The organism is Kitasatospora sp. NPDC127035 (assembly GCF_042726075.1).
Lineage (GTDB): Bacteria > Actinomycetota > Actinomycetes > Streptomycetales > Streptomycetaceae > Kitasatospora.
Map to the genome: position 1 here is coordinate 36,113 of NZ_JBHXDN010000019.1, position 57,183 is coordinate 93,295.

The window sequence follows — 57,183 nt, forward strand, 5'->3', positions numbered from 1 at the left end:
TAATCTTTTTGGGTGGGGTTTTGGGGGGGGGGGTGGGGGGGGGGGTGTTGGCGGGGGTTAACGGGGGCGGGCGGGTGCGTTTCCCCCGCGCCCGGCCTCCGCGCCGCGTTCGCACGGCTCGATGCGCCGCTCCCCCCGACTCCCCGGACTCCCGCCGTCCCCCCTGGCTCCGCTCTCCGGCGAGAGCGCTCCGCACAGGCCCGGCAGGCCCCCTGTCTGCAGGGCGTCGTTGATCATTACGTTAACAAACCGCATGGTTGGTTTGTCAATAGTGAGATCCACGAAACATCCACATTCTGGGGTGTGGACCGGGGTCGAGGGAAGTCGCCGCCGGGAAAGGGCCGTTCGCGCAGGGAGGGGAGGAGGGGGCGGCGACAGGCGGCGGGAGCGCCGGCCGGAGGCCCGTGGACCCTCGTCGAAATCCGGCATTCCGCGTCGCCGCCGATACCGAACGGGGCCGTCCGAACGCTCAGCGCAGCAGCCGGCGCTCCTTGGCGACGGCCACCGCGCCCGCCCGGGTGTCGACACCCAACTTCTCGTAGATCCGGCCCAGATGGGTCTTCACGGTCGCCTCGCTGATGAACAGCGCGCGGGCGATCTCCCGGTTGCCGAGCCCCTGGGCGAGCTGGGCGAGGATCTCCAGCTCGCGCTCGGTCGGCTGTGGCGCCGGCGCCCGCATCTGCGCCATCACCCGGGAGGCGACCGGCGGGGAGAGCACCGTCCTGCCCTGCGCGGCCGAGTGCACCGCGGCGAACAGTTCCTCCGGCCGCTCGGCCTTCAACAGGTAGCCGGTGGCGCCGGCGCCGATCGCCCGCGTGATGTCGGCGTCCGTGTCGTACGTGGTGAGGACCAGGACGTGCGGCGCGCCAGGAGCGGCGGTGATCCGCCGGGTGGCCTCCACCCCGTCGATGCCGTCGCCGAGTTGGAGGTCCATCAGCACCACCTGCGGTGCGAGCCGCGCCGCCAGCTCGACCGCCTCCTCCCCGCTGCTCGCCTCGCCGACCACCTCGATGTCACCGGCGCTCGCCAGCAGGGCGAGCAACCCGGCCCGGACCACGGCGTGGTCGTCGCAGACCAGCAGCCGGACCGGGGACGGCACGGGGTCGGTGTTCATCGGGGCTCCGGGGCTTGTCGGCGCTGCTCGGCGGGGGGACGGGGGGCGAGCGGGACCGCGGCGGAGACCACGGTGCCCTCGCCGGGGGCACTCTCCACGGTCAGGGCGCCGCCGAGCTGACGCAGCCGGGCGCGCATCGCGGGCAGGCCGTGGCCGCGGCTGCCGGCGGGGGAGGAGGCGGGGGCGCTGCCGTCGGCGGAGGAGGTTCCGGGGGAGGCCGGGTCGAACCCGCGGCCGTTGTCGGCGACGTCCAGCACGGCCTGGTCGCCGAGGAAGGAGAGGGTGAGCGCGGCGGCCGACGCCCCGGCGTGCTCCCGGACGTTGGCCAGGGCCCCCTGGGCGATCCGCAGCAGCGCGGCCTGCGCGGCGGCCGGCAGCGGGGCGGGTGCGCCGTCCAGGTGGAAGCGGACCGGCAGCCCGCTCTCGGCGGACTCCCGTTCGGCGAGCGAGCGGAGCGCCTGGTCGAGCGTGCGGCCGTCGGCGAGCTCGGCGGGTGCGAGGTCGTGGACGAAGCGGCGGGCCTCCGCGAGGTTCCGGGCCGCCACGTCGGCGGCCGTACGGACGTGGGCGCGCGCGGTCGCCGGGTCGCCGTCCCAGGTGCGGTCGGCGGCCTGGAGCAGCATCTGCTGGCTGGAGAGCCCCTGGGCGAGGGTGTCGTGGATCTCCATCGCCAGCCGTTCACGCTCCGCCAGGGTGCCCTCCCGGCGCTCGGTTGCGGCGAGCTCGCGCCGGGTGCGGACTAGGTCGGCGATCAGCGCGCGCTGCCGCTCGGCCTGTCGCTCCATGTACAGGAAGACGGAGGTGGCCAGGGCCGCGACGGCGGGCGGCAGCAGGAGCAGGTTGGCGTCGACCCCGCCGGGCAGCCGCACCTCGCCGACCACCACCAGCAGGGTCAGTGCCGCGACCAGCGGGATCGCCGCCCGGGCCGGCAGGGTCCGCAGGGCCGTGTAGACCAGCGGGACGGCGCACCACGCGAAGCTCGGCGCGATCAGCACCAGTACCACCCAGATCGCGGTCACCAGGGTCAGCGGCCAGAGCCGGCGGCGGCGCCCCGGAGCGGGCGGGCGGTGGTGGGCCAGCCAGGAGACGACCGGCTGGGCGACGGCCAGGGTGATGCTCAGGCCGAGCACCCAGGGGATGCGCGGGTTGCCGGGGTGATGGGTGAGGAACCGGCTGAGCGAGGTGGCGAGCAGGAGCAGGAAGGCGGAGTCGAGCAGTACGGCCAGCCGGCCCGCGTCCGGGTCGGGGACGTGCGCGTCGGGGTGCGGGCGGGGGCCGTGACCGGTGGGCGCGTCGGAGGCGTCGCCGTCCGGGCCGGGGCCGTCCGGGCCGGGGCCTGCGAGGGGGCGGCCGACACGGTCCACGGGCCCCTCCTCACTCCGCCGCCTGTTCCGTCCGCCCGCCCCGGTCGCGGCGCGCGGGTACGGCGCCGAGCTGCGCCGATCCCTCGATGGTGACCCGTGCGGCCCGGTCGCGCATCAACCGATCGGCTGACGGGGCCGTCGTCCATCATGCCTGCGGGCGGTGTCCGGAACGCCGATGTGGCGCGGGGGGCCGGAACCGGAGGATCGATCCCGTCCCCACCACCGATCCGACGAGGAGCCCGACCATGAAGAAGACCTCCGCCCGCGCCAAGGTGCTGACCGGCACCGTCGCCGCCGCCGCGCTGGCCGCCGCCACCGTGGGCGCCGTCTCGGCCAGCGCCGATTCCTCCGAGACCCCGGCCGTCGCGGCCGCCGTCAAGGCCGACACCCAGAACAAGAACCTCACCCAGACCACCGGCCTGACCATCGAGGCCGCCACCAAGGCCGCCCAGGCCACCCTGGACGCCGCCGCCAAGGCCGGCCAGCGCGTCTCGGTCGCGGTGGTGGACCGGGACGGCATCACCCGGGTCCTGCTCAAGGGCGACGGTGCCGGCCCGCAGTCGCCGGAGTCCGCCGAGCGCAAGGCGTTCACGGCGGTCTCCTGGAACGCGCCCACCTCCGAGCTGGCCAAGCGGCTGGCGCAGGCGCCGAACCTCAAGGACATCCCGGGCACCCTGTTCCTGGCCGGCGGCGCCCCGGTGCAGGCCAAGGGCGCGCCCGTCGCGGGCATCGGCGTCGCGGGTGCGCCCAGCGGCGACCTCGACGAGCAGTTCGCGCAGGCGGGCGTCGCGGCGCTCGGCAAGTAGCGGGTGCCGCGACGCCCGCCGGATCGCGGGCGGCGCGGCCTCGGCAGGGAACGGGCGTCGAGGCCCTCGTCGGGCAGCCGGACGCCCGGCACGGGACGTGCGCGCCGGGGCGGGCCCCCGACCGCCCCGGCGCGCACCGCACGCACCTGCCCCGGCCGGGACCGTACGAGCCCCGCGCGGGTGGGTGCGGTTCGGCACGCTCCGGGGCACCACGGCGCACTCCGGCGCGAACAAGGTGGCCGGACATCCGCGCGCCGCGCCGTCCGAGCGGTCAGGATGGGGGCATGGCAGACATGACCGCGGCCGAATGGCGCGCCTTCCTCACCGCCGGCACCCGTACCGCCAAGATCGCCACCACCCGGGCCGACGGCCGCCCGCACGTGGCGCCGGTCTGGTTCCTGCTGGACGGTGACGAGATCGTCTTCAACACGGGTGCCGCCACCGTCAAGGGCCGTACGCTGGCCCGCGACGGCCGGGTGATGCTCTGCGTGGACGACGAGCGGCCGCCGTTCTCCTACGTCCTGGTCCAGGGCACGGCCCGGCTCGTCGACGACCTGCCCGAGGTGCGGGAGTGGGCCACCCGGATCGCCGCCCGGTACATGGGGGAGGACCTCGCCGAGCAGTACGGCGCCCGCAACGGCGTCCCCGGCGAGCTCCTCGTACGGGTGAAGATCGAGAAGGTCAGCGCAGAACACGGGGTTGCCCACTGAAAAGCCTGTGCCGCTGTCAGTGCCGCGTGGCAGGCTTCCCGCTATGACGGCGTGGACCCTCAACGACATCGAACGTGCGATCCGCTCCTCCTGGGGTGTCGACACCTGCGCGCCCGAGGACCTGGCCCACTGGCGTCCCGACAACCCCGCCCGCGGCCAGTGCGGGGCGACCGCCCTGGTGGTGCACGACCTGCTCGGCGGCGAACTGATGATGGGCGAGGTGTACGCCGGCGGCGTCCGGACGGACCTGCACTGGTGGAACCGGTCCGCCGCCGGCGTCGAGGTCGACCTCACCCGGTCGCGGTTCGGCCCGGACGAGCGGGTCGGCCCCGGCCGCCCGGTCGCCCGCCCGCAGCGCCCGGGCCGGCTCCAGGCCCAGTACCAGCTGCTGCGCGGCCGGGTCGTCGCACACCTTGAGGCCGGCCGGGCGGTCGCCGCCGGCCGGCTGCCGGAGCGGGCCTGCGCCTGAGCCGGCACCCTGGTCGGCACCCGAGCCGATTCCCGAACCGCTGCCCGGGCCGCCGCCCGGACGGGACCCGCGACGGGACCCGCGACGGACGGACCGGAACGGCGCGCCCGCCCGCCGGGCCGGTCGTCGCCTGCTGACGTACAGTCGGGCGCATCGTGGCCGGACGACCGGCCCACCGGGCGGCGGCAGGAGTGTGCGATGGGCGGGACGACGGTCGGCTTCGTCGGACTGGGCGCGATGGGCCGGGGCATGGCGGCGAACCTGCTGGGAGCCGGGTACACCGTCCGGGTCTGGAACCGCTCGCCCGGACCGGTGGCCGAGCTGGTCGCCCGGGGCGCGCAGGCGGCCGACGGGCCGGCGGACGTGTTCGCCGCCGGGGTGGTGGTCTCCATGCTCGCCGACGACACGGCCTTCGAACGGCTGCTGCTCGACCCGGAGCTGCTGGCCGGCGCCGCCGCCGGCGTGCACGTCAACATGGCCACGGTCTCGGTGGCGCTCGCCGAACGGGCCGAGGCCCTGCACACCGAGCACGGCATCGGCTACGTCGCCGCACCCGTGCTCGGCCGGCCACCGGCGGCCGCGGCCGGGACGCTCGACATCCTGACCGCCGGGAGCCCGGACGCGCTGGCGGCGGTCGAGCCGCTGCTGGCCGCGATGGGCCGGCGCACCTGGCACTTCGGCGACCGCCCGGTCCAGGCCAACGCCGCCAAGATCAGCACCAACTTCCTGCTGGCCTGCGCGATCGAGTCGCTGGCGGAGGCGTGCAGCCTGGCCGAGGCCAACGGGGTCCGCCCGACCGACCTGGTCGAGATGCTCACCGGCACCCTCTTCCCCGGACCGGCCTACACCGGCTACGGCTCGATGGTGGCCGAACGCCGTTACGAGCCGGCCGGGTTCAGGCTTCCGCTGGGCCTCAAGGACGTCGACCTCGCGCTCACCGCGGGCGCCGCGGCGCACGTCCCGCTGCCGTTCGGCAGCGTGCTGCGGGACGCCTTCCTGGACGCGCTCGCCCACGGGGACGGCGAGAAGGACTGGGCGGCCGTCGCCGCCGTCGCCCGCCGCCGGGCCGGCTTGCCGGCGTAGCGCCGGCCGGCGGACGCCGGGCACGGCCGGGTGCGAACCGGTGGCCGCCACCCGGAACCGGACGGAGGCCGCACGCGTTGGAGCCGTCGGGTTCAAGCCACGGAGGTGTACGACACGGTCCCCACGGGCGTGTTCCGGTCACTTCGTGAGCATCTGACGGAAGGGATCAAAAGCCCTGTCAGGGGGTCGAGTTGGGTCAATTGGGCAGATATCGGGCGGGGTTCGGGACAACACGGCACCCGCCTTTCCGAGTGGCTGGTTCCTTCGGTAGTCTCCGTCGGACTTCCAGCTTCGCGGGGGGAAGGCAGCTCGGACAGCAGCGTCCGCCCGCGCTCCCGGGTCCTGCCCGGACACTCTCGTGAGGTCTCCCGTGTCCATCTCCATACCGCGCAGTCTCGCCCTCGCCGGTGCCACCGCGCTGGCTGCCTCGATGGCCCTGACCGGTGCCCAGGGTGCCGTCGCCGCCGCCACGGGCTCGCCGTCGGCCGCCGCGCCGCAGGCCGCCAAGGCGGCTTCCCGCCAGCTCGACCTGTCGCTGGACGGGGTGCCGAGCACCTTCGTCGCGGGCGGCGAGTCCAAGCAGTTCAGCTTCACCATCGACAACGACACCAAGACGGACTTCGTCTTCTACCCGCTGCTCAAGTTCAAGAACGCCAAGGGCAACCTGCGCGCGGACCAGCTCAAGGTCGAGTACCAGCTGCCCGAGGGCCTGGACAAGACCAAGACGTGGCTGCCCGCCGCCCCCGCCCCGGGCGGCGGTGAGACCGACGACGACGGTGTGCTGTTCCTGCTCAGCAAGCTCGTCAACGGCAACCCGGACTACGAGAACTCGCTGCTCGCCGTCAAGAAGGGCAAGAGCCTCACCCTCACCGTCCGCGTCGCGGTGACCAAGGACGCGCCGCTCGGCACGGCCGGGGTCGTCCCCGTGGTCTTCTCCGCGGCGGCCGAGGGCAACACCCCCATCGGTGAGGGCGAGTTCAGCTGCGACGGCATCCACGGCGAGCGTTTCACCATCGTGCCCGGCGGCAAGCCGAGCCCGACCGCCACGCCGTCCACGACGAAGCCGACCACCCCCAGCACGAGCCCGACGGTGAAGCCGACCGGCAGCCCGTCGGCCACCACGACGCCGACGGGAACCCCCTCGCCGTCCGCCACGGTGACCCCGAGCACCACCCCGAGCACCACCCCGAGCGGGACGGCGACCCCGAGCACCACCGCGAGCCCGTCGGCCACGACGACCGCTTCCCCGTCCGCGACCGCGACGCCGTCCACGACGGCCACGCCGTCCGCGAGCACGACGCCTTCCGCGAGCACGACGCCGAGCGCGAGCACCTCGCCGAGCGCCCCCGTCACCACCGCGCCCGCCACGACGGCTCCGGCCACCACGGCTCCGGAGAGCCCCACCCCGGCGCCCAGCGGCTCCGGTACGCGGGAGCCGATCGACTTCCCGGTGAGCATCCCGAAGGTCTCGCCGCCGCCGATCACCCCGGCCGCCGTGGTCAAGGCGAACGCCAACGCGGACAACGCCGAGAAGGCGCTGGCCACCACCGGTGGCGGTGACAACACCACCGCCATCGCGATCGCGGGTGGCGCCGTCCTCGCGGCCGGTGTCGGCACCCTGGTGGTGCTCCGCCGCCGTCGCTCCGCCCAGCAGGGCTGAGCCGCACCGCCGACGCCCGTCGACGACGCGCACAGCTGACGCCCGTCGCTGACGCACATCGCTGACGCGTACCGCCCGTGCTCCCGCACCCCGGGGGCACGGGCGGTTTCGTCAGGTCACCTAGGATGGCGGGCCGAGGGGGCGGAACGGCGGACGAGGTGGGTGTGCGGGAACGGGGTTCGGGGCGTCCGGGACGGGCCGGCACGGACTACGGGGCGGCCACCGGCCGGATCGCCGGGTTGCCGGTCCGCCGGCACCACGTCCTGCTGGCCGCCTGGACGGTGCTCTGGTTCCTGCTGGTCGAACCGAGCGGCGGCTTCTCCTGGCACTACCTCCGGCAGGGCGAGGAACTGCTCTTCAGCGACCGGCCCGACGGTGGTCTCTCGCTCTACGCACACCACCCCGAGCTCCAGATCGGCCCGGTCAGCCTGGCCGTGGCACGGCTCTTCGGCCCGTTCCCCGCACACACCGGCGCGGTCCTGGCCGAGGCGGTGATGTCCGGGCTGGGCCTGGCGATGCTGGTCCTGGTCGGCCGCACCGCGGCCCGGCACTACCTGGGCACCGGTACCAACCACCGCCGGCTCCAGCAGCGGCTGCTGATCGCCGGGCTCGCGTTCATCCCGATGTGGGTCGAGGTGTCCGTCCGCTTCGCGCACCTGGACGACGTGCTGGCGCTCTTCTTCACCACCCTCGCGGTGCACGAGCTGAGCCGGGGACGGGCCTGGCTGGTCGGCGTCTTCCTGGCGCTGGCGGTCGACTCCAAGCCGTGGGCGCTGGCGTTCGCGCCGCTGATCCTCGCCCTGCCCCGGCCGGCCTGGCTGCGGACGGCGCTCTGGTTCGCCGGGCTGGTGGCCGTCGCCTGGCTGCCGTTCTACCTGGGCGACCTCGACACCATGGCGGCCGCCAAGTTCACCATCCCCAACCAGCCCGCCTCCGCCCTGCGATGGTTCGGGGTGACCGACCCGGCCACCCCGTGGTGGGACCGGCCGGCCCAGTTCGCGCTCGGCCTCACGCTGGGCTGCCTGGCGGTCCGGCGGGGCCGCTGGCCGGCCGTCGTCCTGCTCGGGGCGGACGCCCGGATCCTGCTCGACCCGAGCGTCTACACGTACTACACCGCGTCGATCCTGCTCGGCACCCTGCTCTGGGACACGGTCGGCCAGCAGCGCCTGGTGCCGTGGTGGAGCTGGATCGCGCTGGCCTCGCTGTACGGGGGCACGCTGCTGCTCCCGTCCGACGCGGCACGCGGCCTGGCCAGGCTGGCCTTCGTGGTGGTGTCCGCCGGGTACGTGCTGTTCTGGCCCGACCGGCGACGGCGCGGGTCGCGCGGGCGGCCCGGGCGTAGGGGACCACGGTCCGTTCAGCCGCAACCCGAACGCGAACCGGTGACGGCCTGACCGTCCGCCGCCCGGTGCACCCTGCCGGTCGACAGGGCCGCGAGCGCGAGCCCGGCCGCGGCACCCGCGGTCTGCGCGAGGACAAAGCCCGGGACGGACCCCGGGGCGATGCCGGTCCAGCCGTCGGTGAACGCCCGGCCGAGCGTGACGGCAGGGTTGGCGAAGCCGCCCGAGGAGGTCGCCCAGCAGGCGGCCCCGACCCAGAGCCCGACTGCCGTCGACACCGGTCGCCGACGGCCGCCGCCCGCCGACACGGTCACCACCAGCAGCAACGTTCCGGCGGCCACCGCCTCGCCGAGCAGGAGCGCCCCGCCCCCGCGCGGCACCGCGGACAGTTCGAACAGCGGGTGCCCGAACATCGCGTCGGCCAGGCCCGTCCCCGCGAGCGCGCCGGCGGTCTGCACCGCGGCGTACGCGGTCGCCTCGCGCAGCGGCAGACCGGTGGGTGTCCGTCGCCCGGTCCACCAGCACCCGGCCGTCACCAGTGGATTGAGGTGACCGCCGGAGACCGGCCCGAACAGGTCGACCAGCACCGCCAGGGCGGCGGCCGAGGCCCCCACGTTCGCGAGGAACCGCACCCCGGCGTCCGCGGTCAGCGCGTCGGCCCGGAAGCCGGAGCCGACCACGACGGCGGCCAGCACCGCGGTGCCGACCGCCTCCGCGGCCAGCCGGCGGCGCAGGGGCGGAGCGGGAGGGGTGGTCATGCGCCCATGCTGGCCGCCGCCCGCAGGGCCCGGCAATTGGCGGCTCCGTCCAATCCGGACCGGCCACCGGACCGCCCGCTCGGAGACTCGTCCACGTGGGCCGCGCGTGCCGGGCGTCCACGTGGGCCGCGCGCGCGGGGCGTGCGCGCGTCGCACCGGTGAAACTGGACTTGACCCTCACGCAACGGGAGGAAAGAGAGTGGGGCAGCACGAAGGGAGAACCCGGATGAACGGCGGCGAAGGGCCCGACCGTACGGGGTACGCGGTCGGCGCGGTGGCGAAGTTCGCCAAGGTGACCGTCCGCACCCTGCACCACTACGACGAGATCGGCCTGCTGTCCCCCCGGGGCCGCACCCGGGCCGGCTACCGCCGGTACGACGAGGCCGACCTCGACCGGCTGCAGCGGATCCTGTTCTACCGCGAACTCGGGTTCCCCCTGGAGGAGATCGCGGCCGTCCTGGACGACGGCTCGGTGAGCCCGAGCGAGCACCTGCGGCGCCGGCACCGACTGCTGACCGACCGCATCGCCCGCCTCCAGGAACTGGCCGCGGCCGTCGAACACGCCATGGAGGCAGAGAAGATGGGCATTCAGCTGACCCCGGAGGAGAAGTTCGAGGTCTTCGGCGACTCCTACCGCGAGGAGTGGGAGACCGAGGCCGAGCAGCGCTGGGGCTCCGGTGACGCCTGGGCGGAGTCCCGGCGCCGCACCGGCGGCTACGGCAAGGCCGACTGGGAACGGATCAAGGCCGAGGGGGACGCGCTCAACGCCCGTCTGGCCGAGGCCTTCACCGCCGGTGAACCGGCCGGCGGCGGCCCGGCGGCGGACCTCGCCGAGGCGCACCGGCAGCAGATCACCGACAACTTCTACGCGTGCGGCTACGAGATGCACCGCTGCCTCGCCGAGATGTACGTTGCCGACCCGCGCTTCACCGCCGTCTACGACGGGCTCGCCCCCGGCCTCGCGCAGTGGCTGCACGACGCCATCCTCGCCAACGCGGCCCTCCGCACCGGGACGCAGGCGTGACCCGATGACCGGGCCCCGGCCGTCCTCCGCCACGGGACGCCCGCCGGGGCCCCGGACCCCCCGGGCCCCCGGGCTCAGGCGCCGCCGTGGCCGAAGGCGCGGCGGTAGGCGGTGGGCGAGGTGCGCATCACCCGGCCGAAGTGGTGCCGGTAGGTGGCGGCACTCTCGAAGCCGACGGCGACGGCGATCTCCTCGACGGTCCCGGCGGGTGCTTCGAGGAGGGGCAGGCTGGCCGCGACGCGCTGGCTGATCACCCAGCGCATCGGGCTGGTGCCGTTGCGGGCGGTGAAGTGCCGCAGGTAGGAGCGGTCGGACATCCCGGCGGCCCGGGCCAGCAGGGTGACGGTCAGCGGCGAGGCGAGGTGGTCCAGCGCCCACTGCATGGAGCGGCCGATCCCGTCGTCCCCCTCCTCGACCGGCCGGACCGCGGCCTCGACGAACTGCGCCTGGCCGCCGTCCCGGTGCGGCGGCACGACGAAGCGGCGGGCCACGCTGTTGGCCACCCGGGCGCCGTGGTCGCGGCGGACCAGGTGCAGGCAGAGGTCGATCCCGGCGGCGCTGCCGGCGCTGGTCAGGACGGAGCCGCTGTCCACGTACAGCACGTCGGGGTTGACCCGGACCGCCGGGTGGCGCTGCTGGAGCAGTTCCGCGTACCGCCAGTGGGTGGTGGCCTCGCGGCCGTCCAGCAGGCCGGCGGCGGCGAGTGCGAAGGCTCCGGAGCAGATGGAGACGATCCGGGCGCCGCGTTCGTGCGCGGTGCGCAGCGCGGCGACGAGGCCGGGGGAGACCCCGCCGGCCTGGCGGCCGGGAGGCGCGCCCACGCCGCCGAAGGCGTTCGGCACGCCGGGCACCACCACCGTGTCGGCGGCGGCGAGTTCGTCCAGGCCGTGTTCGGCGGTGAGGGAGAAGCCGCCGACGGAGCGGAGCGGGGTCCCGGGGCGGTCGGCGCAGACCTTGAGCCCGTACCAGGGGGCGGCGAGCAGCCCGCTCAGCTCCGGCCTGGCGAGCCCGAACACCTCGACCACGACGCCGAGTTCGAACGGTGTCATGCCGTCGAAGGCGTACACGGCGACGTCGTGGACCGGCTCCGGGCGCCGTCCGATGGTGACGGCCACCGGCCCGGTGGTCTGCTGGTCGGCCATGGGGTCCCCTCGGGCGGGCGGCGCGGCTGGCGGGATGTCGGGGAGTGTAGCCGTTTCGGCCGGATCCGATTTCCCGGAACCGGGCAGCAACCCCGGGCGCCCCCACACGTCCATAGGTACGGGGGCGGGGGGAGCCGGAGAACCGGTACTGGCAGTATTCCCGCAGATCACAACCTTGATCACGTGTCATGACGGGGCCGGTTCGCGCCGGGAGCCGTCCTGGGGGAAAGCAGAACGTACATGTCCATGGCCATCGGGCCGATCGCGGGACGGGGTGGGGGGCGGCGTTTCTCCCTCGCCGGGTTGACGGGGCTGCTGTTCGGCGCGCAGGAGGCCGAGGCGCCCGCCGGTCCGGTCGGGGAGCAGGGGCCGGCGCAACGGCGCATGGGCTTCAGGCTGCTCCGCGGAGGGCGGTCGGCGGCCGAGGAGGAACGGCCCACCCTGACCGACCTGTACCACGCGCACCGGCTGGGCCTGGTACGCATGGCGGTGCTGCTGGTGGACCACCAGGACCTGGCGGAGGACGTGGTCCAGGAGGCCTTCACCCAGCTCTACCAGCGACACGGGGAAACGCTGGACGACCTGGACAACGCGCTCGGGTACCTGCGCACCTCGGTCGTCAACGGCGCCCGGTCGATGCTGCGCCGCCGCAGGACCGCGCGCGAGTACGTTCCCCCGCACGAGGCGGACGCACCGTCGGCGGAGGACCACGCGGTGCTCAACGACGAGCACCGCCGGGTGCTGGTCGCCCTGCAGGAGCTGACCACGCGTCAGCGCGAGGTGCTGGTGCTGCGCTACTGGTCCGACCTCTCGGAGGCACAGATAGCCGAAACCCTGGGACTCTCCCGGGGCGCCGTGAAGTCCACCGCCAGCCGGGCACTGGACGCCCTGGAAAAGCATCTGGAGAAGGTTCGATGACCGACAGGCTTCCCCGCCGTTCCGGCGGCGGCGACGACGGGCCGGACGAGACCCCGGTCGAACGGTTGCTCCGCGAGGCGATGAGTGCCCGCGCGGCGCAGATCGGCGCGCACGACCTCCGTCCGGCGGCGCCCCCGAACCGGCGGGTCCGCCGGCTGCGGCCGGTCTACCTCGCAGCCGTCCCGCTGTTCGCCCTGGCCGCCGCGCTGGCGTTCGGCGTGCTCGGCTTCCGCGGCGACACCGTGGCCAGGCAGCAGGACCCCGGCCCGGCCGCCACCGTGACCGTCACGGAGACGCCGTCACCGGTCCCGACGCCGACCCCGACACCGGAGCCGAGCCCCACGGCGGCTCCGACCGCGGACGCCTCCCCGTCGGCCGACGCGGACGAGGAGGCCGGGCCGGGCGACCGGCCGACCGGCGGCGCGACCGGCGCGCCGCTCGGCGGCCAGGTGCCGCAGAGCACCTCCGGCGGCACCCCGCCGGCCACCAGCACGTCGAGCAGCAGTGCCCCGCCGCAGACGGCGGCCGTTCCGTACACCTTCCGCGGCGTCAAGTTCAAGGTCCCGCCGGGCTGGCGGGTGTCACCGCCCAAGCCGACCGACGACCGGGTCTGCGTGCTCAGTCCGGGGGCGCCGACGAGCGCCCAGCCGGGCTGGTCGCCGGACTCCTGCGAGCCGTACGGCGTCTCCGTCGTGGTGTACGACTCGGCGAGCGAGGTCGAGGGCGCGACCTGGCCCACGACGGCGGACCTCGGCTCGACCTCCGGGTGGGGGCACCAGCCCACGTGCCCGATCTGGGGGAGGCCCTACATCCCCACCGGCCCGTACGCGTCGGTGGGCGCACCGGTCCGGACGAAGGACATCGTGGCCGGCCGGGCGATCGACAAGACGCAGTGGCAGGTGTCCTGCACCAGCGCCGACACGTTCACCGCCCAGCTGTGGGGGCTGTCGGCCGACCAGGTGTTCATCGTGGCCAACGGACTCAAGCCGGAGTACCAGGCGGGCCTGGTGTCGCTCCTGGACACGCTGAACGTCAGCGGGCACCCGGCTCCGGTGCAGGTGCCGCACCAGAACGACGTGAGCGTGAGCGTCGAGGGGGTCGGCGTCGGCCAGCAGGTGCCGAACGACGGCAGCGCGGTGCCGGTCACGGTCACGTACAAGAACACCAGCCAGACCGACTACGCGGCGATGGTGCCCTTCGTCTACGCCGAGCCGTACCCGGGGGCGCCCGCCGCTGGGGCGGGCTCCGCCGTGCGCGGCACGGTGGAGCGGCAGGACGGCGCCGGTGCCTGGCAGACGTACGACATCGGGATCACCAAGCCCGCCAGGGACGGGTCCAACGGAATCGTCGCCCTGGCGCCCGGGCAGAGCGTGACGCTGAAGTTCCGGCTGAAGCTGACCCCCCAGGACGGCGCGGGGGTGATGCCGGTGACCTTCACGGCGATGGTGGTGCCCCAGCAGGGGCCGGGGAGCGTCGTGGGCACCCGCACCATCCCGGTGCGGGTGGTCGTGAAGTAGACGATGCCGGTCCGCGGGGTCAGGCGAGCGAGGCCATCCACGCCTCGACGTCCGCGGCGCGGCGCGGCAGGCCGGCCGAGAGGTTCTCGTTGCCGTCGGCGGTGACCAGGATGTCGTCCTCGATCCGGACGCCGATGCCGCGGTACTCCTCGGGGACGGTCAGGTCGTCCTGCTGGAAGTAGAGGCCGGGCTCGACGGTGAGCACCATGCCCGGCACCAGCAGCGCGTCGACGTGCTCCTCGGTGCGGGAGTGGGCGCAGTCGTGGACGTCCAGGCCGAGCATGTGGCCGGTGCCGTGCAGGGTCCAGCGGCGCTGGAGCCCCAGCTCCAGGACCTTCTCGACGTCGTGGACCGAGGGGTCCAGCAGGCCCCAGGCGAGCAGGCGCTCGGCGAGCACGCGCTGCGAGGCGTCGTGGAAGTCGCGGAAGCGGGCGCCGGGCTTCACGGCCGCGATGCCGGCCTCCTGCGCGTCGTAGACCGCGTCGTAGATCTTCCGCTGCAGCTCGTCGAAGCGGCCGCCGATCGGCAGCGTGCGGGTGACGTCGGCGGTGTAGAGGGTGGCCGTCTCGACGCCGGCGTCGAGCAGCAGCAGCTCGCCGGGGCGGACGTCGCCGTCGTTGCGGACCCAGTGCAGGGTGGTGGCGTGCGGGCCGGCGGCGCAGATCGAGCCGTAGCCGACGTCGTTGCCCTCGACGCGGGCGCGGCGCCAGAAGGTGCCCTCGATCCAGCGCTCGGAGGTGGCGACGGCCTGGCCGAGCTCGCGGACGCAGTCGGTGAAGCCGTTGACGGTGGCGGTGCAGGCGGCGCGCAGCTCGCCGATCTCCCACTCGTCCTTGACCAGCCGCAGGCCGCTCAGGAACTCCTTGAGCCCGGCGTCGCGGTCGGCGTCCAGCACGTCGGCGAGTGCGGCCTCCAGGCCGGCGTCGTAGCCGCGGACGATCCGGGTCGGGGCGCTGCCGGTCCGGGCGTGCTCGGCCAGCTCGTCGGCGGCCTTGCGGACGTCGCGGGCGGGCAGGCCGAGCAGCTGCTCCTGCTCGGCGAGGCTGTGCCGGCGGCCGACCCACAGCTCGCCGTAGCCGTCCAGCCAGAACTCGCCGTTCTCGCGGTCGGAGCGGGGCAGCAGGTAGAGGCCGAACGCGTGGCCGGTGTCACCGGTGGGCTCGGCGACCAGCACGGCGTCCTCGGTCTGGTCACCCGTGAGGTGGACGTACTCGCTGGCGGCACGGAAGCTGTACTCGGTGTCGTTGGCGCGCACCCGCAGGTTGCCGGCCGGGACGATCAGCCGCTCGCCGGGGTAGGCGGCGGAGAGCCGGGCGCGGCGCTCGGCGGTGTAGGGGGCCTGGGCGATCGGGGCCAGGCCGTGCAGCTCGGTGTCGGCCCAGCCGGACTTCATCGAGGCGGCGAGTTCGTCGGAGACCTCGGAGTAGAGGCCGTTCTTGCGGCCCTTGAACTGCTGCGGCTGCTCGTCGCCGCCGGCGGCCTCGGGGTTCTCGGCCACCGCCGGGGTGCGGTCCTCGGTCACGTACGTCGCCTCCTTGCGCGTGGTGCCGCTTCGGTCGTGTCGGATCGCGACACACCTGGGCGGCCGTGCGTCCATGGTACGGACGCCCGGCCGCTCGACTGTTCGGGGTCGTTCGAGGCCGTTCGGTTCCGGCCGGTCCGGCGGCCCCCGGAAGGTCCGGAAGGCGGCGGAAGCCCGGGGCACCGGTGCCCCGGGCCGGTGCACCGGCCCGGACGCCCTCACTCGAAGCGGGCCGCCAGCAGCAGCAGGTCGTCGGTGGCCTGACCGGGGGCGGGGGAGCCCGGGGCGGCCTCCTCCCGTCCGGCGCAGACCGCCAGCAGGTGCGCGCAGAGCCGGTCCGGGTCGGTGCGGACGTCACGGGGCGCGTCGGCGGCGGCCCGGCGCAGGCCGGCCTGCCCGGCGTGCAGGGTCGGGCCGAACCGGCGGGCCAGGCCCTCGGTGTACAGCACCAGGGTGTCGCCCCGTTCGGCGGTCAGCTCGACGCCGGGCGCCTCCCAGCAGGAGAGCATGCCGAGCGGTGCGGACAGCGAGGTCTCGACGAACTCGGCGCCGTACCGGGTGACCAGCACGGGCGGGCAGTGGCCGGCTCCGGCCAGGGTGATCCGGCGCTCCTCCGGCTCCACCCAGGCGTAGACGGCGGTGGCGCTGCGGGCCGGCTCGGTGGTCTTGAGCAGCAGTTCGAGGTCGCCGAGGACCGAGACCGGGTCCTCGCCCTCCAGCACCGCGTACGCCCGCAGCGCGGACCTGACCCGGCCCATCGCGGCGGCCGCGCCGGGGGCGGAACCGGGACCGGCGCCCGGCCCGTCGCCGGAGACCGAGCCGACGGTGAGGCCGACCGTGCCGTCCGGCAGCGGGATGGCGTCGTACCAGTCGCTGCCGGAGGAGCGGTCCAGCCCGGCCGGGACCAGCCGCGCCGCCAGCCGCAGGCCGGCGGGCTGGGGGAGGCGGTCGGGCAGCAGGCCGCGGCGCAGGGCCTCGGTGGTGCGCCGGACCTTCTCCGCGTCCAGCTGCTTGGCCAGCAGCGGGGCGGCGACCTCGCAGTAGCGGCGGGCCAGCTCGCGCCGGCGGTCGGTCGGTTCGGCGGGTTCGTCGTAGAACCAGAGGGCGGCGGCCAGCGGGCCGTCCTCCTCGGTGGCCAGCGGCAGGCCGTAGCAGCCGCCGAGGCCGAGGCCGGCGGCCAGCTCGCGGAGCCGGGCGCCGACGGCTGGGTCGTGGGCGAGGTCGTACGACTGCAGCTCGGCGGGCCGGTCGTGCTCGCGCAACAGCCGGGCGACCAGGCTCTGGTCCGGCGGGACCGTCTCCAGCGAGCCCAGGCTGGCACGGTTCAGGCCGAGGCCGAGCGGCTGGCCGGGGCCACCGGGCAGCGCGGTGACCAGCAGGGCCCGGCGGGCGCCGAGCAGTTCGGTGCCGGAGGCCAGGACGGCGGCGAGGGTGGCGTCGACGCCGCGGGCGCGGGCGAGCAGTTCGGTGTGCTCGTGCAGGCTGGCGAAATCGGACAGCTGTCCGGCCAAACGGTCCTGCACCGCGGACGCGGGCGCGGTCCGTCCGTCGACCGCCGCGACCTTCTCGCCGGGCGCGGTCCGGTCGTCGGACGCGGTCCGCTCGCCAGCCGCGCCGCCGGGTCCGCCGGGTCCGCCCGGCCCCCCGGTGCCGGGCACCGGGCCGGTGAAGCCGGGCGGGTCGAGCAGGGAGAGGCCGCTGGCGCCGGCGGGCTCGGCGGGCTCGGAGGAGGTCGACGCTGGGTGGGACTCGGTCATGCCGCCACTCCTGACGCGGTGGTACGTGTCACGCGGATCATGCGGAACTCCCATGGACGGCCGTTTGGAGCGATCACGGCCAAAAGGGCGCGTTTCGCCTCGATTCGCTACTACTCGTCATTGATCGACAGCAATGCCACCACTTCTACACAGGCCATTCGGGGCATGTCCAGAGCCATGACAAGGCCGGTGGCCTGTTCGTCCTGCTCCCGGGGACCCGGCTCGGGGGCGTGTTCGGTTCGTGCGCGCGCCGGCCGGTCACCTCCGGGGCGCTCCCGGGCGGCGCCGCGCTCCGGCCGGTTCCCCCTGGTTCTCCCGCGGGTCCTCCTCCGCGTTCCGACAGGTCCGGACCGCGCCCCTGCCGGGCCCGGACCGGGTTCCCGCCGCGCTCCCACCGGGTTTCCACCGGCAGCGATCCCCGGTGGGCGGCCTGCTCGCGGCCGGTCGCGACGGGGTGTGACCGCCCTGTCGCCCGAGCGCGACGGCCCCGTCGTCCGGGCATGGAGCAGCCAGAAGCGGGCAGAACCGTGAGGACGGCTCCGGCGGCCGTCCGGATCGTATGCTTTCGCCGTCCGCAGGCCGGGCCGGCGGGAAGTGACTCACTCGTACGGTGGAACCAACCGCGCCCGGGCGGCGTCCATCCGGTCGCATACGGGATTCTCGTTCCAAGGGCTGTTCTATTCCGCGGCCCTTTCACATCCTGCTCCACTGCGTGCTCCACGCCCGCACCGCCGATCGCCCTGCCGTTCGCCCTGCCCGCCGCCCGCTTCCGGGCCGGTGCGGCGTTCCCGGACGCGCGCCGGCGGCCCGGTCCGGAGCCCGCGGTCCGGAGCCACCGAGCGGTCACGGAAAGGAACGGGTGCCAATGCGCGACAACCCCATGCGCGACAACCCGAGGAGCCGGTCGGCGGCCCGGGCGTCCCGGCTGGCTGCGGCCCTGACGGCCGCCACCGAGTACCGCTGGCCCGTCGTCCCCGGCACGCAGCTCGTCGGCGGTCACTGCTCCTGCGGTGACCCGGACTGCCCCGTACCCGGCGTCCACCCGCACGACCCGCCGCTGCTCGCGGCCACCACCGATGCCCGGATGGTGCGTTGGTGGTGGGAGCAGCGCTGTCCGGACGCGCCGCCGCTGGTCGCCACCGGCCGGACCGTCTCGGCGGTCAGCCTGCCGGCTGCGGCCGGGGCCCGCGCGCTCGCCTACCTCGCCGCGCTCCGGCTGCCACTCGGACCGGTGATGGCCATGCCGGGCCGGTACGCGATGCTGGTCGCCCCCTACTCGCTCGACGCACTCGGCGAAATGCTGGCCCAACTCCCTTGGGTGCCGGGATCGTTGCGCTACCACGGGAGCGGAGGCTTCCTGCCGCTGCCGCCGGGCGGCGGTGCGGGCGACCGGGTGCGGTGGGTGCTGCCGCCGCGTCAGGGCGCCGACGGTGGCGTCTGGCTTCCCCAGGTCGGGCCGCTGCTGGGCGAGTTGGTGGAGGCGGCGGTCCAGCTGGACAGCGGTCGGCCCACGTACTGATCGGGCACGGCCCACTCGTTCCGGGGTGGGCCGGCCGGAAAAACAAAAGATCCGGCCGCTGGCGACGGGGGATGCACCAGCGACCGGACTCTTTAGACAGTAACAAGGATCTGCGCCCGCGCCAATTTCCAAGACGCCCTCGCAGCCCGGAAATTGCGGGTCGCGGCGAACAATGTGACGCGTATCACGTGGATCTCCGCGCGCCCCGTCCGCCTTCCGTTCGCCTTTAGTTCAGGGTGACCTGACGGTTCACCAGGTTGGCGCGGGCGCGCCGCTCCTCGGCGGTCAGCGGGGACGGGTCGGCCAGCGTCTCGGCGAGGCGCTCGGCGAACTCGGCGGCAGGCTTCTCGCAGTCGGCCGCGGTCATCGACAGCGGCAGGTCCCAGACCGGAACGGTCAGGCCGTGCGCCCGGAACGAGCCGACCAGGCGGGTGTCCTGGCCGAGCGAGGACCGGTCGGCGGCGGTCAGCCGGGCCAGTGCGTCCAGCAGCTGCTCCTCCGGCACGGTCATCACCCAGCGCAGGTGGTTCTTGTCCGGAGTGCCGCACCAGTAGGCGGAGTCGACGCCGGCGAGCTTCTCGGTCGGGATCGCCGAGGCGTTGGCACGCTCCAGGGAGGCGGCCACCTCGCCGGTGGCCGTCTCGGCGTCCTCCAGCCAGAACTCGAAGCCGGTGTGCACGGCGGGCTCGAAGGGGGCGTCCGCGTCGAGCAGGTCCTGCAGCCGGGGGCCGCCCGGGACGGTCCGGCGGGACGGCACGGGGGTGCCGGGCTCGGCGGCGAGCGCCAGCTCCAGCGCGTCGGCCAGGTCACGGCTCAGGTCGCCGGAGCCCGACTGGGTCTGCAGGCCCAGCAGGATCGAACCGTCCTGGCGGCGCAGGGCCGGCCAGGCCAGCGGCAGGACGGTCGCCAGCGTCACCGACGGCACCTCGCCGTTGGCGGTGGCGGCCACGCCGGCGGCGAGCGTCAGCGGGACGGTCGCGGCCGGTACCAGCTCGCGCAGCGCCACCCAGTCGGCCTCGCCCGACAGACCCTCGAACGGGCGGTGCACCAGCTCCTGCACCGCGTGCGAGGCCTCGCGGCCGTGACAGGCCTTGTAGCGGCGGCCCGAACCGCAGGGGCAGTTCTCGCGGGCCCCGACCACGGGGATCTCGCCCGTGACGGCGGGGGTGGACTGGCTGCGCTGCGGCGCCTTCTTGGCGGCCTTCTTGCCCATGGTGCGGCTCTCCCGGGGAGGTGGTGATGTGCTCCGGGCAGCCTACTGACGTTCTCCGGGCGCGTGGGCGCACGCCGGGGTGCGGGGGCGCCCGTCCGCCCGGTCCGGGGCCGTGCCCGGCGTCCGGGCGCCGCGCGGGACCGTGTTCACCCGCCGCGCGGGACGGAGCTCAGGCGCTGCAGGGTGTGCCGCCGGTCCGCCTGGCGTGGCGGGCCCGGGCGGGCAGGGCCGCCCACACCGTCACCTCGCCGGGCGCGTCGCGCACGCCCCAGTCGCTGGCCAGCTGGTCCACGATGCCCAGCCCGCGGCCGCCGTGCGAGGTGAGTGAGGGGCTGGCCGGCGACGGACGGGTCTGTGCCCCGCCGTCGGTGACCTCCAGCGTGAGCACACCGTCGGCGTGCATCTGCCAGCGGACCAGGACGCCGCCGTCCTCCTCGCCGCCGCCCGTGCCTGCGTGCCCGACGTTGCCGTGCCCGGCGGCTCCGCCGGTGGGCCCGGTGCCGCCGCCGTGGCCGCCCGGTGCGGGGGAGCGGTCCTCGCCCGACCCGGCGGTCCGGGACGGTACGCCGACCAGTCGCGGCTCGACGATCTCGGCCCGGGCGCCGCGCCCGAGGGCGGGCAGCGGGCCGAGCGGTCGCGCGTAACGACACGCGTTGCTCAGCAGTTCCGAAAGGATCAGAACAGCATCATCGATGACCGGTTCCGGTATCTGCCGGTCACCCAGATCTCGACGCAGCCGGCGCCGCGCGGCCCCGACGCTCGCTGGGCCGTGCGGCACTGCCATGGTCGATGAAGTCGGCACTTCACGCGCCACCATCAACGCCACCCCCGGACCTCCTTCAGCGTATGCCGAGGGATGGATGCCCCTTGGCAATACGTCGGAAACGACCGGACGGCGATCCTGCACGGACATTTCAAGCCGGGCGACGGACGGTACGCGGCAGGTGATTCGATGCTCACGCTGCGTCGTGAAAGTGCCGTAATTGCGTCAGAAATCGCCGTCGGAAGGTTTGAGCCCCTACCAAGACGATCAACCGGTCCAGGTGGTTGAACGGTTCACCGCACCGTCCTGTCGGGTGGGGCCGGGTATTTCCGCGGGCGGTCGGGCGCGTCACCGACCGAGCTGGGCCAGCACCTCCGCCGGGCGGTTGGTGATGATCGCGGACACCCCGAGTTCCAGGCAGAGCTCGACGTCGGCCGGTTCGTCCACGGTCCAGACGTGCACCTGGTGGCCCAGCTCGCGCAGCCTGGTCACCAGCCCCGGCCGGGCCCGCACCAGCTCGATGCCCGGCCCGGCGATCCGCGCGCCGCCCGGCAGCGGCGCACCCGGGCGCAGCCGTCCGCGCAGTGCCAGGCCGCGTTCGAACAGGAACACCCGCGGGTACTCCGGTGCGGCCGCGCCCACCCGGGCCAGCGCCAACGACGAGAAGCTCATGATCCGGGCCCGGGACCGGCCGTTCTCCCCGGCGCCGCCGATTCCGAAGCGGTCCAGCGTCCGCAGCAGCTCGGACTCCACCCGGCCGCGGAACCGGACCGGGTGCTTGGTCTCGATCGCGAGGTCCACCGGGCGCCCGCAGTCGGTCACCAGCTCCAGCAGGCTCTCCAGCCGCAGCACGCCGCGCAGCTCCGGGTCGTCGCTGGGGCGGCCGGTCTTCCACGCGCCGAAGTCGTGCGCCTCCAGCTCGGCCAGCGTCATCGCGGAGACGGTGCCCCGGCCGTCCGAGACCCGGCCGATCCGGCGGTCGTGCACGCAGACCAGCTGCCCGTCGGCGGTCACCCGGACGTCGCACTCGAGCGCGTCCGCGCCCTCGGAGAGCGCCCGGCGGTAGGCGGCGAGCGTGTGCTCGGGCAGGGCGTGCGAGGAACCGCGGTGGGCGATCACCTGGACGGGCGGCGCGGTGCGCGCCGTCGCAGGCGAGAGGTCTGGGCTGGTCACACCGTCCACGATAGGCCGCGGAAGTGACACGAAAGCGAAGACGGCCCCAACCTGCGGGGCCGTCTTCGGGTGTGGAGGTGAGCGCGGGCGAGCGCGCCGTTCCGGGTGCGCGAGCCCCGGCGCGGGTCAGCGCCCGACGGTGCGGGTCAGCGCTCGACGGTGCCGGGGGCGCCCGCGCCGCCCGTCGTGCCCGGGGCGCTGCTCCGGGAGAGCGGGGTGAGCGCCCAGGTGACCAGGGCCGGCACCAGGAAGCCGAGCAGCGAGGCCGAGGTCCACTCCTGCGGGGTGAAGTGCAGCGCCTCCTGGACGGAGGTCCAGAAGTCGGTCCACCAGCTGGCGATCGCGGTCGGTGCGATCAGCTGGTAGGTGGCGAAGCCGAGGGCCCACGGCAGCAGCATCAGCCAGCGGGACGGCGCGTCGGCGGAGAGGTTCCAGCCGCGCCGGCCGGCCCCGAGGAAGTAGTCGACCACGAGCACCGCGAACATCGGCACGAAGATCGAGCCAATCAGGCCCAGGAAGGCGTAGTACGAGTCGGTGAACTCGGTGATCTGCAGGGCCAGCACGGTGATGAGCACCCCGGTGCCCCCGGTCAGCACCCGGCGGTCGACCTTCGGCAGCAGGTTGTGGATCGACATCGCGGTCGAGTACACGTTGGCGAACGACTGGTCGGTCTCGCGGAGCACCAGCACCAGCAGGAACAGCCAGCCGGCCCAGACGCCGAGGAAGGAGTCGAAGATCCGGGTGGCGTCCCCGTCCGCCTGGAGCAGCGCGAACAGACCGAGCACGTAGCACCAGACCTGCGCCACGGTGTAGCCGGAGAAGCTGCCCCAGAACGCCGAGCGCGGGGTGCGCGAGTGCCGGGTGTAGTCGGCGGCCAGCGGTACGAAGGAGATCGACACCGCGATCATCGCGTCGGTCGCCTTCAGGAAGCCGTGCCAGTTGCCCGCGCCCGGGTCGGACACGCCGTTGCGGCCCAGCTGGACGGTGAAGTACACCATCGCGACCGCCACCGCCGCGGCGACGAAGCGGCGCAGCACCGCGATCGCGCCGAGCGGCCAGATGGTCAGCGCGGTGGTGACGGCACCGGCCAGCACGACGAAGACCCAGCGGTAGCCGCCGGTACCGACGACGGTCTGCGCGCCCATCGCGATCACCAGCAGCTCGTACACGCCCCAGCCGATGCACTGGACGATGTTGAGCACCGTCGGCACGTACGAGAGCCGGGTCCCGAACAGCCCGCGCAGGTTCGCCATGGCGGGCGCGCCGGTGCGGGCGCCGATCAACGCGGCCACCCCGAGCATCGCGGTGCCGACCACGGTGCCGGCCACGATCGCCGTCACGGCGGCGGCCAGCGACAGCTCGCTGCCCGGCGCTCCGAGCACGGTGGCGGCGGTGGTGAAGCCGATGAGCGAGACGCCGAGGTTCATCCAGAGCGCGAAGTGGTCGCGGAAGCGGAGCGTGCGCGGCGGCTCGGTGTCCAGCACCAGCGGCGCCTCCACACGGGCTCCGTCCGGTGCCGCGGGGCGGTCCAGGACGGCGGCGCCGGCGGGACCGGCGGGACGGCCGGAATCGGCCGCCCGGGAACCGGGGACGGTGCCCCCGGCGTCCCCGGAGGGGGGCAGACCCTTGGACGCGGGCGTACCCGAGGACGAGGATGGCGAAGCAGGCGGCATGGCCGATACTCCCTACGCCGGCATTACCCGGACAGGTTCCGGCGGTCTGCGCCCCCTCGACGCTCGCCCGCGGATTCCGTGGCGTACGGTCGACCGGCGCACTCTCAGCCTGGTGGGTCCAAGCTCCCGCGTGTCAGTTGTGAGCGACAGGCTAACCGGCACGGCGGAGAACGCCAAGGCCAGGGGGCCGGAGGCCGGGGCCGGCGGAGTGCGGCAGGGGCGCGGCGGGGGTGCGGCAGGAACGTGGCGGGAGTGCGGTGGGGGTACGAAGGGGCTGTGGCCCGGGCGCGGAGCCGGCGCGCAGGGGGCCCGCGGGGCCGGATGTTCCGGGGTTTGTCTGGCCGGCCTAAGGATTCTTATGACTTCTTCAGAAGCCTCCTTACGGCAATCGAATCGAGTGTGCGAAAAACTATGGTTGTTGGTCCTGTCAGCTATGGAGGTCGTCCGTGAGCACCGAGCGCGAGGTTGGGTCCACCGGGCCGCAGGGGGAGCAGCCCTCCGGCGGCCAGGGGGTGGTGGTTCCCGGTCCTGACGGTCCGGCGCAGCAGTCTGCGGCCGTCCCCTCCCCCGTAGCGACGCCCGCTGCCGAACGGTCCCCGTCCGATCAGGCCGCTCCGGCCGCCGACGGCGGCAACGGCGGCAACGGCGGGTTCACGCCCACGCTGGCGTTCAGCAAGGTCAGCGCCCCGGAGCCGGCGCCCGCCGCCCCGGCGCCGGCCGCCGACGCGGGGTACCTCGACGCCCCGCCGCCGGTCCTGCCGCCCGCGCCGGCCGCCCCGGTGGCACCGGCCGCGCCGGTCGGCAACCCGTACGCCACGCCGGCTCCCGGCACGCCGGTCCCGCCGGCCGCCCTCGCCGCCCACGACCCGTACGGCGCCCCGGCCGCGCCGCAGGGCCACGGCGCGACCGGCCAGCACCACCCGTTCGGCGCCGGCCAGCCGCTCGGCGGCTGGGCCGCGCACGACATCACCCCGGGCGGCCCGGGCGCGCCCGGTGGCCCCGGCGGCCCGCTCGGCTACCCGTCCGAGTACCCCGGCGCCCCCACGCCCGGCGGCCCGCGCAAGAAGCGCGGCGGCCTGATCGCCCTGGTCGCGGCCGTCGCCCTGGTCGCGGGCATCGCCGGCGGCGCGGTCGGCGTCGTCGTCGCGGACCGTGACGACAAGGGCGTCAGCGCCGCAGCCGACCGCACCAGCACCACCGTCCAGGCCAACAACTCCCAGAAGAACGAGGCCGCCCCGGGTTCGGTGGCCGGCATCGCGCAGAAGGCGCTGCCCAGCGTCGTCACCATCAAGGCGCAGGGCAACGGCGAGTCGGGCACCGGCACCGGCTTCGTCTTCGACACCGAGGGCCACATCCTCACCAACAACCACGTGGTCGCGCCCGCGTCCAGCGGCGGCAAACTGACCGTCAAGTTCGCCGACGGCTCGTCCTACAACGCGTCCGTGCTCGGCCGCGCCGAGGGCTACGACGTCGCCGTCATCAAGCTCGACAGCCCGCCCAAGGGCAAGCTGACGCCGCTTCCGCTGGCCGACTCCGACAAGGTCAACGTCGGCGACTCCACCATCGCCATCGGTGCCCCGTACGGCCTGGAGTCCACGGTCACCACCGGCATCATCAGCGCCAAGGACCGCCCGGTCGCCTCCGGCGACGAGACCGGCGCCCAGTCCTCCTACATGAACGCCCTGCAGACCGACGCCTCCATCAACCCCGGCAACTCCGGCGGTCCGCTGCTCGACTCCGGCGGCGCGGTGATCGGCATCAACTCGGCGATCCAGTCCAACGCCTCCAGCAACGGCCGGGCCGGCTCCATCGGCCTGGGCTTCGCGATCCCGGTCAACCAGGCCAAGTGGGTCGCCGAGACCCTGATCAAGACCGGCAAGCCGGTGTACGCGAAGCTCGACGTCCTGCGCAACGACGACTACAAGGGCGACGGCGCCCAGATCCAGACCCGCGACATCCAGGGCACCCCGGCCGTCACCCCCGGCGGCGCCGCCGACAAGGCCGGCCTCAAGCCGGGCGACGTCATCACCAAGCTCGGCGGCAGCCCGATCGAGAACGGTCCCGCCCTGGTCAGCAAGATCTGGACGCACAAGCCCGGCGAGACCGTCGACGTCGAGTACACCCGCAACGGCCAGACCCTGAACACCAAGGTCACCCTCGCCGAGCGCGTCGGCGACAACTGACCCCACCCCGCCCCGAAACCCGGTGCACCGAAGCCCGCCGGACCCGTTAGGCTGACCTCCGCCTGGAGAGCTGCCCGAGCGGCCTAAGGGAACAGTCTTGAAAACTGTCGTGCGGTGACCCCGTACCGTGGGTTCGAATCCCACGCTCTCCGCTGGTTGGAGAAAACCACCTGCTCAAGGCGGGTGCCGGAAGCTTCCGGCACCCGCCTTCGGTGTTTTCGGGGGTGGGGGGAGGTGGGGCCCGGGGGAGCAGAGTTGTCCCGGTTTCACCTGAACGGGGGGTTTGGGGCCTAGGTGTCCTCGTGTGGGGGTGTGCGTCTCGTTTAGCCGGATGCAAGGGGCGGACTGCCCTGGGCCTGGCGAGGAGAGACGGATGGCCTGGTACCCCGGTGCGGAGAAGATGGAGCTCCAGCCCGAGTCGGACGAGCAGGCGGCGATCACGCCGACGCAGGTGATCTTCCACAGTGTGGCGGCGCCGTGGACGCCGCGGCGGATGTACGAGTACTGGCGGGACTCGACCAACCTGGAGTCGCACTTCGGGGTGGGGTACGACGGCTCGGTCGGTCAGTTCGTCGGCACCGAGACCCGCGCCGACGCCAACATGCGCGCCAACCGCCGGGCCGACGGCACCGGGGCGGTGAGCATCGAGTCGGCGAGCGACGACCGGAGCACCGACCCGTGGACGGACGCGCAGGTGAGGGCGCTGATCGCGCTCGGCGTATGGCTGCACCAGCGGCACGACATCCCGCTACGGGCCTGCCCGTCCTCGGACGCCGCCGGGTTCGGGGTGCACCGGATGTTCCCGGAGTGGTCGGACGGTGGGACGGCCTGCCCGGGGGAGGTCCGGGCCCGGCAGTTCCGCGAGGTCGTGCTGCCCGGCATCGTGGCGGAGGCGGGCGGCGGGGCGCCGGTGCCCCCGCCGCGGGCCGATTCCACCGGCCCGGCCCGGTACCGGGTGACCCTCAACGGCCTGGAGTACGGCTACGGGGCGCACGGGCCGCACGTCCTGGAGGTGGGCCAGGCGCTGGTCCGGCAGGGCTTCGGACGGCACTACCAGTCCGGGCCGGACCAGGACTGGCGGGACGCCGACACCCTCAACTACCAGGATTTCCAGCACAGTCTGGGCCTGTCGGGGCCCGACGCGGACGGGGTCCCGGGCGAGGGGTCACTGCGCAGGCTGCTCGGCCGGCTGCCCTCGCCGCGGCGCGTCTCGCTGGCCCACGTCGTGGCGGCGGCGCGTACCGATCCGGGGGCCGAGCAGGGCCACCAGACGTACGGCGGCGAGGTCCGGATCGTCGAACAGGCGCTGGCCGACGAGGGGTTCCTGGAGCAGCGCTGGGTGGACGGCTCGCTCGGCACCCGGTCGGTGCAGGCGTACGCGGCGTTCCAGCGCAGCCTCGGCTACTCGGGCGGCGACGCGAACGGGATCCCCGGGCAGCGGAGCCTGCAGGCACTGGGGGACCGGCGGGGGTTCGACGTCACGGACTGAGCGGCGGGGACGGTCCGGGCACGACGACGGCGAGAGGGCGACCGGGAGGAGAACGGGGAGGAAGGCGGGGAGGAGTGCAGGGAGGGCGGAGTCCCGCTGCTTGACCATGACACGGTGTGAGGGTCTGCACTGGAGGCATCATGTTCAACATCGGAGACTTCGCCAAGCACGGCCGGGTGTCGGTCCGCATGCTGCGCCACTACGACGCGATCGGGCTGCTACGCCCGGCCCGGGTCGACCCGGTCAGTGGCTACCGCTGTTACGAGGCGGCCCAACTCGCCCGGCTCAACCGCGTCATCGCCCTCAAGGACCTCGGCTTCACGCTGCAGCAGGTGCGGGCCGTCCTGGACGAGGAGGTGGGCGCGGCCGAGCTGCGCGGGATGCTGCGGCTGCGGCGGGCCGAGCTCGCCGCAGCGATGGCGGCGGACGCGGAGCGGCTGACCCGGGTCGAGGCGAGGCTCCGGACGATCGAGAGCGAGGGGACCATGTCCACGCACGATGTCGTGGTGAAGCGCGTGCCGTCGGTGCGGGTGGCCGAGTTGACGGCGGTCGCGGCGAGCTACGAGCCGGAGGACGTCGGGCCGGTGGTCGGGCCGCTGTTCGCGGAGCTCTGCGGCAGGCTGGCGGCGGCCGGAGTGGCGGAGACGGGACCGTCCGTCGCCTGCTACGAGGACCTCCCGGACGGGGACGGGGCGGCGGTGCTGGTACGGGTGGCCGTGCCGGTCGGGGCCACGGTGGAGCCGGGTGGGGAGCACGGCTTCGCGGTGGTCGACCTGCCGGAGATCGAGGAAGCGGTGACCGTGGTGCACCGCGGTTCGATGGACGACACGCTGGGTTCCTTCCAGGCGCTGGCGCGGTTCATCGACGAGAACGGGTACCGCTCGGCCGGGTACGCGCGGGAGCTCTACCTGGAGTGCCCGGACGACCCGGCCGGTTGGGTGACCGAGCTCCAGGAGCCGGTGGGCCGGGCGTAGGCGCCGCACCGGTCGGAGCTTGCCCTCAAGCCGGTCGAGGGTCCTAGCGTCGGCCGGCATGACGATCACCGGTGCGACCGCGCCCGACGGAGCCGGCAGCCCGGGTAGCCCGAGCGGATCCGCCGACCGGGGTGGATCCGACGACACGAGCCGTCCGGGCCTGCCGGGGTCCTACCTGTTCTGGCTGGCCGGTACCCAGATCGGGGCGTTGGGTGACGCCGCCCTGTACTTCGCCCTGGGCTGGGCCGCGGCCGCGCACGGCGGCGGCGCGGCCGGCCTGGTGCTCACGGCGATCACCGTGTCGCGCACGGTCCTGGTCCTGCTGGGCGGTGCGGTCGCCGACCGGTGGGGCGCACGCCGGGTGATGCTCACCGGGGACGCGGTGATGCTGGCCGCGACGCTCACCCTGGCCGTGGCGGCGGGCGGCCGGGGCACACCGCTCCGGCTGCTGGTCGTGGCGGCCGTGGTGGTCGGGGTGGTCGACGCGTTCTACCTTCCGGCGAGCGGGTCGATGCCGCGCCGGCTGGTGGAGCCGGGGCAACTGCCCCGCGCTCTGGCGTTACGTCAGGCCGGTGGTCAGGTGGCCGCGTTGCTCGGGGCGCCGATCGGCGGGGCGTTGGTCGCGGTGGGCGGGCTGCCGGTGGCGGCGCTGGCGGACGCGGTGAGCTTCGCGGTCCTCCTGCTGGTGCTGCTGCGGGTGCGGGTCAGGGGGGACGCGGAGGTGGCTCCGGCGACTCCGGAGACGGCCCCGGCGAAGGGCGGGGCGGGGGAGCGTGGGGCGGAGGCGGCCGTCGTCGTTCCCGGGCTGCTGCGTGAGGCGGCCGCAGGGGTGCGGTCGGCGGCGGGGGACCGGCTGCTGCGGGCGGCGCTGCTGCTCGCCGGGGCGGCGGCGGGGGTCCTGTTGCCGGTGGGCTCGCTGCTCGTGCCGCTGCTGGCGCGGGAGCGCGGGTGGGGTGCCGGTGCGGCCGGCCTGGTCACGGGCGGGCAGGGCGCGGGCGTGCTCGCCGTGGCGGTCCTGCTCTCGCTGCGCGGCGGTCGGGGCCGGGGCGGTTCGCGTCGGAGGTCGGGGAGGGCCGCGTCCGGGGCGCGGTCCGGGGTGAGGTCCGGGGGCGGGCCGGGGGCCGTGGCGGGGGTCGGGCTCGGTGCGGCGGCCCTGGGCGTCTCGGTGCTGGCCTGGGCGCCGGACCCCGGGGTGGCCGTGCTGGGCGGGGTGGTGACGGGGGTGGGGTCGGGACTGTTCGCCGGCCGGCTCGGCCCGCTCGTCCTGGCCGCCGCGCCGGTCGGCCACCTGTCCAGGGTGCAGGCACTGCTGACGCTCGTGCAGAGCGCGGCGCTGGTGGTCTCGACCGGCCTTCTCGGCCTGCTCGCCGACGCGGCCGGCGCCCGGGTGCCGACGGTGCTCTGTGCGTCGGCCACCGCCGCGGCAGGGCTCGCCGCACTGGGCTCCAGGGCGCTGCGGCCGTCCGGCCGTCCTGAGCGGTAGCCGGTAGCCGGTAGCCGGGCGCTTGGGTGCGTGCGGGTGGGGCTCGGAGCTGCGTACTTGCCGGGTGGCCGGGCGCCGGGCAGAGTGCGAGAGCCGGACGCGGTCGGAGGGCCGGTCCGGAGCGGTGGCCCGTGGTGCTGCCCCTGCCCCGCACGGCACCAGCACGACGGCGGCGAGGGAGACCGGGGCGCCGGCACGTTGACGGAGCGACACAGCGGCGGCACCGGTGCGGCAGGCCCGGGCCGCGCGGGCGGAGGCGGCGATGAGTGATCTGACGGACCGGCTGGCAGAGGGTCTCCCTCCCGGAGCGCTGGCGGTGGACCCGGATGTGACGGCCGCCTACAGCCGCGACATGGCGGGGTTCTGCGAGGCCGGTGTCCCGGCCGTGGTGGTCTTCCCGGAGACGGTCGAGCAGGTGCAGCACGTCATGCGGACCGCCACGGCCCTTCGTGTCCCGGTGGTCCCGCAGGGGGCGCGGACGGGGCTCTCCGGTGCGGCCAACGCCGTGGACGGCTGCATCGTGCTGTCGATGGTGAGGATGAACCGGATCCTGGAGCTCGATCCCGTGAACCGGATCGCGGTGGTCGAGCCCGGTGTGGTGAACGCCGAGCTCTCCCGGGCGGCGGCCGAGTCGGGGCTCGCCTATCCGCCCGACCCGTCGAGCTGGGAGTCCTGCACGATCGGCGGCAACATCGGCACCGGCGCGGGCGGGCTGTGCTGCGTGAAGTACGGCGTGACGAGCGAGTACGTGCTCGGGCTCGACGTGGTGCTGGCGGACGGGCGGTTGCTGACCACGGGGCGCCGGACGGCCAAGGGCGTCGCCGGCTACGACCTGACCCGGCTGCTGGTCGGCTCGGAGGGCACGCTGGGCGTGGTGGTCCGGGCGGTGGTGGCGCTGCGACCGGCGCCCGAGCCGCAGTTGGCGTTGGCGGCGGAGTTCCCGAGCGCGGCCGCGGCGTGCGACGCGGTCTGCGAGGTGATGGCGCGCGGTTTCACGCCGTCGCTGATGGAGCTGATGGACGCGGTGTCGGTCCGGGCGGTCAACGAGCTGGGGCAGATGGGTCTTCCGGAGTCGACCCGGGCGCTGCTGCTGGTGGCCTTCGACGGTCCGGACCGGGTGGACCGCCTGGCCGCCGTGGGGGATCTCTGCCGGGCCGCGGGGGCGACCGAGGTGGTGCCCGCCGACGACCAGGCGGAGTCGGAGATGCTGCTGGAGGCCCGCCGCCTTGCGCTGCCCGCCCTGGACCGGCTGGGCACCACGATGATCGACGACGTGGCGGTGCCGCGTTCACGGTTGGCCGAGATGCTGGCCGGCGTCGCGGTGATCGCCGAGCGGCACGGGCTGACCATCGGGGTGGTGAGCCACGCGGGGGACGGGAACACCCATCCGATCGTCATCTTCGACGCGGCGGACGCCGAGCAGACGGCGCGGGCGCAGCGGTCCTTCGACGAGATCATGGCGCTCGGGCTGGAGCTGGGCGGCACGATCACCGGGGAGCACGGGGTCGGGCTGCTCAAGCGCGAGTGGCTGGCGCGGGAGCTCGGTCCGGTGGCGTGGGAGCTGCAGCGGCAGCTGAAGGCGGTCTTCGACCCGTTGGGCATTCTCAACCCCGGTAAAGCGATCTGATCGGATTCCCGGCCGATCGGTGAATCACCGGATTGTCAGACTGTCGCAGAATGGCTCACTATGTCGACACGGTAGCGCGACCGAACTTTCAGGGGGCGCGTTCAGGGATGTTCCGCGCCAGGGTTGTGCGCCGGGTTCTCCGTGTGCTGCTCTTCGCGCCGCCCCTGGAGCTTCGATCGTGTCCGACCTTTCGGGCGATGCGGCAGGTCGGTGGCGGTGTGTCGGCGCGCTTTCCGTTTGGGCCCGGGTTATGCACCGGGCTGCTGGATATCACGCTAAAGGGCGAAAAGCCTGCCGGGAGGTAGTGCTTTGTCGATTTGTTGCGGAAGTCTTTCCCTCGGCGTCGCAGCCCGCAGGTGTTCGTCTGGCCGGCGAACTCCCGCACACATTGCACGATTTACCGTTTCTTGGAGGCTCTCATGGCTCGCATCCGTACCCGCAAGGTGGCAGGTCTTCTGGTGGCGGCCCCGCTCGCGGCGGGACTGCTCCTCGCCGGGGCCGGTGCCGCCGCCGCCGACAACGGCGCGCTCGCCAACGACGGGTCCAACAGCGGGGTGGTGTCCAACATCGGGACCGGCAACATCTTCGGCTCGGTCGACGGCAACTACGTTTCGAACCAGCAGACGGCCACCGGGTCCGGGGCCTCGAACCAGGCCAACACCCTCGCGGTGAAGGACAACTCGGGGGCCATCCTGGCCGGCCAGTCCAACAAGAACTTCAACGTCGTCTTCGCCCCGATCTTCAACTGAGCGCCGATGGACCGTGAACCATCGCCGGCGGGGGCGCCGGAGGTGGGTGGTCGTGGGTGAGCTGAGCATCCGCGGCGGGGTTCGAGGCAGACAGTGAAGTGAATCGAAGCGAAGCGGTCGGAAAAGATCGCGAGATGCGTAACCGGGTAGCGGAAAGGGTCACCGCGAACCGGTCCTGTGGGCGGCACCGCACGTCGGTGCCGCCCACGGGCGCGTCCGGACCGGTGCGTCGAGCACTCGGCCCGCCCCCTGTGCCCGGGACGGTGTCCCGGAGGGAGCCCTCATTACAGGGCCCGCGCCCGGGTTCGTCACCGTGCGGCGGTACGGTTGCGCTCCGACAGCGCACCCCGCGCGCCCGGGCCCCGGTGGCCCGCCCGTTGCGGGACTGCGGCAGCGGCAACCGGAAGGAAGGGCGCGATGGCAGCGGAGGAGGAGGGCCTGACCGGTCCGGGCGGGACCAGGCCGGTACCGGGCCCGGAGTCGGGCCGCGGGCAGAACCCGCAGCCTGCCCCGGAGGCGGCCTCGCAGCCGGTCCAGGGCCCGGCCGGGGCGCCGGGGACGGAACACCGGCCCGAGCCCAGGTCCGTGCCCGAGCTGCTGCTCGGCCGTCCGCCGATGACCCGCCCGCTGCCGACCTTCGACGCCGAGGCGGCCCCGGCCGAGCCCGGCCCGCTGTTCGTCGACTGGCTCGCGACCGCGCTCGACGCGGGGGTGCTGGACCCGCAGGTGGTCACGCTCTCCACCGTGGACGCCGACGGCATGCCGGACGCCCGGGTCCTGGTGCTGCGCGACATCGACGCCGCCGGCACCGGCTGGGTCTTCTCCGCCGCCGCGGACAGCCCGAAGGGCCGCCAGCTCGGCGACCACCCGGCCGCCGCGATCACCGTCTACTGGCCGCAGCTGGGCCGCCAGGTGCGGGTCCGCGGCACCGTCGAGCGGGCTGCCGACCAGGTCGCGGCAGCCGAGTTCGCGACGCGGTCCCCGGCCGCCCGGATCGGCGCGCTGGTCGGTCGCCAGAGCGAGCCGCTGGCCTCGCCGGCCGAGTACGAGGAGGCGGTGGCGGTCGCCCGTCGCCGGCTGGAGGCCACCCCGGACGCGGTCGCCGCGGGGCACACGGTCTACACGCTCTGGGCGCACGAGGTGGAGTTCTGGCAGGGCCACGCGGAGCGCCACCACGTCCGCCTCCGCTACACGCGGACCGGGCCGGTGCGGACGCCGGAGTGGTCCCGCACCCTGCTCTGGCCGTAGCGCCCCGACGCCGTGAGGCCGTGGCGCCGCGATGCCTCAGGGCCGCAACGCCGTGAGGCCGTAAGGCCGTAAGGCCGTAGGAGAACGGGCCGGGGCGCGCACCGAGTGGTACGCGCCCCGAGCCCGCCGGCCGTCTCCCCGGCGGCCGTTCCGTCGTCGACAGGTCCGTCGTCGACAGGTCCGACCAAGCCGGTCCAAGCAGGCCGGTTCAGCGCCGGTTCAGCGCCGGCCGGTCAGTGTGGCCCCGACGCTCGCGGCCACCACACAACCGATCCCGGCCAGCTGCGCCGCACCCAGCAGCTGCCCCAGCACCACCAGCCCGACCAGCGCGCTGACCGCCGGCTCCAGGCTCACCAGCACGCTGAACACCCGCTGCGGCATCCTCCGCAGTGCCGTCATCTCCAGCGCGTACGGGATCACCGGCAGCAGCAGCGACACCCCGGCGACCGCGAGCAGCAGCATCAGCGGCGAGGCCCCCGGTTCGGTCAGACCGTCCCAGGCCTCGCCGAGCCCGAACGGCGCGACCACCAGCGCGCCGACCGTCATCGAGACGGCCAGTCCCTGGAACCCCTGGAACGCGGCCCCGACCTTGTCGGTGAACAGGATGTACGCGGCGTAGCAGGCGGCCGCGCCGAACGCGTACATCAGACCGACCGGGTCGAGCCCCGACCCGCTCCCGTCCCCGCCCTCGCCGAGCAGGGTCAGCAGCGCCACCCCGCCGGCCGCGAGCAGCGCCCAGAGCAGGTGACTGGCGCGGCGGGCGAAGAACAGCGCCACCGCGAGCGGGCCGAGGAACTCGATCGTCGCGGCGGTGCCCATGGGCAGGCGGTCGATCGCCCCGGCGAACAGCAGGGTCATCCCTGCGGAGGCCATGCCGAGCAGTCCGGCGGCGGCCAGGTCGCGCGGGTGGCGCCCGCGCAGCTGCGGCCGGGTGACGGCGAGCAGGACGACCGCCGCGAAGCTGAGCCGGAGGAAGGTCGTACCGCTCACCCCGAGCGGACCGAAGAGCGGCTTGGAGAGTGCGATCCCGGTCTGCACCAGGAACATCGCGGTCAGACAGAGGAGCGGCGCCGGGATCCGCTCCGGGCGCCGCAGGAAGTTCGGGAACCGTCGGCCGGACGGTCGGCCGGGTCGTGCGTCCGGCGGCAGCCCGTCTCCGGGGGCGTCGCCTCGTCGCCGGCCACCGCGCTCGCCGGCGGGATCGCCCACGGGGGCGGGCGGCATGGCAAGGACCTCGGCGACGGCTGCGGCCGACGGCGGGGCGGCGGTTCCGGTGGGGTTGGGCGTGGGCATGCTGGCGAGTTTGCCGTAAGGAGCCACTGGGCAGCAAGCTCGTTACAAAAATCGGGACGGATACGGACGGGTGCGTCCGAAAGGGTGAGCTTCCAGGGCGCGTGCGGCGCGGCAGCCGCCAGTGCCCGACGGTCCGTCAGTATCAAGGCGGCGTGCGCTATCTCCGCCCTGCGGCCATCGCCGCCGCCTCCCTCGTCCTCCTGCTGGCCGCCGGCGGGCCGGGCGCGAGCGCCGACGAGGCCGCTCCGGCGGCCGCCGCCGTCCCCCGCATCCGCCCCACCGTCCTCGCCGACCGGTTCGGGCCGCCGGCCCTCCGCACCCGGGACCTCTACGCCGGTGCCGCCTTCGACGCCTGCACCGCGCCGCCGCTGGAGACCCTGCGGGCCTGGCGCGACAGCTCGCCGTACGGCGCGCTCGGCATCTACACCAGCGGCGGGCAGCGCGGCTGCACCCAGCCGAGGCTCACCGCGGACTGGGTTCGGCAGGCCCGCGAGATGGGCTGGCGGTTCCTGCCCGTGCACGTCGGCCTGCAGGCGCCGTGCAGCGAGCTCAAGCGCAAGCCGAAGCGGATCGACCCGGCCCGGGCCGTCCAGCAGGGCCGGGAGGAGGCGGCCGAGGCGGTCGCGGGACTCCGGGCGGTCGGGATCGGCGAGGGCAGCCCGGTCTTCCTGGACATCGAGGCGTACCCGATGCGCGACCCGGCCTGCGGTCAGGGCGTCGTCGACTTCACCCTCGGCTGGACCGAGGGCCTGCACACGGCGGGGTTCCGGTCCGGCTTCTATTCCAGCCTCGACTCCGGCATCGCCGATCTCGCGGCCGCCGCCCGCGCCGGTAGCTCCCCGCTGCCCGACACCCTCTGGTACGCGCGCTGGGACGACCACGCCGACACCGTCGGCGGCGGACCGCTCACCTCCGACCTCTGGGCCGACCACCAGCGCGTCCACCAGTACCGCGGCAACGTCGAGGAGACGTACGGCGGCGCGACGCTCACCGTCGACCGCAACCAGGTCGACGCCCCGTTGGCCGGCTGACCGGCCGGCAGTCGCGCCCCGCCCGGGTCGGACAGCGGCCCGACGGCAACGGTCGACGGCAACGGCCCGACGGCAACGGCCCGACGGCAACGGCCCGACGGCAACGGCTCGACCCGTGCCGCCGCCCGGCGAGGCCCGTCGGCGGTCGGCGGTCGGCGGACCGCCCCCGCTCACTCCCGCAGCGTGAGCGCCAACCACCCCTGCCCGTGGCAGTAGCGGCAGGTCTCCGGGATGTACCCCGTCCCGGTCCGGTCCGCCCGGACCCCGACCCGCGCCTGCGTCCGCACCCCGCCCGAGCAGCACGGGCACGGCACCCGAAATTCCGCCGGCCCCCGCCCCACCCGTCGTTCGCCACGTCCGTCACCCATGCCCCCAGTATCCCGCCCGCCCCGCGCGCGCCACCGGGCCTTCCGGACTGTGGTACCGGGCCGACCGCCCGGGCGGCGCGGCGAGCGCCCGGGCGGGACCGGGACGAAGTCGTGATCGGGGCAACGGGGTCGGGATACTGACATCGGGCAGGCGGCGGGGCACAATCGGGCTCGGCTGCCCGCGTTACCGCCCAGTAGCCGGCCCGCTGGCCGGGGCGGTTCTCAGGGGCAGCAGCCGCCGCAGTGCCGCCCAGGTCGAGGAGGACCCGTGTTCAGCACGATGCAGGACGTACCGCTCACCGTCGCCAGGATTCTTGAGCACGGGTCGACCATCCACGGGCGTTCGACCGTCACCACCTGGGACGGGACCGGTCCGGTGGTCCGGACGTACGCGGAGGTGGGGGCGCGGGCCGCGCAGCTGGCGTGCGCGCTGCGGGACGAGCTCGGCGTGACGGCGGACGACCGGGTCGCGACGCTGATGTGGAACAACGCGGAGCACCTGGAGGCCTACCTGGCGGTGCCGGCGATGGGCGCGGTGCTGCACACGCTCAACCTGCGGCTGCCGGCGAACCAGCTGTCGTTCATCATCAACCACGCCGCCGACCGGGTCGTCCTCGTCAACGGCACCGTCCTGCCGCTGCTGGCCGCGGTCCTCCCGGACCTCAACCCGACGCTCAGGCACATCGTGGTCAGCGGGCCCGGCGACCGGTCCGTGCTGGACGGCTTCGCGGGCACCGTGCACGAGTACGAGGACCTGATCGCGGGCCGGCCGTCCTCCTACCCCTGGCTGACGGACATCGACGAGCGCCGGGCTGCCGTGCTCTGCTACACCTCCGGCACCACGGGTGACCCGAAGGGCGTGCTCTACAGCCACCGCTCGGTCTACCTGCACTGTCTCCAGGTGAACACCGGGGACAACTTCGCCTTCACCCCCCGCGACGTCGCGCTGCCGGTGGTCCCGATGTTCCACGTCAACGCGTGGGGCATCCCGCACGCCGCCTTCATGTCCGGCGCGAGCCTGCTCATGCCGGACCGGTTCCTCCAGCCCCGGCCGATGGCCGAGATGATCGCCGCGGTGCGACCCACCGTCAGCGCCGCCGTGCCCACCATCTGGAGCGGCCTGCTGGACGAGCTGGACGCGGGGGACTACGACACCTCCAGCCTGCGCATGGTGGTCATCGGCGGCTCGGCCTGTCCGCCGGCGCTGATGGAGGGCTACGAGGAGCGCCACGGCATCCGGGTCGTGCATGCCTGGGGCATGACCGAGACCTCGCCGCTCGGCTCCTTCGCCCAGCCGCCCGGCGGCCTCACGCCGGAGGAGGAGTGGCCGTACCGGGTCACCCAGGGCGTCTTCCCGGCCTCCGTCGAGGCGCGGCTGATCGGTCCCGGCGGAGAGCGGATGCCGCACGACGGCGCCTCGGCGGGCGAGCTGGAGGTGCGCGGCCCGTGGATCGCGGGGGCGTACTACGGGGGCGCGGACAGCGACCCGGAGCGCCCGGACGACAAGTTCTCCGAGGACGGCTGGCTGCGCACCGGTGACGTCGGCACCATCACCCCCGACGGCTACCTCACGCTCACGGACCGGGCCAAGGACGTGATCAAGTCCGGCGGCGAGTGGATCTCCTCGGTGGACCTGGAGAACCACCTGATGGCCCACCCCGAGGTCGCCGAGGCCGCCGTGGTGGCAGTCCCGGACGAGAAGTGGGGCGAGCGGCCGCTGGCGACGGTGGTCCTCCGCCCGGGTGCCACGGCCGGTCTCCGGGAGCTGCGGGCGTTCCTGGCCGGGCGGATCGCCTCCTGGCAGTTGCCCGAGCGCTGGGCGATCGTCGGGACGGTGCCGAAGACCTCGGTCGGCAAGTTCGACAAGAAGGTGATCCGCGCCGACTACGCGGCGGAGCGGCTGGACGTCACCCTGCTCGGCAAGGAGTAGGGGCCGGCGGGCGCGACGAACGGCGAGGGCCGGCCACTCCCGGGAACGGGGTGGCCGGCCCTCGCCGTTCCCGGCGGCGAGCGGACCCGGCGAGCGGGCCCGCGGGGGTCAGCCCGCGGCCGCGACGCCCGCCTCGCCCATGGCGCCGATCCGTCCGAGCAGGTCGACGATCCGGGACTGGACGTCGTCGCTGGTGGAGCGCTCGGCGAGGAACAGCACCGTCTCACCGGTGCGCAGCCGGGGCAGCTCGCGGGGGTCGAGGTCGACCGAGGTGTAGACGACCAGCGGGGTCCGGTGCAGCCGGTCGTTGGTGCGCAGCCAGTCGAGCAGGCCGACCCGGCGGCGGCGGATCTGGAACAGGTCCATCACCACCAGGTTGGGCTGCACGCTGCTGGCCCGGGCGACGGCGTCGTTCTCGTCCACCGCGTGCTCGACGTGCATGCCGCGCCGTTCCAGGCTGCCGATCATGGCGGCGGCGATGTCCGGGTCGCCCTCGACCAGCAGGACGCGGGGGGCGTGGTTCTCGCCGTCGCGCGGGGCGAGGGCGCGCAGCAGGACGGCCGGGTCGGCGCCGTACGCGGCGTCGCGGGTGGCCTGGCCGAGGCCGGCGGTGACCACGACCGGGACCCGGCTGTTGAGCGCCGCCGTGCGCAGCGACTGCAGCGCGGTGCGGGTGATCGGGCCGGTCAGCGGGTCGACGAAGAGCGCGGCGGGGAAGCCGGAGACCTGGGCGTCGACCTCCTCGCGGGAGCGGACGATCACCGGTCGGTAGCCGCGGTCCTGGAGCGCCTGGCGGGTGGCCGGGTCGGGTTCGGGCCAGACGAGCAGGCGGCGCGGCCCGCCGTCGGCGCCCGGGGCGGGCATCGACGTGTACGCGGCCTCGTCCTGGGCGGTCGGTGCGGCGGGCAGTTCGGCCATCACCCGCGGGGCCGGCCGGTTCGCGGCGACGGGCTGCGGTGCGTCGGGGGCGATGGCGACCGGGCCGAGCGGAGTGGCGCCGGGCGCGCCGAGCGGGCGCGGCGGGGCCAGCTCGCCGAGTCCGGTGCCGACCGGGAGGGGGCTGTCCTCCCGCTGGTCGCCGGGCGCGGACGGGCCGGACGGGGACGCGGAGGGGAGCGCGGGCAGCGCGGACGGTGCCGGCGGGGCGCCGTCCGGCGTGCCGGGCGTCTCGGCGCCGGGGCCGGGCGGGACGGCCAGGCGGCGGCGCCGGCCGGTGGGCGCGGCGGCCGGTTCGGGCTGTGCGGGCGCGGGGCCGGCGGGCAGGGCGTGCTCCAGGCCCGGGTAGAGAGGGGAGTCGGTGACGCCGGGCAGGGCGAATCCGCCGGAGGAGTCCTCGGCGCCCGGCAGCGCCCGGCGCCGACGGGACGGCTTGGGCTCCTGGCCGGTGTCGCCCTCCGGGGCGGTGGCGGCGGTGGCGTCGGTGGGTGCGCCGTCGGCGCCGGCCTCGGCCGCACCGGTGCCCGGGCCGAGGGCGAAGGGGCCGCGGGGGCCGGCGTCGCCGCCGGTGTCCCGGACCGGGCCGCCGTCGCCCCGCGGGTCGGTCTGCCGCTCGGGGTGCTGTCCGGGGTGCTGTCCGGCGTTCTGTTCGGCGCGCTGGTCGAGGTGCCCGGCCTCGACCGGTACCGCGTACGCCGTGCCGGACCGGCCGTCGTCCTTGCCCCACGGGTCGCTCTCGGGGCCGGCCGGGCCGCCGAGGCCCTGCCGCCCGTACGCGGGGTCGTTGCCGGTGCCGTTCCACTGCTCGGGGACGGCCCGCTCGATTCGTGCCGGGGCGTTCGGCCACTGGTCGGCGGGTACGGCCGGATCGACGGGGCCGGGGGCGGCCCGGGGTCCGCCGGGCGCGGCGCCGTGGTTCACGGACGGGTCGGCCGACGGGTCGGCGGACCGGTCGGACGGCCCGGAGGCGTGTCCGGGGGACGGCCGGTCCGCGGCCGGGTCCAGCGGAGCCTCCTCGACCGCGGGTCGGCCGCGGCGGCCACGGCGTTCGGCGGTCGGCTCCTCGGCCGGGACACCTTCGGCGGCGGCCCGCTCAGGTCCGGAGAGTCCGGCAGGTCCGGCAGCTCCGGCGGGCCCGGTGCTCCCGGAGGGGACGGAAGCGGTGGAAGGGTCGGAAGGCCCGGTCGCCCCGGCCGGACCGGCGGGCGCGGCGGCCGTGGCCGGCCCGCCCTCGGACCCGGCGGCCGGCTCGGCGGCCGACGCGGTCGGCTCCTCACTGCGCGCGGTGGGCAGTTCCGGGATGCCCGGCAGGTCCGGCAGGACGGCGCTGTCGCTCTCCTTGGGCCGGTCCGAGCGGCCCTCGGCACCCGCGCGCTCGGCGGCGGCCTTCGCCGCGGCCGGGTCCAGCGGAAGCTCGACGACGTACGTGGTGCCGGCGCGGCCCGGAAGCTCGTGGGGCTGGAGCACCCCGCCGTGGCGCTCGACCACCGCGCGGGCTATCGGCAGGTGGACGGGGCTGCCGCCGCGGCCGGGGCCGCGGATCTCCACCCGGGCGACCTCGCCGCGCTGGGCGGCCGCGAGCACGACCATCGGCGCGTCCCCGCCGCCGGCGGGCAGCGCGGTCCCGCCGGCCGGGTTGAGTCCGGGCGCGGTCAGGCCGGGGGAGGGGAGGGCGGGTTCGGCGTCCAGCGAGAGGCCGACGCCGCTGACGTCGGCGACCAGGTGGGCCAGGGCCTGGGCGAGTCGCTGCTCGTCGGCGATCACCTCGACGGCGGCGGCGTGCACGGAGAACCGCACCCGGCCGGCACCGACCAGTTCGCCGGCGTGCTCGACCGCCCGGCGGACCACCTTGTCCAGGGCGACCGGCACGCGCTCGGCGGCCTTCTTCCCCGCCTTGTCGTCCGGCTTGCCCTCGGTGGACGAGCCCGGGCCGTCGAAGCCCAGCGGGCCGTTGCCCGTGGCGCCGGCGCCCGTGGACCACTCGCCGGCCTCGGAGCGCTGGTGGGCGAGCACACCGTCGATCAGTTTGCCGAAGCGGCGGCACTCGTCGGCCAGCCGGCGCAGGGTCCAGTTCGCCTCCGGCCAGAGCTGGCCCGCGGGGTCGGCGGCGAGCGTGTCGATCCGGCGGTGCAGCGCGGTCAGCGCGCCGCCCAGTTCGCTCTCCAGGACGGCGGTGAGGTGTTCGTTGCGCGCGACCAGGGCGAGTTCGCGGCTGCGGTCGGTGAAGGTCATCACCGCGCCGACCAGCTGGTCGCCGTCCCGGACGGGGGCGGTGGTGAGGTCGACGGTGACCGGCCGGCCGTCCTTGCGCCAGAGCACGGTGCCGCGCACCCGGTGCTTGCGGCCGGAGGTCAGGGTGTCCAGCAGCGCGGACTCCTCCAGCGCCAGCGGGGTGCCGTCGGCCCGGGAGTGCTGGATCAGCGGGTGCAGTTCGCGCCCGCCCAGCTCGCTGGCCCGGTACTCCAGGATGTGCGCGGCGGCCGGGTTGACCAGGACGCAGCGGCCTTCGAGGTCGACTCCGAGCACGCCCTCGGCGGCGGCCCGCAGGATCATCTCGGTCTGCTTGTGCTGGCGGCGCAGCTCCGCCTCGACGCCGAGCCGGCTGGAGAGGTCGCGGACCAGCAGCAGGAGCAGGTCGGAGGAACGCGAGCCCTCGCGGTAGGGGTCGTAGGGCGCGAGCGGGGAGAGCGCGTAGCCGCGGCTGTCGCCGGTGCCGTCGTCGGCGAAGTCGTTGCCGGAGACCTCGACGGGGAAGGTGCTTCCGTCGGTGCGCCGCGCGGTCATCCGGACCGGCCGGTCGAGTGCGTCGTCCTCGCGGGCGGCCGGGCGCATCGAGCCGGGGATCCGGCTCGGGTCGAACTCGGGCAGGAGGTCCAGCACTCCCATCCCCACCAAGGACGTGCCGGGCGTCTGGAGCGCGTGCACGGCGGCGTTGTTGGCGTCGACGACCGTGCCGTTGCTGTTCACCAGGAGCAGTGCGTCGGGCAGGGCGTCGAGTATGGCGGCGAGGCGAGCAGCGCCTCGGATCGGCCTGCTGCTCACGTCGACAGGTCTCCTCGGCTCAGGGCAGCTCTCTCCGGAGAAGGCAGTATCTCATTCTTCTTTGCGGCGGGGACGACCCGCCTAGTAACGTGGTCGGCGGTTGGTGCCGGGCCCCCGGGTTGTGGCATCATCACAGGCACAGGGAACGGGTCCGCGCACGCGGGCTTGGTCCATGTGGAGGAGGCTTCGCCTAGTCCGGTCTATGGCGCCGCACTGCTAATGCGGTTTCGGGGTTATTCCTGATCGAGGGTTCAAATCCCTCAGCCTCCGCCAGACGAAGAGCCCCGCCGACGAGTCCGTCGGCGGGGCTCTTCGCGTCTCCCGGTCCGGGTCGGTCCGGTCCGTCCGGACCCGTCCGGCCCCGGCCGGGCTCGGGGGAGGGCCCCGACGTGCCCGTACCCCGGTGCCCGGTGCCCCGCTACGGGGCCCGGATCAATCGATTTCGCCCCGCGTCGCAGGTCATGTAATGTTGTCCCCGCACCGCCCCGCTGGCACGTTCACCAGGGCGAGCGCTCATAGCTCAACGGATAGAGCACTTGACTACGGATCAAGAGGTTGCAGGTTCGAATCCTGCTGAGCGCACCAAACCCCGCAAGACCGGGTCCGCCCGGCACTTGCGCTCATAGCTCAACGGATAGAGCACTTGACTACGGATCAAGAGGTTGCAGGTTCGAATCCTGCTGAGCGCACCAGAGAGAAGCCCCCGGCCCCAGGCCGGGGGCTTCTCCCGTTCCACGGCGGGCCGGGCGGTCGGCAGGGGCGCTCACCCCAGGTCGGTCCGGTTGATCCAGGGGACGTCCCGCTGATCCAGGAACCACTCCGAGGAGGTCAGCGGTCGGGCCCGGTTGAAGGTCACCGGTGCCGGGTCGTGCCGGATCAGCGCGGGATCGGCGCCCAGTTCGGTGAGGAGCGCGGTCAGCGAGGGGGCGAGGCCCGGCGGGCCGCTGAGGTGGACGTCCCAGCCGGACCAGTGGCCGTACCGGGCGAGTGCGTCGCGGACCGGGGCGTCGGCGTCGTCGCGACCCTCCCTCCGCGCCGGGGCGGTCGGCAGCACCCGCAGCCGGGCGCACCGGGCGAGCAGCCGTTCCACCGCCGGCAGGTCGTACTGCTCGGCCTGCGAACGGGCGGCCAGCACCACGGTGACGTCGCGGTCGGCGGGGCCGGCGGCGAGTTGCTCCAGCAGCGCCCGGGTCTGTCCCCAGCCGGTGCCGGCGGCCACCGCCAGCAGCGGGCGGCGTGAGTGCGGGTCGAGCACGGCGTCGCCGAGCGGGGGGCCGAGCCGCAGCAGTTCGCCGGGGGCGGCGTCGTCGACGAGTGCGGTGCTGAGCAGCCCGCCGGGCACCCGGCGGACGTGCACGTCCAGGGTGCCGTCGGAGCGCGGCGCGTTGGCGATCGAGTAGGGGCGCCAGACCTTCGGCACCCGGGGACTGCTGAGCGTGAGGTACTGGCCGGGGACGAAGGGGTACGGGCGCATCGGCATCAGGGTGAGGACGACGATGTCGGCTGCGGCCCGCCGGCGGGTGGCCACCTCGGCCTCCCACCACGCGGGGACCTCGGGCCGGACCCCGGCGGCCGCCCCGGTCATCGTCCGGGCGATCACGGTGTAGGCCTCGGTCCAGGCCTTCTCGATCTCGGGCGTCCAGGAGTGTCCGGAGAAGTGCCGCAGGGCGGCGATCAGACTGGCCCCGACGGCGGGGTAGTGCTCGGGCGCGGCCTGGAACTTGCGGTGGTCGCGCCCGAGCGCCCGCAGGTACCCGGTGAGCTGCTCGGGGTTCTCCATGCGGAGGACGATCTGGGTGAGTGCGGCGAAGAACCGGTCCCGCTGCTCGGTCATCTGGGTGGGGAAGAACGCCCGCACCCCGGGGTTGCCGGCGAACAGGTGGGCGTAGAAGTACTTGGCCATGTGGTCGGCACGGCGCTCGACGACGGCGAAGCTGTCGCGGATGACCGCGGGGTCGAAGGGCACCGCGGCGCGCCCTAGGAGTGCTGCGCGGTGGTGAGCGCCTGGCCCATGGTGTCGCTGATCACGCCGTAGACCGCGGTCCAGGACGCCTCGGTCTCCTCGGTCCACGCCTCGCCGGCGAAGTGCGCCAGGGTGGCGAGCAGGCTGGCGCCGACGGCGGGGAAGTGCTCGACGAGCGCCCCGTACCGGGCGTGCCGGGCACCGAGGTCGCGGAGGACGCCGACCAGCGTGTCGGTCTCCTCCAGATGGGAGACCACCGTGCCGAGCGCGGCCCAGAGCCGGTCCCGCTGCTCGTCGATGTGCTCGGCGAACAGGCCCCGGACCTCGGGGTGGTGCTCGAACAGGTGCTGGTAGAAGTACTCGGCGACGACGGCGCCGTGCGGTTCGACGACCGCGAAACTGCTCGTGATGAGAACGGGGTTAATGGTCACGGGCCCCGACTCTACTGAGCGGGCCGGTAATTCGAACAGAGTTGTCTGATGAATGGTCAGATACTGGTCCGTGGGAACGGGTCGGATTCGCCGGGATTCCCCGCGATACGCCGCCTAATGGATGAAATGCAGCCCTTTCGGGTACATCCCGTCCTGCCGGTCGGAGGGCCGCCAATCGGGTGTCATGCGGCCAATAGCGCAGGTGTCGCAGTATGACCGGCCCAGGATCGTGATTCCGTTTTGTCAGATCTTGTGTCCAGACTGCCCAGAGATCCCGGTGAACCCGGCGATGCCGGCAGCCGATACCGAAGGAGAGCCGGATGAGCCGACAGTTCCCGGCCGTGGCCGGCACCGCAGCGGTCCTCGCCGCCGGGCTGCTGATCGGCTGGAACCCACCGCCCTCGGCCGCCCAGCAGTCCCCCGGTACCTGGTCGGGGGAACAGCGCGCGGTGCTGCCCTCCGGACTCTCCGTCCACCTCGATTTCGCGGCCTCCCCCGGGGCGGCCGTGATCGCCGAGCCCGGGGAATTGGCGGACCGCGCCGGCGGCGGCCGGTCCGCCGCGCTCTACACGGACGGAGTTCGGCCCGGAGATCCCGCCCAGACCTTCCGGATCTCCGAGAACCGTCCGCAGGCGGACGGTTCCTGGAGAACCGTCGGGACGCTCCGGCTGACATTCTCCCGGGCCGTCCGCAATCCCCGGCTGCACGTCAGCGGACTCGCCGTCGTCGCCACCGGGAAATCCGGCTCCACCAGTACCGCGGCCCGGCTGACCCTCACCGGCGGCTCGCCAGGCGGGCCCACCCTGGTCAACCGCACGGACTGGCCCGGCTGGACGGCCGACGGCAACGTCCTGGCCCCCGCCGGTGCGGACGGCACGTCGGACGGCACGGCCGGGTCCGCCGCGGAGGGCAGCCTGGAGCTGGCCGGCACCTTCACCTCGGCGGTCTTCCGGGTCGAACAGCGCACCACCGCCCGGGCCGGTTCCACCACCGCACCCCTCCCGCTCACCCTGGCGTCCACCGTCACCCTGGACGAGGGCGTCGGCACCGCCCCGCAGGGCTACGGCAACGCCTCCCACCTGCTCTCCGACCTCTACCTCGGCGGCGACGCCGCCCAGGCGGCCCGCGCCGACCGGCGGCCGGCCTGGCTGTTCCGACGGCCCGACGCGGGCCGCGCGGGGGAGCCGACGGGAGAACCGACGGGAGAGCCGACGGGAGAGCCGACGGGAGAGCCGACGGCCCCGGCCGGCGAGTCGCAGGTCCGCACCGGCCGCGGCGAGGAGGACCGCAGCGTCCGGTCCAGCCCGCCGCCGCCCCAACTCCAGCCCGGGCGGGGCGAGTACCAGGGCGCCGACCCGGCGGTCAGCTACCCGGCCGAAGCGGCGATCGGCCGCTACTACCGGCTCGCCGTCCCGGTCGCGGTCGGGGACGCCCCCGCCACCCTGGCGGGCTGGATCGACTTCGACCGCAACGGGCGGTTCGACCCGGTCGAGCGCGTGCAGGCCGAGGCCGCCGTCGGGGAGCGCAGCGTCACCCTGGAGTGGACCGTCCCCGGCAAGGCCGCGTCCGGGGAGACCTGGGCCCGGCTGCGGATCGGCCGGGACGCCACCCAGCTCGTCGAGCCCGGCGGGTTCGCCGACTCCGGGCAGGTCGCCGACCAGCGGATCCGGCTGACCGTCGGGGCCTCCCGCCCGGAGATCGCCGAACCGGTCGACGGCACGGCGGTCACCGAGACCCGCCCCCGGATCTCCGGCGACGGCGCGGTGGCCGGCGCCACGGTGGAGATCCGCGAGGGCGACACGGTGATCTGCCGGACGAAGGTGGCCCGCGGCGGCGGCTGGTCCTGCCGCCCGGACACGGCCCTGTCCGGCGGCGCGCACAGCCTCACCCCGGTGGAGACCACCGCCGGCGGCCTGGTGCTGCGGGGCGAGCCGGTCCGGATCACCGTGAGGACCGCGCCGCCCGCCGCCCCTCTCCTCGCCCTTCCCGAGTTCACCAACGACCCGGGACTCCAACTGACCGGCACCGGCGAGCCGGGCAGCACCGTGACGATCACCGACCAGCCGGCCGACGGGCACGCCGCCGACGCGGCCGACCTGTGCAGCACGGCCGTCCGCTCCGACGGCGCCTGGTCCTGCCTGCCGGTGGAGAACCTCGCCGACGGGCGGCACCGGCTCACCCCGGCCGCCGCCGACCTCGCCGGGAACCGGACCGCAGGGACGGCCGTCACGCTGGTCGTCGACACCGTCTCGCCGGACCGCCCGGTGCTCACCGAGCCCTCCGCCGGGGAGACCCTCCGGACCGCCCGCCCCCGGCTCGCCGGGAAGGCGGAGCCCGAGGCACGGGTGATCGTCACCGCGCGTGCGGGCAGCGAGGCCTCGACGGAGCGGATCGTCGCCTGCGGGGCCACGGCCGCCATCGACGGCAGCTGGATCTGCACGGCCAACCGCGACCTCCCGGACGGGGACCAGTGGCTGGTCGTCACGGCGACCGACCGGGCGGGGAACGGGACGGCGGGCGACGCGGTGGCGGTGCGGGTGGAGGCGGCGGCCGTACAGCCGCCGACGGTGCCCGTCCCGACGGTGACACCGACGGCGACACCGACGGCGACGGTCGCGCCGACCGCTGCGCCGACCGGCGCGGCGACCGCCACGGCGACCGTCGCGCCCACCGTCGGGTCGACGGCGGTGCCCGCCGGCGGGCCGACGACGGTTCCCCCGCAGGCCCCGGCGGTCCCGGCCGGCTCCCCCGGCGCGGAGACATCGGCCTCGTCCTCGCCGTCGGCGGCGGTCCCGGCCGTCGTACCCTCGGCCGCCGCGTCCACGGCGGTGGCCGCACCGGTGTCACCGACGCCCGCGGTGTCCACGGCCTCGGGTACCGCGTCGGCGGCCGTGCCGACCGTCGGGACTCCCGCGTCCGGCACGCCGAGCGCTTCCCGGTCGGCCGCGGCCTCGCCCTCGGTCGCCGTTCCGTCCCCCTCCGCTCCCGATGCCCTCTCCACTCCCGCCGGCTCCGCTTCGGCGGTCGCGTCCCCGGGTGCTCCTTCGCCTTCGGCCCCCGCCCCGTCGGGGCCGGCCGGATCGCCTCCGGCTGCCCCGTCGGCGGCCTCGCCCGAACCCGCCCCGGACCCCGTCTTCGACCCCGTCCCGCCGGGGCTGCTGCCGATCGTCGTGCCGCCGGTCACCGGTGTGGCCGTCAGGCCGGTGACGCCGTCCCCGACGGCCCCCGCGACGGCGGTGCCGCCGACGGCCGCCGGTGCCACCGGAACGGCGAGGACGAGCCCGACCGCCGGTCCGTCCCCGACCGCGCCCCGCCCGTCCTCCTCTCCGGCCTCCCCGACCTCGCCGTCCGCCGGCCTGTCCCCGTCCCCGTCCCTGTCCCCGTCCCTGTCGCAGGTCCCGTCCCCGTCGCCGTCCTCGCTCTCCTCTCCGCTCCCGTCCCCGTCGCAGGTCGCGTCGCAGGCCCCGTCCCCGGGCCCGTCCTCGCCGTCGTCCCCGATCCCGGCCGTCACCCCGGCGCCCGCCGACACCCCGTCCGCACCTGCCACCGCGTCGGCTCCGGCCGCCGGGGCTGCGGTGGCGCGGTCCGCCGGGCAGGCGGCCACCGGGGCCGACACCACCGCCGAGGCCGGCCGTGCACTGGCCGCGCCGCCCGCGCCGGAGCAGCAGCCGTCGGCCGAGGCAGGTGGGTCGCCCGTGGCGTCCGACCAGCACCGGTCGGACGGCTGGCGCGGTGCGCTCGCCGGTGTCCTGCTGGTGCTCACCGGCATCGGACTGATCACCCGCCGGGTGCTCGTCCGGGGTTCGGGTACCCGGCGCCGCTGAACCGCTCACACCATCCGCTCATGTGCCTGCGCGTCAGGTCCGGCTTTAGATGATTCGTCAGTAAATGTCGACACGCACTAGCTCAAATGTCGCATTTGATGACGTATGAACTTAGCCTGACTCTGGCACTGCCCGTCAGATCCGGGCCGCCCGTTGCGCGACACACTGAACCTGAGGATCCGTGCATGGACGTCACCCGCGATTCTTCGCAGCGACCCGACAACCCGCCCAAGACGCTTCCGCCGGTGCTGGCGGAACGTTCCGCCTCCGGCTCCAGCCCGCTGGTCAGGGCACCGAAGCCGCCCAAGCCCGCCAGGCCGGCCGACAACGGTCCGGCCACCACCCCGCTGGCGGTGGTCCCCGGACCGGTCGGCGCCCCGGTCGACCTGCGCGATCCGCTGGAGGCCGCCGAACCGGCGGGACCGGGCGGCCCGCCGGAGACGGAGACGGTCCCGGTGGGCGCGCTCACCACCGCCACCGCGCGCCGGCCCCCGCGCGCCGACCAGGCGCTGCGCGAGCACGGCGCCGCCGCGCTGCCCGGCTGGGTCGCCCTCTTCGGGCTCCTGGCCGGTACGGCGGCCGTCCTGCTGGTGCTCCTGCGCGACGGCGTCATCCCGCACTGGGACACGCTGCCCGACCTGCGCACCGCGGCCGTCCGGGCCGCCGGCACGGCCGAGGTGACCGCCCGTTCGGTGTCCGCCGTCACCGCCGCCGGACTGCTGGTGGTCCTCGCGCTCGCCGGACTGCTGGTCAACGCGGGCGGCGAGACCCGGGTGCTCACCCGCTGGGGCCGCTACCGGGGCACCGTCCGCCGCACCGGCCTGGTCTGGGTCAACCCGTTGCTGCGCCGCCGCCGGGTGGACGTCCGGCTGCGGCACTGGCGCAGCGAGCCGGTCAAGGTGGTCGACCGCACCGGCACCCCGATCGTCGTCCGGCTGCTGATCGTCTGGCGGGTGAAGGACACCGCCCGCGCGGTGCTGTCGATCGAGGACCACGAGAGCTACCTGCGGGAGCAGGTCCAGGCGGTGCTCACCCGGACCGCCTCCATCCTGCCGTGCGACAGCAACGCGGGCCCCGGGCCCGCGCTGCGCGACGGCCAGTGGTTCGCCGACGAGCTGACCCGGGCGCTGGCCGCCGAGGTCGCCCCGGCCGGGCTGGAGGTCTACTCGGCGCAGCCGCTGGCGCTGGACTACGCGCCCGAGGTGGCCGAGTCGATGCGCCGCCGGAGGCTGGCCGATCTGGACGCGGGCCTGCGCACGGTGCTGGTGGACGACGCGGTGGAGGCGGCGGCGCTCGCCGTCCGCCGGCTGGAGCGGGCCACCGCGCACGAGCTGGACGAGGCCGCCCGCAGCGCGCTGATGGAGCAACTGCTGGTCGCCTTCGTCGCCCCGGCCGGAGTGGCCGCCTCGGTACCGTCCCCGGCCGCCCGGGCCGGGCGAAAGGAAGGACGACCGGCATGAGGATAGCCACCGGCCCGGACACCGGACTCGCGTTCGACTCCTCGTTCGAGCCCGGCCAGGAGTTCGTGCCCGGCCAGGAGTTCGCGGGCGCGGCCGAGTTCGCGCTCGACCCGGACACGGCGCTGATCGGTTTCGAGGAGGGCCTCGGCAGCACCTCGTCGATCGCGGCCTGCTCCTGCCCTGACTGCGCGGCCGCGCGGCGCACCGTCCGACCGGCGGGGCCGTCCGGTGGCGGGCGAATACACCGCGCGGTCCGGAGCACCTGCCTGGCGACCACCGTGCTGGCCGGTGCCGGGGTGGTCGGACTGACCGCCGGTGCCGGGTCCGCGCAGGCGGCGCCCGGCAAGCAGGGCTGGGACGGCTCGAAGTACTGGTTCAAGGGCAGCGGCGGCGAGTGGCGGTACACGAGCCACTACGACGTCTACCTCAGCCGCACCCGCCAGACGGGCGGCTCCGGAGGGGCGGCGCAGACCGGGGCGGTGCAGACCGGAGCGGCCCGGAGCGGGGCGGGGTCCGGTTCCGGCCCGGCCTCCGGTGCCGGTGGCAAGGCGGTCGTCTCCAACGGGTCCGCGGCCGGCTCCTCCGGGACGCGGCAGGGCTGGGACGGCTCGAAGTACTGGTTCAAGAACGGCAGTGGCGAGTGGCGGTACACGAGCCACTACGACGTCTACCTGAGCCGCACCGGCCAGTCCGGTGGTAGTCAGGCGCAGGCGTCCGCGCCGCCGGTCACCCGGCCCGTCCAGGACGCCGGTCCGGCCTCGGGGCGCCTGGAGACGGCGATCGACTACGCGCTCGCCCAGCTCGGCAAGCCGTACGTCTGGGGCGGCAACGGGCCGTCCGGGTACGACTGCTCGGGGCTGGTGCAGCAGGCCTACCGGCGGGCGGGCATCAGCCTGCCGCGGGTGGCCGACGACCAGTACGCGGCGACCACGCCGATCACGGCGGGGCAGCTGCGCCGCGGTGACCTGCTGTTCTGGTCGGACAGCGGCCGGGCCTCGGGCATCCACCACGTGGGGATCTACCTGGGCGGCGGCAAGTTCGCCGAGGCACCGAGGCCGGGCAAGCCGGTCCGGGTGTCGACGATCACCAGCGGCTTCTACCCGACCCACTTCGGGCGACCCGGCGCCTAGAAGTCCCTCCCCGTCGTCCACAGCCTCCGTGCTGACGGGAGAGCGCGGCGCTCAGGCGGAGGCGGCGTCCAGCAGGGCGGTCTGCGCCGGGGTGAGCTCCAGTGAGGCGGCGGCCAGCAGCGGCGGGAGCTGCTCGACGGTGCGGGCGCTGACGATCGGGGCGGCGACGGTGGGGCGGGCGGCGAGCCAGGCCAGGGCGACGGAGGCGAGCTCGACGTCCTGCTCCGCGGCGACCGTGTCCAGCGCCTCCAGCACCTTGGGTCCGCGCGCGTCGGCCAGGTAGCGGCTGGCGCCCTCGGCGCGGGCGCTGTCCACACCCTCGCCGCCCGGGCGGTACTTGCCGGTGAGGAAGCCCGAGGCGAGCGCGTAGTACGGCACGGTGGCCAGGCCGCGCTCGGCGACCAGGTCGGCCAGCGGGCCCTCGAAGGTGCCGCGCGAGACCAGGTTGTAGTGCGGCTGGACGGCGACGTACGCGGCCAGGCCCTCGCCCTCGGCGAAGGTGAGCGCCTCGGCCAGCCGCTCGGCGCCGATGTTCGAGGCGGCGACGGCGCGCACCTTGCCCTCGCGCACCAGCTCGTCCAGCGCGGTGACGAACTCCTCGACCGGGGTGTGGTCGTCCTGGTGGGTGTAGTAGAGGTCGATGTGGTCGACGCCGAGACGGCGCAGCGAACCCTCGGCGGACGCCTTGATGTTGGCCGCGCTCAGGCCGCGGGCCTCGGGGTGGAGACCGACCTTGGTGGCGATGACCACGGAGTCACGGTTGCCCCGCTTGCGCAGCCAGTTGCCGAGGATCGTCTCCGACTCGCCGCCGGCGTTGCCGGGCACCCAGGAGGAGTAGGTGTCGGCGGTGTCGACGAAGTTGCCGCCGGCCGCCGCGTAGACGTCGAGGACGGCGAAGGACTGCGCCTCGTCGGCGGTCCAGCCGAAGACGTTGCCGCCGAGGGAGATCGGGAACACCGAGAGGTCGGACGTGCCGAGCTGCACATAACGGGGGGCGTCACTGTGGATTCCGGTCATGATCCGAGTCAACCGGATCGGCCGGGCCGGAATTCCGCGGTCCGGGCAGACTTCACAGGCTTTTCGCACGCCCGTAGCGCTGGGTTCGGCGGGAGTCCGGTACGGGCCGGTCGGGGGCCGGGGCCGGCCCGGTGCCCCTCCCGGCGTGAGCCGGGGAGGGTGCACCGGGGTGTCGGCGCGGTGCGGGGATTCGTTAGAGTCCGTGCCATGGCTGACAACGACTACGACCCCGCCGGCAGCACCCAGATGTTCCGGGCCTTCGTCGACGAGACCCCGGCACCCCAGGCGCCGGGATCCGTCAACACCTACAGCACCAACAGCAACCGCACCGGTGTGATCGCGCTGGTCGCCGTCGTTGCCCTGGTCGTTGTGGGCGCCGTCATCTGGCTGGCTGTCAAGTAACCCTCGCGCCGGAACGCCTGGCGGCTCGGCGGCCCTCCTGCCTCAGCAGGGCTTCCGCCAGGCGTCCAGTTCGAGCTTCTTCTGCATCGAGCTGAGACCCAGCGACTTGGACTGGGCGCAGAACCGGTCGGTGCCGAGCTTGTACTCGACGTGGAACACCGCCTTGCCCGCCTGGATGAAGGGGGAGAGGCGGGCGCACTCGTCGAACTCGGCGCACTCCTCGTTCACGGCGAAGTCGAAGTCGGCCAGCAGGGCGGGGATCTGGTCCAGGTCGTTCTTCAGACCGATCGCGAGGCCGCGCTCGTGGGCGAGCGAGGCCAGCATGCGGTTGTAGCGGAGCTGGTCCTCGGCGGTCAGCGGGAATCCGCTGTTCTGGTTGTACGCCTCGATGGTGTCGGGTTCGACGGCGTCGAAGCCCTTCTGCTTGCACATGTCGAAGCGGGCCGCCATCAGCGGCTTCAGCTGGTCGAGCTTGCGGATGTCGAACCACTTCTCGCCCTTCCACCCGTTGCCGGCGCCCTGCAGGGCCTTGGTGAAGGCGGCGGCGTCGGGGCGGAAGTCCTCCCAGGAACCGGCGTTGATGTAGCAGATCACCTTGCGGCCCTTGGCGTGCAGTGCGGCGACCACCGAGGCGTCGGTCTCGAAGCCGTCGATGTCGTAGACGGGGACGTCGACGGACTGGTCGACGCCGCCGCCGAGCTGCCACTGCCAGGCGAGGCCGGGGGTGGGCTGCCAACGGGTGCCGTTCGAGGTGCCGTTCGGCGTGCCGGTGCCGCCGGTGCCGCCCGTACCCGGGCCGGGCGGCGTCCCCGGTGCGGTGCCCGGGGTGGTGCCCGGGGTGGTGCCGGGCTTGCCCGTCGGGGTGCCCGGCGTGCCCGGGGTGGTGCCGGTCGGGGTGCCCGGTGCGGTGGTGGCGGTGCCGGGCGCGGGCGGGGTGGTGGCCGCCGTGGCGGCGGGGGCCGACGACGAGCTGTCCGGGGCGGTCGGGCTGCCCGGGACCGGGTCGGCGGTGGCCCCCGGGGGCTGGGCGCCGGTGGCGTCGGCCGAGGAGGTGTCCTCGTCATCCGGGCCGGAGCTGCTGCACGAGGTCGCCAGCAGGGCCGTGGCGAGGGCGAGGGCGGCCAGGAGCGGCCGGGTACGACGGGTCACGGTGCTCGAACTCCGGGTCTGGTCAGGTCCGTTCGGCAACGGGCGGGTCGGTGGCGATCGGTGGGTGTGCGGGCCGGGCGGCAGTCGGCGATCCGCTGACTGCCGGTCCGGTGGTCGGTCGGGCGGCCGGTCCGGTGGTGCCGGGTCGGCCGTGCGCGGCCGGGACCGTCACGCCGGCGACGCCAGGTCGGGGGCGGTCAGGTCGTGCGGCAGGGTGCTCCAGGGGTTGTCCCCGGCGCCCGGGACCGCGCAGCCCGCGCCGGCCCGGCGGGCGGCGATCAGTGCGGTGGCCTCGCGGGCCCGCTCGGCGGGCACGTCGTAGACCAGGTGGCAGAACCGGGCGGCGGCGTGCCGGCCGGTCCAGAGCGGCAGGGTGAGCGACTGGTAGGCCGTCCAGTCCCCTTCGAAGGTGACCAGCAGGTCGGCGAGCCCCACCTCGGCGTACCCCGGGTCGGGGTGGTCGCCGTGCCCGAACACCACCGTGGAGCACCCGGCGGCCCGGGCCGCGGTGGCGAGGCGGCGGTAGTGCGGCAGGGCGCCCGGCTGGGTGGACACCTGGTCGAGGTAGACGCCGGTGATGCCGTGCCGCTGGCGGTAGGTCAGGACGTCGTTCACCACGGCGGCGTGCGACCGCCGACCGTAGTCGGTGTCGGCGTAGCCGAGCAGCGGCAGACCGGCGGCACGGAGCTGCTCGGCGGCGTCGGTGAAGACGTGGTCCGGATCGCCGGGGCCGTCGGCCAGGTTGAGCACGACGGCGGCGATCCGCTTCGGGTCGGCGGCGGCGACCGCCTGCCAGGCCGCCGGGTCCACCGCGGGGTGGACGTACAGCGGCACCAGCAGGCGGCCGTCGTGGTGGCTTGCGCCGGTCATGCGGCGACCAGCGGTTCGGTGGAGAGCCAGAGGTCGCGCAGCGTCTCGTCGAGCCCCGTCTCCGGCCGCCAGCCGAGCGTCCGGGCGGCGGCCGACACGTCGGCCTGCTGCCAGGAGACGGCCGCGGACCGCTCGGAACCGGCGCCGCTCTCGTCGATCCGGCCGGTGAATCCGGCCGCCGTGACCAGGCCGTCGGCGATCGCCCGGACCGGCCTGGCCGTTCCGGAGGCGAGGTTGAGCACCCTGGGCAGCGGGCCCTGCGCGGTGACGGCCAGACCGACCGCGCGGGCGATGTCCCGGGCGTCGACGAAGTCGCGGTGGGCCGAGAGGTCCCCGACCTTCACCACGCCCTCGGCGCCGTCCGGGGCGGCCCGGCGCAGTTCGGCGGCGAGCCGCCCGGGCAGCGAGCCCGCCGGGGCACCCGGGCCGACCGGGTTGAACACCCGCAGCACCACGGCGTCCAGCGGCGAGCCGGCCACCGCGAGGGAGCCGGCCAGCTTGGTGGCGCCGTAGACGCCGACCGGGCGGGCGTCGGCGTCCTCGTCGAGCGAGCTGCCGGGCGGGCAGACGCCGTACTCGCCGGCCGAGCCGATGTGCACCAGCCGGGCCTTCGGGGCACCCTGTTCGAGCGCCTCGCAGAGCACGGCCGGGCCGCGGGCGTTGACCTCGGCGAGCTTGACGGCGCTGCCGGCCACCGCACCGGCGAAGTTGACCACCGCGTCGGGGGCGAGCGCGGCCAGCTCCTCGCCGAGCGGGCCCGACCCGGCGGCTGCCAGGTCGAGGCGCAGGTCGTGGTCGGGCCGCCGTCCGGCGGTCAGCACGGTGGCCCCGGGCAGGGACCGCAGGACGACGGCGGCGTGCCGGCCGAGAAAGCCGTCGGCACCGAGCAGAAGGATTCTCACGCGGCCCGTCCGTCGTTCTCTGAACCGGCCTGGCCCACCGCGGCGGGCTGGTCGGCGACGTCCGGTGCGGTACGGGCGGCCGGGATCGGCAGCTCCTGCTCGCTCGGCACGGCGTACAGGCCCTCCGCGGCCTCGCCCGGGAGCAGCAGCGACCGGTTGAGCGCGAACTCGGCGTTGGCCCGGTCGTAGTCGTCCGGGCGCCCGATGTCGAGCCAGTAGCCGTCGAACTCGTAGGCGGCCGGCGGCGTCTTGGCGGCGAGCAGGTCCAGGACCAGTTCGTCGAAGCCGAGGGGCAGGCCCGGGGTGTACTTGGCCAGCGCCGAGCGCGAGACGCCGTACACGCCCATCGAGACCCGGTAGTCGATGGTCGGCTTCTCCTGGAAGCCGGTGATCGAGCCGGCCTCGGTGGTCAGGACGCCGAAGTCGATCCTCACCTGGCGGGCGTAGGTGGCGATGGTCAGCGGCGACCCGGACGCCTCGTGGTGCTTGAGCACACCGGCGAAGTCCAGGTCGGTGAGGACGTCGCCGTTCATCACCAGGAAGTGCTCGGGCAGCCGGTCCTGCAGGGTGAGCAGCGGGCCGAGGGTGCCGAGCGGGCTGTCCTCGACGGCGTAGCCGACCCGCAGGCCCCACTGGGAGCCGTTGCCGACGTAGGCGCGGATGATGTGGCCGAGGTGGCCGATGGCCAGGGTGACGGTCTTGAAGCCCGCGGCGGCGAGCTGACGCATCACGATCTCCAGGATCGCGTGCTGGTCGCCGATCGGGACGAGCGGCTTGGGAAGGGCGGTGGTGTACGGGCGGAGGCGGACGCCCTTACCGCCGGCCAGGATCACTGCGTGCATGGTGTTTCCCCCACGGAAGTCGGTGCGACAGGGGCCTTCGATGCCGGGAGCGGACGGAAGGCGGGCTGGGTCAGACGTTGTAGATGTCGGTCTTGTAGCGGGCCAGGTTGGCCGGGTCGCGGAAGAACTCGATGGTCTGCTCCAGGCCCTCTTCGAGGGAGTACTGCGGAGCCCAGCCGGTGGCGGTGCGCAGCCGGGTGGCGTCGGCCACCAGGCGCATGACCTCGGAGTTGGCCGGACGGATGCGCTGCTCGTCCTCCTTCACCGTGACGTCGACGCCCATCAGCTTGCCGACCAGGATCACCAGGTCGCCGACCGAGATCTCGCCGCCGGTGCCGGCGTTGAACGTCCGGCCGACCACGGTCTCGGCGGGGGCGGTGCCGACCGTGCGGAAGGCCAGCGCGGTGTCCTTGACGAACATGAAGTCGCGGGTCGGACGCAGGTCGCCGAGGGTGATCTCGGTCTCGCCGGCGGCCAGCTGGGCGATCACGGTCGAGATGACGGCGCGCATCGACTGGCGCGGGCCGAAGGTGTTGAACGGGCGCAGCGTGACGACCGGCGTCTCGAAGCTCGCGTGGTAGCTGTCGGCCAGCCGGTCCCCGCCGGCCTTGGAGGCGGCGTACGGGGACTGCGTGTTGATCGGGTGGTCCTCGCTGATCGGCACGGTCTGCGCGGTGCCGTAGGTCTCGCTGGTGGAGGTGTGCACCAGGCGGGGGATGTCCAGGTGACGCACCGCCTCCAGCACGTTGAGGGTGCCGGTCACGTTGGTCTCGATGTACGAGTGCGGTGCCTGGTAGGAGTACGGGATCGCGATCAGGGCGGCCAGGTGGTAGACCGCCTCGGTGCCCTTGACCAGGCCGTTGACCGACCCCGGGTCGCGGACGTCGCCGAGGACGATCTCGACCGAGTCCAGCACCTCCTTGGAGAGGGTCTCCAGCCAGCCGAACGACGAGAAGGAGTTGTACTGGACCATCGCGCGGACGTGGTGGCCGTCGGCCACCAGGGCCTCGACGAGGTGGGAGCCGATGAAGCCCTCGGCTCCGGTGATGGCGACGCTGCTCATACGGTGATTCGCTTTCTTCTCTCTGGGGACTGGCTTTCTGGGACCGGGCCGGGTGTGTGAACGGTGGTGACCCGGCCGGTGGTGGTTCAGCGGTGCTTGGTGGTGCGGCCGAGCACGGGCCCGGCGATGGCGGTGAGGAGCGCGGCCGAGGCCCCGCAGCCGATCAGCTGCAGGAGGGTCGGGTCCACACCGGTCAGCAGCCCGGCGCACTCGGCACCCGCGGCGGCCAGACAGATGAGGGCGGTGCTCCAG

The 57,183-nt window shown here is 74.6% G+C and carries 43 protein-coding genes, 4 tRNA genes, 1 pseudogene and 1 riboswitch (1 of these 49 running past the window's edge); of the genes and pseudogenes, 27 read left to right on the forward strand and 21 right to left on the reverse strand.

Annotated elements, in window-relative coordinates:
* Positions 1–469: 469 nt before the first annotated feature.
* Together ACFWIC_RS15790 and ACFWIC_RS15795 are read right to left on the reverse strand one after the other, a co-directional pair.
* Positions 470–1,114, reverse strand: a complete 645-nt coding sequence (locus ACFWIC_RS15790) for a response regulator transcription factor (RefSeq protein ID WP_329884897.1) — start codon at positions 1,112–1,114, stop codon at positions 470–472.
* The gene (locus ACFWIC_RS15795; RefSeq protein WP_380519068.1) at positions 1,111–2,340 is read right to left on the reverse strand and encodes a sensor histidine kinase; all 1,230 of its coding nucleotides are present in this window, start codon (positions 2,338–2,340) and stop codon (positions 1,111–1,113) included. Before ACFWIC_RS15795 ends, ACFWIC_RS15790 begins: the two co-directional genes overlap by 4 nt.
* Positions 2,341–2,723: 383 nt before the next feature.
* Between ACFWIC_RS15795 and ACFWIC_RS15800 the strand changes: the two genes are divergently transcribed.
* From ACFWIC_RS15800 to ACFWIC_RS15825, 6 genes are all read left to right on the forward strand, one after another.
* A complete protein-coding gene (locus tag ACFWIC_RS15800) occupies positions 2,724–3,284 on the forward strand; it encodes a heme-binding protein (protein WP_329884898.1) in 561 nt (186 codons plus the stop codon).
* Between the two features lie 293 nt (positions 3,285–3,577).
* A complete protein-coding gene (locus ACFWIC_RS15805) occupies positions 3,578–3,994 on the forward strand; it encodes a PPOX class F420-dependent oxidoreductase (RefSeq protein ID WP_329885010.1) in 417 nt (138 codons plus the stop codon).
* A gap of 43 nt (positions 3,995–4,037) precedes the next feature.
* Complete coding sequence (locus tag ACFWIC_RS15810) at positions 4,038–4,463, forward strand: hypothetical protein (RefSeq protein WP_329884899.1); 426 nt, start codon at positions 4,038–4,040, stop codon at positions 4,461–4,463.
* Between the two features lie 9 nt (positions 4,464–4,472).
* Positions 4,473–5,546, forward strand: a complete 1,074-nt coding sequence (locus tag ACFWIC_RS15815) for an NAD(P)-dependent oxidoreductase (RefSeq protein ID WP_380519071.1) — start codon at positions 4,473–4,475, stop codon at positions 5,544–5,546.
* Between the two features lie 370 nt (positions 5,547–5,916).
* Positions 5,917–7,206 (forward strand): LPXTG cell wall anchor domain-containing protein, encoded by a 1,290-nt coding sequence (locus ACFWIC_RS15820; protein WP_380518949.1) that lies wholly within the window; start codon positions 5,917–5,919, stop codon positions 7,204–7,206.
* A gap of 239 nt (positions 7,207–7,445) precedes the next feature.
* On the forward strand, positions 7,446–8,600 hold the full coding sequence (locus tag ACFWIC_RS15825; protein WP_380519074.1) for a hypothetical protein: 1,155 nt from the start codon (positions 7,446–7,448) through the stop codon (positions 8,598–8,600).
* Here ACFWIC_RS15825 and ACFWIC_RS15830 read toward each other — a convergent pair.
* On the reverse strand, positions 8,564–9,304 hold the full coding sequence (locus ACFWIC_RS15830) for an aquaporin (protein WP_380518952.1): 741 nt from the start codon (positions 9,302–9,304) through the stop codon (positions 8,564–8,566). The genes ACFWIC_RS15825 and ACFWIC_RS15830 overlap by 37 nt on opposite strands.
* A 226-nt stretch (positions 9,305–9,530) precedes the next feature.
* On the opposite strand from ACFWIC_RS15830, the gene ACFWIC_RS15835 reads away from it, so the two are divergent.
* Entirely contained in the window at positions 9,531–10,328 is a 798-nt protein-coding gene (locus tag ACFWIC_RS15835; protein WP_329948337.1) for a MerR family transcriptional regulator, read from the forward strand.
* 74 nt (positions 10,329–10,402) lie between these two features.
* Here the strand turns inward: ACFWIC_RS15835 and ACFWIC_RS15840 are convergent, their stop codons facing one another.
* The gene (locus tag ACFWIC_RS15840) at positions 10,403–11,470 is read right to left on the reverse strand and encodes a helix-turn-helix domain-containing protein (protein WP_380518955.1); all 1,068 of its coding nucleotides are present in this window, start codon (positions 11,468–11,470) and stop codon (positions 10,403–10,405) included.
* 240 nt (positions 11,471–11,710) lie between these two features.
* Between ACFWIC_RS15840 and ACFWIC_RS15845 the strand changes: the two genes are divergently transcribed.
* Positions 11,711–12,388, forward strand: coding sequence for an RNA polymerase sigma factor (locus tag ACFWIC_RS15845; protein ID WP_380518958.1), 678 nt, complete (start codon positions 11,711–11,713; stop codon positions 12,386–12,388).
* Positions 12,385–13,905, forward strand: coding sequence for a hypothetical protein (locus ACFWIC_RS15850; RefSeq protein ID WP_380518961.1), 1,521 nt, complete (start codon positions 12,385–12,387; stop codon positions 13,903–13,905). Before ACFWIC_RS15845 ends, ACFWIC_RS15850 begins: the two co-directional genes overlap by 4 nt.
* 19 nt (positions 13,906–13,924) lie before the next feature.
* On the opposite strand, the gene ACFWIC_RS15855 is transcribed toward ACFWIC_RS15850, so the two are convergent.
* Both ACFWIC_RS15855 and ACFWIC_RS15860 read right to left on the reverse strand, forming a co-directional pair.
* Complete coding sequence (locus ACFWIC_RS15855) at positions 13,925–15,427, reverse strand: aminopeptidase P family protein (protein WP_380360964.1); 1,503 nt, start codon at positions 15,425–15,427, stop codon at positions 13,925–13,927.
* A 218-nt stretch (positions 15,428–15,645) separates the two neighbouring features.
* Entirely contained in the window at positions 15,646–17,184 is a 1,539-nt protein-coding gene (locus ACFWIC_RS15860) for a PP2C family protein-serine/threonine phosphatase (protein WP_380518964.1), read from the reverse strand.
* 865 nt (positions 17,185–18,049) lie between these two features.
* Between ACFWIC_RS15860 and ACFWIC_RS15865 the strand changes: the two genes are divergently transcribed.
* The gene (locus ACFWIC_RS15865; RefSeq protein ID WP_329884907.1) at positions 18,050–18,703 is read left to right on the forward strand and encodes a bifunctional DNA primase/polymerase; all 654 of its coding nucleotides are present in this window, start codon (positions 18,050–18,052) and stop codon (positions 18,701–18,703) included.
* A 226-nt stretch (positions 18,704–18,929) separates the two neighbouring features.
* Here ACFWIC_RS15865 and ACFWIC_RS15870 read toward each other — a convergent pair whose 3' ends face one another.
* From ACFWIC_RS15870 to ACFWIC_RS15885, 4 genes are all read right to left on the reverse strand, one after another.
* Positions 18,930–19,916 (reverse strand): DUF5926 family protein, encoded by a 987-nt coding sequence (locus ACFWIC_RS15870; protein WP_329884908.1) that lies wholly within the window; start codon positions 19,914–19,916, stop codon positions 18,930–18,932.
* A 169-nt stretch (positions 19,917–20,085) separates the two neighbouring features.
* Positions 20,086–20,700 (reverse strand): ATP-binding protein, encoded by a 615-nt coding sequence (locus tag ACFWIC_RS15875; RefSeq protein WP_380518968.1) that lies wholly within the window; start codon positions 20,698–20,700, stop codon positions 20,086–20,088.
* A 327-nt stretch (positions 20,701–21,027) separates the two neighbouring features.
* The gene (locus tag ACFWIC_RS15880; protein ID WP_329884910.1) at positions 21,028–21,852 is read right to left on the reverse strand and encodes a glycerophosphodiester phosphodiesterase family protein; all 825 of its coding nucleotides are present in this window, start codon (positions 21,850–21,852) and stop codon (positions 21,028–21,030) included.
* 146 nt (positions 21,853–21,998) lie between these two features.
* Positions 21,999–23,351: a purine-cytosine permease family protein gene (locus ACFWIC_RS15885; RefSeq protein ID WP_380359510.1), complete on the reverse strand. Its 1,353-nt coding sequence runs from the start codon at positions 23,349–23,351 to the stop codon at positions 21,999–22,001.
* A 166-nt stretch (positions 23,352–23,517) separates the two neighbouring features.
* A riboswitch (TPP riboswitch) is annotated at positions 23,518–23,665 on the reverse strand.
* Positions 23,666–23,971: 306 nt separating this feature from the next.
* Between ACFWIC_RS15885 and ACFWIC_RS15890 the strand changes: the two genes are divergently transcribed.
* The 8 genes from ACFWIC_RS15890 (at position 23,972) to ACFWIC_RS15925 (ending at position 33,278) form a co-directional block, all read left to right on the forward strand.
* Entirely contained in the window at positions 23,972–25,708 is a 1,737-nt protein-coding gene (locus ACFWIC_RS15890; RefSeq protein WP_380359508.1) for a trypsin-like peptidase domain-containing protein, read from the forward strand.
* A gap of 64 nt (positions 25,709–25,772) precedes the next feature.
* Positions 25,773–25,860: transfer RNA gene (locus ACFWIC_RS15895), tRNA-Ser, on the forward strand.
* Between the two features lie 221 nt (positions 25,861–26,081).
* On the forward strand, positions 26,082–27,197 hold the full coding sequence (locus ACFWIC_RS15900) for a peptidoglycan-binding protein (protein WP_329950280.1): 1,116 nt from the start codon (positions 26,082–26,084) through the stop codon (positions 27,195–27,197).
* A 140-nt stretch (positions 27,198–27,337) separates the two neighbouring features.
* Positions 27,338–28,171, forward strand: coding sequence for a MerR family transcriptional regulator (locus ACFWIC_RS15905; protein WP_329950281.1), 834 nt, complete (start codon positions 27,338–27,340; stop codon positions 28,169–28,171).
* Between the two features lie 58 nt (positions 28,172–28,229).
* A complete protein-coding gene (locus ACFWIC_RS15910) occupies positions 28,230–29,654 on the forward strand; it encodes an MFS transporter (RefSeq protein WP_380518974.1) in 1,425 nt (474 codons plus the stop codon).
* Between the two features lie 262 nt (positions 29,655–29,916).
* The gene (locus ACFWIC_RS15915) at positions 29,917–31,281 is read left to right on the forward strand and encodes an FAD-binding oxidoreductase (RefSeq protein WP_380359500.1); all 1,365 of its coding nucleotides are present in this window, start codon (positions 29,917–29,919) and stop codon (positions 31,279–31,281) included.
* Positions 31,282–31,700: 419 nt separating this feature from the next.
* Entirely contained in the window at positions 31,701–32,030 is a 330-nt protein-coding gene (locus ACFWIC_RS15920) for a hypothetical protein (RefSeq protein ID WP_380518977.1), read from the forward strand.
* Between the two features lie 417 nt (positions 32,031–32,447).
* Positions 32,448–33,278, forward strand: coding sequence for a pyridoxal 5'-phosphate synthase (locus tag ACFWIC_RS15925; RefSeq protein ID WP_380518980.1), 831 nt, complete (start codon positions 32,448–32,450; stop codon positions 33,276–33,278).
* Between the two features lie 219 nt (positions 33,279–33,497).
* Here ACFWIC_RS15925 and ACFWIC_RS15930 read toward each other — a convergent pair whose 3' ends face one another.
* Positions 33,498–34,571 (reverse strand): DMT family transporter, encoded by a 1,074-nt coding sequence (locus ACFWIC_RS15930; RefSeq protein WP_380359494.1) that lies wholly within the window; start codon positions 34,569–34,571, stop codon positions 33,498–33,500.
* A gap of 152 nt (positions 34,572–34,723) precedes the next feature.
* Between ACFWIC_RS15930 and ACFWIC_RS15935 the strand changes: the two genes are divergently transcribed.
* Complete coding sequence (locus tag ACFWIC_RS15935) at positions 34,724–35,602, forward strand: DUF1906 domain-containing protein (protein WP_380518983.1); 879 nt, start codon at positions 34,724–34,726, stop codon at positions 35,600–35,602.
* Positions 35,603–36,238: 636 nt separating this feature from the next.
* Positions 36,239–37,900: a long-chain fatty acid--CoA ligase gene (locus ACFWIC_RS15940; RefSeq protein WP_329950288.1), complete on the forward strand. Its 1,662-nt coding sequence runs from the start codon at positions 36,239–36,241 to the stop codon at positions 37,898–37,900.
* A 108-nt stretch (positions 37,901–38,008) separates the two neighbouring features.
* On the opposite strand, the gene ACFWIC_RS15945 is transcribed toward ACFWIC_RS15940, so the two are convergent.
* A complete protein-coding gene (locus tag ACFWIC_RS15945; protein WP_380518987.1) occupies positions 38,009–41,878 on the reverse strand; it encodes a PAS domain-containing protein in 3,870 nt (1,289 codons plus the stop codon).
* Positions 41,879–42,057: 179 nt separating this feature from the next.
* Here ACFWIC_RS15945 and ACFWIC_RS15950 point away from each other — a divergent pair.
* From ACFWIC_RS15950 to ACFWIC_RS15960, 3 genes are all read left to right on the forward strand, one after another.
* Positions 42,058–42,151 (forward strand) — tRNA-Ser (locus ACFWIC_RS15950).
* 236 nt (positions 42,152–42,387) lie between these two features.
* Positions 42,388–42,463 (forward strand) — tRNA-Arg (locus ACFWIC_RS15955).
* A gap of 31 nt (positions 42,464–42,494) precedes the next feature.
* Positions 42,495–42,570: transfer RNA gene (locus ACFWIC_RS15960), tRNA-Arg, on the forward strand.
* Between the two features lie 71 nt (positions 42,571–42,641).
* On the opposite strand, the gene ACFWIC_RS15965 is transcribed toward ACFWIC_RS15960, so the two are convergent.
* Positions 42,642–43,844 carry a globin domain-containing protein gene (locus ACFWIC_RS15965; protein WP_380518990.1) on the reverse strand — a complete coding sequence of 401 codons (1,203 nt, stop codon included), beginning with the start codon at positions 43,842–43,844 and terminating at the stop codon, positions 42,642–42,644.
* A gap of 11 nt (positions 43,845–43,855) precedes the next feature.
* Positions 43,856–44,272 (reverse strand): globin family protein, encoded by a 417-nt coding sequence (locus tag ACFWIC_RS15970; protein ID WP_380518993.1) that lies wholly within the window; start codon positions 44,270–44,272, stop codon positions 43,856–43,858.
* A 320-nt stretch (positions 44,273–44,592) separates the two neighbouring features.
* On the opposite strand from ACFWIC_RS15970, the gene ACFWIC_RS15975 reads away from it, so the two are divergent.
* The 3 genes from ACFWIC_RS15975 to ACFWIC_RS15985 all read left to right on the forward strand — a co-directional run bounded on the left by ACFWIC_RS15975 (position 44,593) and on the right by ACFWIC_RS15985 (position 50,686).
* Positions 44,593–48,096, forward strand: a complete 3,504-nt coding sequence (locus tag ACFWIC_RS15975) for an Ig-like domain-containing protein (protein ID WP_380518996.1) — start codon at positions 44,593–44,595, stop codon at positions 48,094–48,096.
* Between the two features lie 185 nt (positions 48,097–48,281).
* Positions 48,282–49,556: an SPFH domain-containing protein gene (locus tag ACFWIC_RS15980; RefSeq protein ID WP_329950292.1), complete on the forward strand. Its 1,275-nt coding sequence runs from the start codon at positions 48,282–48,284 to the stop codon at positions 49,554–49,556.
* On the forward strand, positions 49,553–50,686 hold the full coding sequence (locus ACFWIC_RS15985) for a C40 family peptidase (RefSeq protein WP_380518998.1): 1,134 nt from the start codon (positions 49,553–49,555) through the stop codon (positions 50,684–50,686). The genes ACFWIC_RS15980 and ACFWIC_RS15985 overlap by 4 nt, the downstream gene beginning before the upstream one ends.
* A 51-nt stretch (positions 50,687–50,737) precedes the next feature.
* Here ACFWIC_RS15985 and ACFWIC_RS15990 read toward each other — a convergent pair whose 3' ends face one another.
* Positions 50,738–51,703, reverse strand: a complete 966-nt coding sequence (locus tag ACFWIC_RS15990; protein WP_355405352.1) for an aldo/keto reductase — start codon at positions 51,701–51,703, stop codon at positions 50,738–50,740.
* 207 nt (positions 51,704–51,910) lie between these two features.
* Here ACFWIC_RS15990 and ACFWIC_RS15995 point away from each other — a divergent pair, with 207 nt between their 5' ends.
* A complete protein-coding gene (locus ACFWIC_RS15995) occupies positions 51,911–52,105 on the forward strand; it encodes a hypothetical protein (RefSeq protein ID WP_329884929.1) in 195 nt (64 codons plus the stop codon).
* A 42-nt stretch (positions 52,106–52,147) separates the two neighbouring features.
* Here ACFWIC_RS15995 and ACFWIC_RS16000 read toward each other — a convergent pair whose 3' ends face one another.
* The 6 genes and pseudogenes from ACFWIC_RS16000 to ACFWIC_RS16025 all read right to left on the reverse strand — a co-directional run.
* Entirely contained in the window at positions 52,148–53,254 is a 1,107-nt protein-coding gene (locus tag ACFWIC_RS16000) for an endo alpha-1,4 polygalactosaminidase (RefSeq protein ID WP_380519001.1), read from the reverse strand.
* A 168-nt stretch (positions 53,255–53,422) separates the two neighbouring features.
* A complete protein-coding gene (locus ACFWIC_RS16005) occupies positions 53,423–54,124 on the reverse strand; it encodes a spherulation-specific family 4 protein (protein ID WP_329884931.1) in 702 nt (233 codons plus the stop codon).
* Complete coding sequence (locus tag ACFWIC_RS16010) at positions 54,121–55,026, reverse strand: NAD(P)-dependent oxidoreductase (RefSeq protein ID WP_329948784.1); 906 nt, start codon at positions 55,024–55,026, stop codon at positions 54,121–54,123. The genes ACFWIC_RS16005 and ACFWIC_RS16010 overlap by 4 nt, the downstream gene beginning before the upstream one ends.
* Positions 55,027–55,160: 134 nt before the next feature.
* Positions 55,161–55,868 (reverse strand): annotated as a pseudogene (locus tag ACFWIC_RS16015) (NDP-sugar synthase); the annotation flags it as partial.
* Positions 55,869–55,938: 70 nt separating this feature from the next.
* Positions 55,939–56,931, reverse strand: a complete 993-nt coding sequence (locus ACFWIC_RS16020) for an SDR family NAD(P)-dependent oxidoreductase (RefSeq protein WP_329884933.1) — start codon at positions 56,929–56,931, stop codon at positions 55,939–55,941.
* 86 nt (positions 56,932–57,017) lie between these two features.
* Positions 57,018–57,183, reverse strand: the final stretch of a protein-coding gene (locus ACFWIC_RS16025) for a hypothetical protein (RefSeq protein ID WP_329884934.1). Its footprint extends 1,367 nt past the window's final position; the window shows 166 of its 1,533 coding nt (coding positions 1,368–1,533); its start codon lies off the right edge, out of view — the gene reads right to left on this strand; the stop codon is at positions 57,018–57,020.

What these genes read in the sequence shown, in the direction of transcription:
- ACFWIC_RS15790 (WP_329884897.1), bottom strand. Translation starts at nt 1,114, where the DNA reads ATGAACACCGACCCCGTGCCGTCCCCGGTCCGGCTGCTGGTCTGCGAC.
- ACFWIC_RS15845 (WP_380518958.1), top strand. Translation starts at nt 11,711, where the DNA reads ATGTCCATGGCCATCGGGCCGATCGCGGGACGGGGTGGGGGGCGGCGT.
- ACFWIC_RS15925 (WP_380518980.1), top strand. Translation starts at nt 32,448, where the DNA reads ATGGCAGCGGAGGAGGAGGGCCTGACCGGTCCGGGCGGGACCAGGCCG.
- ACFWIC_RS15810 (WP_329884899.1), top strand. Translation starts at nt 4,038, where the DNA reads ATGACGGCGTGGACCCTCAACGACATCGAACGTGCGATCCGCTCCTCC.
- ACFWIC_RS15910 (WP_380518974.1), top strand. Translation starts at nt 28,230, where the DNA reads ATGACGATCACCGGTGCGACCGCGCCCGACGGAGCCGGCAGCCCGGGT.
- ACFWIC_RS15980 (WP_329950292.1), top strand. Translation starts at nt 48,282, where the DNA reads ATGGACGTCACCCGCGATTCTTCGCAGCGACCCGACAACCCGCCCAAG.
- ACFWIC_RS15835 (WP_329948337.1), top strand. Translation starts at nt 9,531, where the DNA reads ATGAACGGCGGCGAAGGGCCCGACCGTACGGGGTACGCGGTCGGCGCG.
- ACFWIC_RS15830 (WP_380518952.1), bottom strand. Translation starts at nt 9,304, where the DNA reads ATGACCACCCCTCCCGCTCCGCCCCTGCGCCGCCGGCTGGCCGCGGAG.
- ACFWIC_RS15860 (WP_380518964.1), bottom strand. Translation starts at nt 17,184, where the DNA reads ATGACCGAGTCCCACCCAGCGTCGACCTCCTCCGAGCCCGCCGAGCCC.
- ACFWIC_RS15800 (WP_329884898.1), top strand. Translation starts at nt 2,724, where the DNA reads ATGAAGAAGACCTCCGCCCGCGCCAAGGTGCTGACCGGCACCGTCGCC.
- ACFWIC_RS15875 (WP_380518968.1), bottom strand. Translation starts at nt 20,700, where the DNA reads ATGGCAGTGCCGCACGGCCCAGCGAGCGTCGGGGCCGCGCGGCGCCGG.
- ACFWIC_RS15870 (WP_329884908.1), bottom strand. Translation starts at nt 19,916, where the DNA reads ATGGGCAAGAAGGCCGCCAAGAAGGCGCCGCAGCGCAGCCAGTCCACC.
- ACFWIC_RS15985 (WP_380518998.1), top strand. Translation starts at nt 49,553, where the DNA reads ATGAGGATAGCCACCGGCCCGGACACCGGACTCGCGTTCGACTCCTCG.
- ACFWIC_RS15995 (WP_329884929.1), top strand. Translation starts at nt 51,911, where the DNA reads ATGGCTGACAACGACTACGACCCCGCCGGCAGCACCCAGATGTTCCGG.
- ACFWIC_RS15840 (WP_380518955.1), bottom strand. Translation starts at nt 11,470, where the DNA reads ATGGCCGACCAGCAGACCACCGGGCCGGTGGCCGTCACCATCGGACGG.
- ACFWIC_RS15905 (WP_329950281.1), top strand. Translation starts at nt 27,338, where the DNA reads ATGTTCAACATCGGAGACTTCGCCAAGCACGGCCGGGTGTCGGTCCGC.
- ACFWIC_RS15865 (WP_329884907.1), top strand. Translation starts at nt 18,050, where the DNA reads ATGCGCGACAACCCCATGCGCGACAACCCGAGGAGCCGGTCGGCGGCC.
- ACFWIC_RS16020 (WP_329884933.1), bottom strand. Translation starts at nt 56,931, where the DNA reads ATGAGCAGCGTCGCCATCACCGGAGCCGAGGGCTTCATCGGCTCCCAC.
- ACFWIC_RS15900 (WP_329950280.1), top strand. Translation starts at nt 26,082, where the DNA reads ATGGCCTGGTACCCCGGTGCGGAGAAGATGGAGCTCCAGCCCGAGTCG.
- ACFWIC_RS15920 (WP_380518977.1), top strand. Translation starts at nt 31,701, where the DNA reads ATGGCTCGCATCCGTACCCGCAAGGTGGCAGGTCTTCTGGTGGCGGCC.
- ACFWIC_RS16005 (WP_329884931.1), bottom strand. Translation starts at nt 54,124, where the DNA reads ATGACCGGCGCAAGCCACCACGACGGCCGCCTGCTGGTGCCGCTGTAC.
- ACFWIC_RS15850 (WP_380518961.1), top strand. Translation starts at nt 12,385, where the DNA reads ATGACCGACAGGCTTCCCCGCCGTTCCGGCGGCGGCGACGACGGGCCG.
- ACFWIC_RS15975 (WP_380518996.1), top strand. Translation starts at nt 44,593, where the DNA reads ATGAGCCGACAGTTCCCGGCCGTGGCCGGCACCGCAGCGGTCCTCGCC.
- ACFWIC_RS15930 (WP_380359494.1), bottom strand. Translation starts at nt 34,571, where the DNA reads ATGCCCACGCCCAACCCCACCGGAACCGCCGCCCCGCCGTCGGCCGCA.
- ACFWIC_RS15990 (WP_355405352.1), bottom strand. Translation starts at nt 51,703, where the DNA reads ATGACCGGAATCCACAGTGACGCCCCCCGTTATGTGCAGCTCGGCACG.
- ACFWIC_RS15915 (WP_380359500.1), top strand. Translation starts at nt 29,917, where the DNA reads ATGAGTGATCTGACGGACCGGCTGGCAGAGGGTCTCCCTCCCGGAGCG.
- ACFWIC_RS15805 (WP_329885010.1), top strand. Translation starts at nt 3,578, where the DNA reads ATGACCGCGGCCGAATGGCGCGCCTTCCTCACCGCCGGCACCCGTACC.